Annotated in this window: 65 protein-coding genes and 1 pseudogene (1 of these 66 only partly in view); 24 read left to right on the plus strand and 42 right to left on the minus strand. The window is 43.3% G+C overall.

Translation table 11 applies throughout. The features are described 5' to 3' along the window. On the minus strand, window positions 1–343 hold the start of the coding sequence (locus MMA19_RS07680; RefSeq protein WP_006074556.1) for an NAD(P)-dependent oxidoreductase. The gene continues 596 nt to the left of window position 1, outside the view; the window shows 343 of its 939 coding nt (coding positions 1–343); it begins with the start codon at window positions 341–343; the stop codon falls past the left edge of the window. A gap of 457 nt (window positions 344–800) precedes the next feature. Between MMA19_RS07680 and MMA19_RS07685 the strand changes: the two genes are divergently transcribed. The 6 genes from MMA19_RS07685 to MMA19_RS07710 all read left to right on the plus strand — a co-directional run bounded on the left by MMA19_RS07685 (window position 801) and on the right by MMA19_RS07710 (window position 6,328). Beyond that, window positions 801–1,829 carry an amino acid ABC transporter substrate-binding protein gene (locus MMA19_RS07685; RefSeq protein ID WP_006074559.1) on the plus strand — a complete coding sequence of 343 codons (1,029 nt, stop codon included), beginning with the start codon at window positions 801–803 and terminating at the stop codon, window positions 1,827–1,829. 70 nt (window positions 1,830–1,899) lie between these two features. Then, the gene (locus MMA19_RS07690) at window positions 1,900–3,102 is read left to right on the plus strand and encodes an amino acid ABC transporter permease (protein ID WP_006074561.1); all 1,203 of its coding nucleotides are present in this window, start codon (window positions 1,900–1,902) and stop codon (window positions 3,100–3,102) included. Window position 3,103: 1 nt separating this feature from the next. Further along, complete coding sequence (locus MMA19_RS07695; protein ID WP_240205919.1) at window positions 3,104–4,201, plus strand: amino acid ABC transporter permease; 1,098 nt, start codon at window positions 3,104–3,106, stop codon at window positions 4,199–4,201. A gap of 21 nt (window positions 4,202–4,222) precedes the next feature. Beyond that, window positions 4,223–4,972 (plus strand): amino acid ABC transporter ATP-binding protein, encoded by a 750-nt coding sequence (locus tag MMA19_RS07700; RefSeq protein ID WP_031496112.1) that lies wholly within the window; start codon window positions 4,223–4,225, stop codon window positions 4,970–4,972. A 217-nt stretch (window positions 4,973–5,189) separates the two neighbouring features. After that, window positions 5,190–5,852 carry a Bax inhibitor-1 family protein gene (locus MMA19_RS07705; RefSeq protein ID WP_038230452.1) on the plus strand — a complete coding sequence of 221 codons (663 nt, stop codon included), beginning with the start codon at window positions 5,190–5,192 and terminating at the stop codon, window positions 5,850–5,852. A 146-nt stretch (window positions 5,853–5,998) separates the two neighbouring features. After that, complete coding sequence (locus MMA19_RS07710; RefSeq protein WP_038230450.1) at window positions 5,999–6,328, plus strand: TusE/DsrC/DsvC family sulfur relay protein; 330 nt, start codon at window positions 5,999–6,001, stop codon at window positions 6,326–6,328. 4 nt (window positions 6,329–6,332) lie between these two features. Here MMA19_RS07710 and yccX read toward each other — a convergent pair whose 3' ends face one another. Further along, entirely contained in the window at window positions 6,333–6,608 is a 276-nt protein-coding gene (gene yccX / locus MMA19_RS07715; protein ID WP_240205920.1) for an acylphosphatase, read from the minus strand. 150 nt (window positions 6,609–6,758) lie between these two features. On the opposite strand from yccX, the gene MMA19_RS07720 reads away from it, so the two are divergent. The 4 genes from MMA19_RS07720 to MMA19_RS07735 all read left to right on the plus strand — a co-directional run bounded on the left by MMA19_RS07720 (window position 6,759) and on the right by MMA19_RS07735 (window position 10,759). Then, window positions 6,759–7,949 (plus strand): class I SAM-dependent methyltransferase, encoded by a 1,191-nt coding sequence (locus tag MMA19_RS07720; RefSeq protein WP_240205921.1) that lies wholly within the window; start codon window positions 6,759–6,761, stop codon window positions 7,947–7,949. A gap of 384 nt (window positions 7,950–8,333) precedes the next feature. Then, window positions 8,334–9,653, plus strand: coding sequence for a TolC family outer membrane protein (locus tag MMA19_RS07725; RefSeq protein ID WP_240205922.1), 1,320 nt, complete (start codon window positions 8,334–8,336; stop codon window positions 9,651–9,653). Window position 9,654: 1 nt separating this feature from the next. Beyond that, a complete protein-coding gene (locus MMA19_RS07730; protein WP_006074157.1) occupies window positions 9,655–10,278 on the plus strand; it encodes an OmpA family protein in 624 nt (207 codons plus the stop codon). 121 nt (window positions 10,279–10,399) lie between these two features. Continuing rightward, window positions 10,400–10,759: a DUF2750 domain-containing protein gene (locus tag MMA19_RS07735; RefSeq protein ID WP_006074158.1), complete on the plus strand. Its 360-nt coding sequence runs from the start codon at window positions 10,400–10,402 to the stop codon at window positions 10,757–10,759. A 34-nt stretch (window positions 10,760–10,793) separates the two neighbouring features. Here MMA19_RS07735 and queC read toward each other — a convergent pair whose 3' ends face one another. Both queC and queE read right to left on the minus strand, forming a co-directional pair. Beyond that, entirely contained in the window at window positions 10,794–11,480 is a 687-nt protein-coding gene (queC, locus tag MMA19_RS07740; protein ID WP_240205923.1) for a 7-cyano-7-deazaguanine synthase QueC, read from the minus strand. Between the two features lie 17 nt (window positions 11,481–11,497). Then, entirely contained in the window at window positions 11,498–12,178 is a 681-nt protein-coding gene (queE, locus tag MMA19_RS07745; protein ID WP_006074162.1) for a 7-carboxy-7-deazaguanine synthase QueE, read from the minus strand. Between the two features lie 148 nt (window positions 12,179–12,326). Between queE and MMA19_RS07750 the strand changes: the two genes are divergently transcribed. Together MMA19_RS07750 and yegS are read left to right on the plus strand one after the other, a co-directional pair. Beyond that, entirely contained in the window at window positions 12,327–13,130 is an 804-nt protein-coding gene (locus tag MMA19_RS07750; protein ID WP_006074164.1) for a Cof-type HAD-IIB family hydrolase, read from the plus strand. 45 nt (window positions 13,131–13,175) lie between these two features. After that, window positions 13,176–14,078: a lipid kinase YegS gene (yegS, locus tag MMA19_RS07755; protein WP_240205924.1), complete on the plus strand. Its 903-nt coding sequence runs from the start codon at window positions 13,176–13,178 to the stop codon at window positions 14,076–14,078. A gap of 66 nt (window positions 14,079–14,144) precedes the next feature. Here the strand turns inward: yegS and nagK are convergent, their stop codons facing one another. Beyond that, complete coding sequence (gene nagK / locus MMA19_RS07760; RefSeq protein ID WP_006074168.1) at window positions 14,145–15,053, minus strand: N-acetylglucosamine kinase; 909 nt, start codon at window positions 15,051–15,053, stop codon at window positions 14,145–14,147. Between the two features lie 151 nt (window positions 15,054–15,204). Beyond that, complete coding sequence (locus MMA19_RS07765; RefSeq protein WP_240205925.1) at window positions 15,205–15,951, minus strand: tRNA-uridine aminocarboxypropyltransferase; 747 nt, start codon at window positions 15,949–15,951, stop codon at window positions 15,205–15,207. 68 nt (window positions 15,952–16,019) lie between these two features. Between MMA19_RS07765 and MMA19_RS07770 the strand changes: the two genes are divergently transcribed. Further along, the gene (locus MMA19_RS07770) at window positions 16,020–16,832 is read left to right on the plus strand and encodes a sterol desaturase family protein (protein ID WP_240205926.1); all 813 of its coding nucleotides are present in this window, start codon (window positions 16,020–16,022) and stop codon (window positions 16,830–16,832) included. Window positions 16,833–16,834: 2 nt separating this feature from the next. On the opposite strand, the gene MMA19_RS07775 is transcribed toward MMA19_RS07770, so the two are convergent. Further along, window positions 16,835–18,874, minus strand: coding sequence for a methyl-accepting chemotaxis protein (locus MMA19_RS07775; RefSeq protein WP_240205927.1), 2,040 nt, complete (start codon window positions 18,872–18,874; stop codon window positions 16,835–16,837). A gap of 145 nt (window positions 18,875–19,019) precedes the next feature. Here MMA19_RS07775 and MMA19_RS07780 point away from each other — a divergent pair, with 145 nt between their 5' ends. After that, entirely contained in the window at window positions 19,020–19,490 is a 471-nt protein-coding gene (locus MMA19_RS07780) for an NlpC/P60 family protein (RefSeq protein WP_006074175.1), read from the plus strand. Window positions 19,491–19,554: 64 nt separating this feature from the next. Here the strand turns inward: MMA19_RS07780 and MMA19_RS07785 are convergent, their stop codons facing one another. Then, window positions 19,555–19,899 (minus strand): DUF3802 family protein, encoded by a 345-nt coding sequence (locus MMA19_RS07785; protein ID WP_006074176.1) that lies wholly within the window; start codon window positions 19,897–19,899, stop codon window positions 19,555–19,557. A gap of 178 nt (window positions 19,900–20,077) precedes the next feature. On the opposite strand from MMA19_RS07785, the gene MMA19_RS07790 reads away from it, so the two are divergent. Next, on the plus strand, window positions 20,078–20,944 hold the full coding sequence (locus MMA19_RS07790; RefSeq protein ID WP_240205928.1) for a fructosamine kinase family protein: 867 nt from the start codon (window positions 20,078–20,080) through the stop codon (window positions 20,942–20,944). A gap of 4 nt (window positions 20,945–20,948) precedes the next feature. Here the strand turns inward: MMA19_RS07790 and MMA19_RS07795 are convergent, their stop codons facing one another. From MMA19_RS07795 to MMA19_RS07850, 12 genes and pseudogenes are all read right to left on the minus strand, one after another. Continuing rightward, window positions 20,949–21,422 (minus strand): HAD family hydrolase, encoded by a 474-nt coding sequence (locus MMA19_RS07795; RefSeq protein ID WP_346657532.1) that lies wholly within the window; start codon window positions 21,420–21,422, stop codon window positions 20,949–20,951. 30 nt (window positions 21,423–21,452) lie between these two features. Next, a pseudogene (locus tag MMA19_RS07800) lies at window positions 21,453–21,989 on the minus strand (GNAT family protein); the annotation flags it as partial. A gap of 12 nt (window positions 21,990–22,001) precedes the next feature. Further along, window positions 22,002–22,370: an aldehyde-activating protein gene (locus tag MMA19_RS07805; protein WP_240205929.1), complete on the minus strand. Its 369-nt coding sequence runs from the start codon at window positions 22,368–22,370 to the stop codon at window positions 22,002–22,004. A gap of 38 nt (window positions 22,371–22,408) precedes the next feature. Next, the gene (locus MMA19_RS07810) at window positions 22,409–23,011 is read right to left on the minus strand and encodes a LysE/ArgO family amino acid transporter (protein WP_240205930.1); all 603 of its coding nucleotides are present in this window, start codon (window positions 23,009–23,011) and stop codon (window positions 22,409–22,411) included. Between the two features lie 65 nt (window positions 23,012–23,076). Next, complete coding sequence (locus MMA19_RS07815) at window positions 23,077–23,268, minus strand: CPXCG motif-containing cysteine-rich protein (RefSeq protein ID WP_006074186.1); 192 nt, start codon at window positions 23,266–23,268, stop codon at window positions 23,077–23,079. Window positions 23,269–23,380: 112 nt separating this feature from the next. Further along, window positions 23,381–23,806 (minus strand): GNAT family N-acetyltransferase, encoded by a 426-nt coding sequence (locus MMA19_RS07820; RefSeq protein ID WP_240205931.1) that lies wholly within the window; start codon window positions 23,804–23,806, stop codon window positions 23,381–23,383. A gap of 18 nt (window positions 23,807–23,824) precedes the next feature. Then, complete coding sequence (locus MMA19_RS07825; RefSeq protein ID WP_236109859.1) at window positions 23,825–24,094, minus strand: hypothetical protein; 270 nt, start codon at window positions 24,092–24,094, stop codon at window positions 23,825–23,827. Window positions 24,095–24,206: 112 nt separating this feature from the next. After that, window positions 24,207–24,668, minus strand: coding sequence for a GNAT family N-acetyltransferase (locus MMA19_RS07830; RefSeq protein ID WP_240205932.1), 462 nt, complete (start codon window positions 24,666–24,668; stop codon window positions 24,207–24,209). A 19-nt stretch (window positions 24,669–24,687) separates the two neighbouring features. Continuing rightward, complete coding sequence (gene arfB / locus MMA19_RS07835; RefSeq protein WP_006074195.1) at window positions 24,688–25,101, minus strand: alternative ribosome rescue aminoacyl-tRNA hydrolase ArfB; 414 nt, start codon at window positions 25,099–25,101, stop codon at window positions 24,688–24,690. A 7-nt stretch (window positions 25,102–25,108) separates the two neighbouring features. Next, window positions 25,109–25,405 (minus strand): Dabb family protein, encoded by a 297-nt coding sequence (locus MMA19_RS07840; protein WP_006074197.1) that lies wholly within the window; start codon window positions 25,403–25,405, stop codon window positions 25,109–25,111. Window positions 25,406–25,479: 74 nt separating this feature from the next. Further along, the gene (locus tag MMA19_RS07845; RefSeq protein WP_063606343.1) at window positions 25,480–25,680 is read right to left on the minus strand and encodes a hypothetical protein; all 201 of its coding nucleotides are present in this window, start codon (window positions 25,678–25,680) and stop codon (window positions 25,480–25,482) included. Between the two features lie 112 nt (window positions 25,681–25,792). Continuing rightward, the gene (locus MMA19_RS07850; protein WP_231892976.1) at window positions 25,793–27,415 is read right to left on the minus strand and encodes a mechanosensitive ion channel family protein; all 1,623 of its coding nucleotides are present in this window, start codon (window positions 27,413–27,415) and stop codon (window positions 25,793–25,795) included. 397 nt (window positions 27,416–27,812) lie between these two features. Here MMA19_RS07850 and MMA19_RS07855 point away from each other — a divergent pair, with 397 nt between their 5' ends. Then, window positions 27,813–28,370, plus strand: a complete 558-nt coding sequence (locus MMA19_RS07855; RefSeq protein WP_062459678.1) for a hypothetical protein — start codon at window positions 27,813–27,815, stop codon at window positions 28,368–28,370. A 6-nt stretch (window positions 28,371–28,376) separates the two neighbouring features. Here MMA19_RS07855 and MMA19_RS07860 read toward each other — a convergent pair whose 3' ends face one another. The 14 genes from MMA19_RS07860 to nrfB form a co-directional block, all read right to left on the minus strand. Further along, window positions 28,377–29,123 (minus strand): aminoglycoside phosphotransferase family protein, encoded by a 747-nt coding sequence (locus MMA19_RS07860; RefSeq protein ID WP_062459675.1) that lies wholly within the window; start codon window positions 29,121–29,123, stop codon window positions 28,377–28,379. 24 nt (window positions 29,124–29,147) lie between these two features. Next, the gene (locus MMA19_RS07865; protein WP_006074206.1) at window positions 29,148–29,564 is read right to left on the minus strand and encodes a GNAT family N-acetyltransferase; all 417 of its coding nucleotides are present in this window, start codon (window positions 29,562–29,564) and stop codon (window positions 29,148–29,150) included. A gap of 71 nt (window positions 29,565–29,635) precedes the next feature. Then, window positions 29,636–30,055, minus strand: a complete 420-nt coding sequence (locus MMA19_RS07870; RefSeq protein WP_240205933.1) for a DUF1801 domain-containing protein — start codon at window positions 30,053–30,055, stop codon at window positions 29,636–29,638. Window positions 30,056–30,101: 46 nt separating this feature from the next. Continuing rightward, the gene (locus MMA19_RS07875) at window positions 30,102–32,003 is read right to left on the minus strand and encodes an alpha/beta fold hydrolase (RefSeq protein WP_006074209.1); all 1,902 of its coding nucleotides are present in this window, start codon (window positions 32,001–32,003) and stop codon (window positions 30,102–30,104) included. Window positions 32,004–32,130: 127 nt separating this feature from the next. After that, window positions 32,131–32,619: a GNAT family N-acetyltransferase gene (locus MMA19_RS07880; protein ID WP_240205934.1), complete on the minus strand. Its 489-nt coding sequence runs from the start codon at window positions 32,617–32,619 to the stop codon at window positions 32,131–32,133. Between the two features lies 1 nt (window position 32,620). Beyond that, window positions 32,621–33,148 (minus strand): GNAT family N-acetyltransferase, encoded by a 528-nt coding sequence (locus MMA19_RS07885; RefSeq protein ID WP_240205935.1) that lies wholly within the window; start codon window positions 33,146–33,148, stop codon window positions 32,621–32,623. A 6-nt stretch (window positions 33,149–33,154) separates the two neighbouring features. Further along, on the minus strand, window positions 33,155–33,622 hold the full coding sequence (locus tag MMA19_RS07890; protein ID WP_240205936.1) for an ASCH domain-containing protein: 468 nt from the start codon (window positions 33,620–33,622) through the stop codon (window positions 33,155–33,157). Then, the gene (locus MMA19_RS07895) at window positions 33,612–34,100 is read right to left on the minus strand and encodes a GNAT family N-acetyltransferase (RefSeq protein ID WP_240205937.1); all 489 of its coding nucleotides are present in this window, start codon (window positions 34,098–34,100) and stop codon (window positions 33,612–33,614) included. The genes MMA19_RS07890 and MMA19_RS07895 overlap by 11 nt, the downstream gene beginning before the upstream one ends. After that, complete coding sequence (locus tag MMA19_RS07900; RefSeq protein ID WP_062459659.1) at window positions 34,093–34,512, minus strand: GNAT family N-acetyltransferase; 420 nt, start codon at window positions 34,510–34,512, stop codon at window positions 34,093–34,095. The genes MMA19_RS07895 and MMA19_RS07900 overlap by 8 nt, the downstream gene beginning before the upstream one ends. A 71-nt stretch (window positions 34,513–34,583) precedes the next feature. Continuing rightward, the gene (locus MMA19_RS07905) at window positions 34,584–35,000 is read right to left on the minus strand and encodes a cytochrome c-type biogenesis protein (RefSeq protein WP_124939758.1); all 417 of its coding nucleotides are present in this window, start codon (window positions 34,998–35,000) and stop codon (window positions 34,584–34,586) included. After that, window positions 34,990–36,960: a heme lyase NrfEFG subunit NrfE gene (nrfE, locus tag MMA19_RS07910; protein ID WP_240205938.1), complete on the minus strand. Its 1,971-nt coding sequence runs from the start codon at window positions 36,958–36,960 to the stop codon at window positions 34,990–34,992. The genes MMA19_RS07905 and nrfE overlap by 11 nt, the downstream gene beginning before the upstream one ends. A gap of 119 nt (window positions 36,961–37,079) precedes the next feature. Next, the gene (gene nrfD, locus MMA19_RS07915) at window positions 37,080–38,036 is read right to left on the minus strand and encodes a cytochrome c nitrite reductase subunit NrfD (RefSeq protein ID WP_006074224.1); all 957 of its coding nucleotides are present in this window, start codon (window positions 38,034–38,036) and stop codon (window positions 37,080–37,082) included. A gap of 1 nt (window position 38,037) precedes the next feature. Then, window positions 38,038–38,724, minus strand: a complete 687-nt coding sequence (gene nrfC, locus MMA19_RS07920; protein WP_006074225.1) for a cytochrome c nitrite reductase Fe-S protein — start codon at window positions 38,722–38,724, stop codon at window positions 38,038–38,040. Window position 38,725: 1 nt separating this feature from the next. Beyond that, complete coding sequence (gene nrfB / locus MMA19_RS07925) at window positions 38,726–39,319, minus strand: cytochrome c nitrite reductase pentaheme subunit (protein ID WP_006074227.1); 594 nt, start codon at window positions 39,317–39,319, stop codon at window positions 38,726–38,728. Between the two features lie 494 nt (window positions 39,320–39,813). Here nrfB and nrfA point away from each other — a divergent pair, with 494 nt between their 5' ends. Continuing rightward, window positions 39,814–41,229 carry an ammonia-forming nitrite reductase cytochrome c552 subunit gene (gene nrfA / locus MMA19_RS07930; RefSeq protein ID WP_006074229.1) on the plus strand — a complete coding sequence of 472 codons (1,416 nt, stop codon included), beginning with the start codon at window positions 39,814–39,816 and terminating at the stop codon, window positions 41,227–41,229. Between the two features lie 117 nt (window positions 41,230–41,346). Next, window positions 41,347–41,778, plus strand: a complete 432-nt coding sequence (locus tag MMA19_RS07935) for a hypothetical protein (protein ID WP_240205939.1) — start codon at window positions 41,347–41,349, stop codon at window positions 41,776–41,778. A 3-nt stretch (window positions 41,779–41,781) separates the two neighbouring features. Here MMA19_RS07935 and MMA19_RS07940 read toward each other — a convergent pair whose 3' ends face one another. Beyond that, window positions 41,782–42,570, minus strand: coding sequence for a ferredoxin--NADP reductase (locus MMA19_RS07940; RefSeq protein WP_006074233.1), 789 nt, complete (start codon window positions 42,568–42,570; stop codon window positions 41,782–41,784). A gap of 187 nt (window positions 42,571–42,757) precedes the next feature. Here MMA19_RS07940 and MMA19_RS07945 point away from each other — a divergent pair, with 187 nt between their 5' ends. Both MMA19_RS07945 and MMA19_RS07950 read left to right on the plus strand, forming a co-directional pair. Further along, entirely contained in the window at window positions 42,758–43,444 is a 687-nt protein-coding gene (locus tag MMA19_RS07945; RefSeq protein WP_062459642.1) for a hypothetical protein, read from the plus strand. A 3-nt stretch (window positions 43,445–43,447) separates the two neighbouring features. Continuing rightward, the gene (locus tag MMA19_RS07950; protein ID WP_240205940.1) at window positions 43,448–44,509 is read left to right on the plus strand and encodes a 3-oxoacyl-[acyl-carrier-protein] synthase III C-terminal domain-containing protein; all 1,062 of its coding nucleotides are present in this window, start codon (window positions 43,448–43,450) and stop codon (window positions 44,507–44,509) included. A 28-nt stretch (window positions 44,510–44,537) separates the two neighbouring features. Here MMA19_RS07950 and MMA19_RS07955 read toward each other — a convergent pair whose 3' ends face one another. Further along, complete coding sequence (locus MMA19_RS07955; protein ID WP_240205941.1) at window positions 44,538–45,179, minus strand: tetratricopeptide repeat protein; 642 nt, start codon at window positions 45,177–45,179, stop codon at window positions 44,538–44,540. A 78-nt stretch (window positions 45,180–45,257) separates the two neighbouring features. Then, window positions 45,258–46,091 (minus strand): pyruvate, water dikinase regulatory protein, encoded by an 834-nt coding sequence (locus MMA19_RS07960; RefSeq protein WP_006074241.1) that lies wholly within the window; start codon window positions 46,089–46,091, stop codon window positions 45,258–45,260. 154 nt (window positions 46,092–46,245) lie between these two features. Between MMA19_RS07960 and ppsA the strand changes: the two genes are divergently transcribed. The 3 genes from ppsA to MMA19_RS07975 all read left to right on the plus strand — a co-directional run bounded on the left by ppsA (window position 46,246) and on the right by MMA19_RS07975 (window position 49,960). Next, a complete protein-coding gene (gene ppsA / locus MMA19_RS07965; RefSeq protein WP_240205942.1) occupies window positions 46,246–48,639 on the plus strand; it encodes a phosphoenolpyruvate synthase in 2,394 nt (797 codons plus the stop codon). Between the two features lie 218 nt (window positions 48,640–48,857). Beyond that, the gene (locus MMA19_RS07970; RefSeq protein ID WP_006074245.1) at window positions 48,858–49,556 is read left to right on the plus strand and encodes a toxin-antitoxin system YwqK family antitoxin; all 699 of its coding nucleotides are present in this window, start codon (window positions 48,858–48,860) and stop codon (window positions 49,554–49,556) included. A 32-nt stretch (window positions 49,557–49,588) separates the two neighbouring features. Further along, window positions 49,589–49,960: an STAS/SEC14 domain-containing protein gene (locus tag MMA19_RS07975; protein WP_062459627.1), complete on the plus strand. Its 372-nt coding sequence runs from the start codon at window positions 49,589–49,591 to the stop codon at window positions 49,958–49,960. A 100-nt stretch (window positions 49,961–50,060) separates the two neighbouring features. On the opposite strand, the gene MMA19_RS07980 is transcribed toward MMA19_RS07975, so the two are convergent. Next, a complete protein-coding gene (locus tag MMA19_RS07980; protein WP_240205943.1) occupies window positions 50,061–50,714 on the minus strand; it encodes a thiopurine S-methyltransferase in 654 nt (217 codons plus the stop codon). Between the two features lie 230 nt (window positions 50,715–50,944). On the opposite strand from MMA19_RS07980, the gene MMA19_RS07985 reads away from it, so the two are divergent. Next, entirely contained in the window at window positions 50,945–51,721 is a 777-nt protein-coding gene (locus MMA19_RS07985; RefSeq protein ID WP_239922889.1) for a RelA/SpoT domain-containing protein, read from the plus strand. Between the two features lie 95 nt (window positions 51,722–51,816). Here MMA19_RS07985 and ihfA read toward each other — a convergent pair whose 3' ends face one another. The 4 genes from ihfA to MMA19_RS08005 all read right to left on the minus strand — a co-directional run bounded on the left by ihfA (window position 51,817) and on the right by MMA19_RS08005 (window position 56,908). Further along, window positions 51,817–52,110: an integration host factor subunit alpha gene (ihfA, locus tag MMA19_RS07990; RefSeq protein WP_006074250.1), complete on the minus strand. Its 294-nt coding sequence runs from the start codon at window positions 52,108–52,110 to the stop codon at window positions 51,817–51,819. 520 nt (window positions 52,111–52,630) lie between these two features. After that, window positions 52,631–55,018, minus strand: coding sequence for a phenylalanine--tRNA ligase subunit beta (pheT, locus tag MMA19_RS07995; RefSeq protein ID WP_240205944.1), 2,388 nt, complete (start codon window positions 55,016–55,018; stop codon window positions 52,631–52,633). A gap of 18 nt (window positions 55,019–55,036) precedes the next feature. Then, the gene (gene pheS / locus MMA19_RS08000) at window positions 55,037–56,020 is read right to left on the minus strand and encodes a phenylalanine--tRNA ligase subunit alpha (protein ID WP_006070684.1); all 984 of its coding nucleotides are present in this window, start codon (window positions 56,018–56,020) and stop codon (window positions 55,037–55,039) included. 192 nt (window positions 56,021–56,212) lie between these two features. Beyond that, window positions 56,213–56,908 (minus strand): class I SAM-dependent methyltransferase, encoded by a 696-nt coding sequence (locus tag MMA19_RS08005; protein ID WP_006070685.1) that lies wholly within the window; start codon window positions 56,906–56,908, stop codon window positions 56,213–56,215. Between the last annotated feature and the right edge of the window lie 11 nt (window positions 56,909–56,919).

Consider the following 56,919-nt stretch of genomic DNA (forward strand, 5'->3'; position numbering starts at 1 on the left):
GAGTAATGAAGTCGCAATACGGGGTATCATCAACGACATTTACCAAAATACCCATTTTTTTAGCATCTTTATGCACCTGATGGTTAAGTTCTGGGTTATCAGTTGTCGCCCAAACTTGCACAAAGTCCTGATGCATTAACTCAGCTTCGTAGAAACGCTTTACCCATAAACATTTACCTTGCTCGACTAAATCATCAAGGTAAGGCTCTAGTTGAGGTGATACTATCGTTACGCGAGCCCCTGCTCTCGTTAAAGTATCCACTTTTCGGCACGCGACCTCTCCGCCCCCTACGACCAAAACTGGTCGATCTAGTAAATCCATAAACAGTGGAAAGTAACGCATAAATTTCCTTTTCTAAACGAAATAACTATTCATTCATATTCACCATTACGGTGCATATTTGTCACCGAGACATTGGTCACAAAACAATTTTTCACTGAATTTTTAATGTTTATTAGTCAAAAATTTGAACCAAAATCAATAAAACGACTGATTATGTTAATTTAACACAAATATAACATACCACTCTCTGAAGCACCCTTTTGGTGCCAAGCTGCACTATTTACAAAATCATCACATTTCGTCATTCTAACTACTGTTTAGACGTATGTGGCAACTCAAAACACTATTTAAATTAATAATTTGAGAAATCACAAATCATTATCTACGCTTTAAACGGTCGTTACAAATTGCACCAAATCAGTTCAATTTTAACGACTTATGATGCAACACAACAATAACTAGCACATTGTATTCAGGCTGGACCTGATTTACACGGAAATAACAGGAAGGATACACAATGGCAAAGAAACTCACTCTTATTGCTTCTTTAGTAGCGGCATCTGCTGCAATGATGAGTACATCAGCATCTGCTGCTGACGGCACTCTCGACAAAGTCACTAAAGCTGGCGTTTTAACCTGTGGCGTTAGTACTGGTCTTCCAGGCTTCTCTAACCCTAACTCAAAAGGTGAGTGGGAAGGTATTGACGTAGAATACTGCCAAGCTCTTGCTGCTGCGGTATTGGGTGACAAATCCAAAGTTAAATACGTTCCATTGACTGCGAAAGAACGTTTTACTGCACTTCAATCTGGTGAGATTGATGTACTATCACGTAACACTACATGGACTCTACACCGTGACTCTGCACTAGGTCTAAACTTCGTTGGTGTTAACTACTACGATGGTCAAGGCTTTATGGTTAAGAAAGATCTGGGTCTTTCTAGCGCTAAAGAACTTGACGGCGCGTCTGTCTGTGTTCAATCAGGTACCACTACTGAGCTGAACCTAGCTGATTACTTCCGTAACAATGGTATGGAATACAAGCCAGTAGTATTCGATACTGCAGCTCAAACGTCAAAAGGTTTCGACTCAGGTCGTTGTGATGTGTTAACAACTGACCAATCTGGTCTATATGCACTTCGTCTAAACCTTCAAGATCCAAGTTCAGCGGTCGTTCTTCCAGAAATCATTTCTAAAGAGCCTCTTGGCCCAGTAGTTCGTCAAGGCGACGACCAATGGTTCAACATCGCTAAGTGGACACTAGCAGCAATGGTGAACGCTGAAGAATATGGCATCACGTCTAAGAACGCAGATGAAATGCTGAAGTCTAAAGATCCAAACATCAAGCGTATTCTTGGTGTTGATGGTCCTAAAGGTAAAGGCCTAGGTATCCGTGATGATTGGGGCTACCAAATCATTAAACAAGTAGGTAACTACGGCGAGAGTTTTGAGCGTACAGTTGGTGAAGGTTCACCACTTCAAATCTCACGTGGCGTAAACGCACTATGGAATGCTGGCGGCTTCATGTACGCGCCACCAATCCGCTAATAACTATTAAGTGCTCAAATAAGGGCGGTTCATCCGCCCTTTTTTTAAAAGGATTTGAGGTTATAGCTGTATGAAACCTACTACGACTCAAGTCGCACCGCAGAACAAACCTGCGAAAAGCGCAAATCTACTATACAACCCCACCTTCCGCTCTATTGTTTTCCAAGTTATCGCCGTTCTCGCTTTAGGACTCTTTTTCTATACGATCGTTAACAATGCGTTAAACAATCTAGCTGCTCGAGGTATCGCAACAGGTTTTGATTTCTTAAACCAAGAAGCGGGCTTTGGAATCGGTCTTACTCTTATCGAGTATGACGAAACCTTTTCTTATGGCCGAACCTTTTTTGTGGGGCTTTTAAACACGGCGCTAGTCTCTGTGCTAGGCATTGTGTTAGCTACTGTTCTCGGATTTGTCATCGGTATTGCTCGACTTTCTTCTAACTGGCTAGTTAGTCGATTTGCTGCAGTGTATATCGAGATTTTCCGAAACATTCCTTTATTGTTACAGATCTTCTTCTGGTACTTTGCGGTCCTTCAAGCCTTACCTTCCGCTCGTCAAAGTATGAGCCTAGGTGAAGCTATTTTCTTAAATGTTCGCGGCCTTTACTTCCCTGCTCCAGTGTTTGGAGAAGGCAGTAGCGTGGTGATCGGCGCTTTTATACTCGGTATTATTGCGACCATCATTATTAATATTTGGGCTAAGAACAAACAAAAGCTTACTGGTCAACAAACACCAATGTTTCGCATTGGTTTGGGTTTAATCGTTGTCCTTCCTGTTGTTGTATTTTTTGTTATGGGCATGCCTATCACGGCAGAGTACCCCGTTCTTAAAGGCTTCAACTTTAAAGGTGGTATCAGTATTATTCCTGAGCTTGCGGCTTTGACTCTTGCTTTAAGTATCTATACCGCTTCCTTCATTGCTGAAATCGTTCGTTCAGGCATTAATGCTGTAAACCACGGTCAAACCGAGGCAGCAATGTCTCTTGGATTACCTAAATCTCGCACATTAAAACTGGTCGTTATTCCTCAGGCAATGAGGATCATCATTCCACCACTCACCAGTCAATACCTTAACCTGACAAAGAACTCTTCTTTAGCTATGGCGATAGGTTACCCAGATTTAGTATCTGTGTTCGCTGGTACTACGTTAAACCAAGTTGGACAAGCCATTGAAATCATCGCAATGACTATGGCCGTTTACCTAACCTTGAGTTTGGTGACGTCTGCATTGATGAACTTGTACAACAAGAAAGTTGCATTGGTGGAGAGGTAATATGTCACAGCATCAATTTCAACCGGACCTTCCACCGCCAGCCAATACTGTTGGTGTGGTAGGTTGGTTACGAAAGAATCTATTTAATGGTCCAGTTAACTCTTTACTAACGATTGTTTTAGGCTACTTTGCTCTCTCTCTACTTTGGTATGTGTTCGATTGGGCTATTCTCAAAGCAGATTGGGTTGGTACCACTCGCGACGCTTGTTCGAGAGAAGGCGCGTGCTGGGTGTTTATCAGCGTTCGCTGGGAACAGTTCATGTATGGATTCTACCCTCAAGCTGAGTTATGGCGCCCTCGCCTGTTCTACGCAACACTGGCAATTTTCGTTGCTTTGCTTGCTTATGAGCGAACGCCTAAACGTTTATGGATTTGGTTGTTCTTCGTCAACATCTATCCTTTCATCGCCGCTGGCCTCTTATACGGTGGTGTGTTTGGGCTTGAAGTCGTAGAAACACACAAATGGGGTGGTCTACTTGTCACACTGATCATTGCTCTTGTGGGTATTATCGTCTCTCTACCTATTGGTGTAGCGTTAGCATTAGGTCGCCGTTCAGAGATGCCGATTATTCGCAGTATCTGTACTGTTTATATCGAAGTATGGCGTGGCGTTCCGCTTATCACTGTTCTGTTTATGGCGTCGGTAATGCTGCCGTTATTTTTCTCAGAAGGTGTAGAAACTGACAAGCTGATTAGAGCATTGATTGGTGTTGTCATGTTCAGTGCGGCTTATATGGCGGAAGTTATTCGTGGTGGTCTACAGGCTATTCCAAAAGGCCAATATGAAGCAGCAGACGCTTTAGGTCTTACTTATTGGAAAAAAATGGCGCTTATTGTGCTACCGCAGGCACTTAAGATTACCATTCCTTCAATCGTAAACACCTTCATCGGTTTATTTAAAGATACCAGTCTAGTACTCATCATTGGTATGTTTGATGTACTGGGTATTGGTCAAGCCGCAAACACCGACCCCGAGTGGCTTGGTTTTGCTACGGAAAGTTATGTATTTGTCGCGTTAGTGTTCTGGGTGTTCTGTTTTGGCATGTCGAGATACTCGATTTGGCTAGAGAACAAGCTGCATACCGGTCACAAACGATAAACGGAAATTCGAGGACGTATTATGACGCAACAAGAAGATTACATGATCCAATTAAAGGACATGAACAAGTGGTACGGCGAGTTTCACGTACTGAAAAATATCAACCTTGACGTTAAAAAGGGTGAAAAAATCGTAATTTGTGGCCCTTCCGGTTCAGGTAAGTCAACGATGATTCGTTGTATTAACCGATTAGAAGAGCATCAAGCAGGACACATTTTTGTCTCTGGTAACGAATTGACTGAAGACCTGAAAAACATCGAAGCGGTGAGACGTGAAGTGGGCATGTGCTTCCAACACTTTAACTTGTTCCCTCACCTCACAGTGCTGGAGAACTGCACGCTTGCTCCTATTTGGGTCAAAAAGATGCCAAAAGAAGAAGCGGAAGCCATTGCGATGAAATATCTTGAGCGCGTTAAAATCCCAGATCAAGCTGACAAATATCCTGGTCAGCTATCTGGTGGACAGCAGCAACGCGTAGCTATCGCTCGCTCATTGTGTATGAACCCGCAGGTTATGTTGTTCGACGAGCCAACGTCAGCTCTCGACCCAGAAATGGTTAGAGAAGTACTGGACGTAATGGTAGAACTCGCAGAGGAAGGAATGACCATGCTGTGTGTAACGCACGAAATGGGTTTTGCAAAAGAGGTTGCCGACCGAGTGATATTTATGGATGCCGGGGAGATAATCGAAGAGAACAATCCTGTTGATTTCTTTGAAAATCCGCAATCAGATCGAACGCAAAACTTCCTAAGTCAGATACTTCATCACTGATTGCTCTGGATGAGAAATGGCGACTTTTTTAAGTCGCCATTTTTACATCGTTTTGCCATTTGCAACGTAGAAATATCGTGTTACAACTTACTACACACTTAACCAATTATTTTTATTATGATTTTGTTCAATGACTTGTATTTGTGGACTTGATTTTTCGAACAAACAGCCCCATAAATAGTCATATAAGTAAAGACAATCATCTATGAGGAAGATTATGAACGATCCTATGGTATCTCGCAGTTCATCTCAAGCGAGTGTACTGCAAACTAACAAAGTATTGCGAAATACTTACGCGCTGCTATCTATGACGCTACTTTGGTCTGCGGTCGTTGCAGCATTTTCTATGGCTATGAACCTGCCTCGCCCAGGTTTGATTATTATGCTGGTTGGCTTCTACGGTTTGCTTTTCCTTACTGAAAAGAACCGCAACAACAGCATGGGCTTGGTATTTACGTTCCTATTTACTGGCTTCCTAGGTTACACAATCGGTCCTATCCTTAACGCTTATGTTGGCGCTGGTATGGGCGATGTTATTGTGACCGCTTTAGGTGGTACTGCTCTAGCGTTCTTAAGCGCGTCGGCTTACGCACTAACAACCAAACGTGACCTATCGTTCCTTAACGGTATGCTTCTAGCTGGTTTCGTTGTGCTGTTGGTAGGTATGGTTGCAAATATCTTCCTACAAATGCCAATGCTATACCTAGCGATGAGCGGAATGTTTATCCTGTTCTCAACAGGCGTTATCTTGCTTACAACTCAGCAAATTGTTCGCGGCGGTGAGACTAACTACATCTCTGCAACTGTAAGCTTGTATGTCTCTATCTACAACATCTTCATCAGCCTACTATCTATCCTAGGTATTATGAACGACGACTAATCAAGTCGCTGGATGTTAAGGAAAGCCCAAGACAAGTTCTTGGGCTTTTTTGTATCTAAATACTGATTAAACCACCCTACCGCTCTTGAAAAAAAGCGTGTAACTAGGCTAACCTTGCCACGTGTTTCAATTACAAGATCAAAAACATGTTTGAATTTAACGGTAAAGCTATCGAAACCGACGCCGAAGGGTATTTGCTCAATCATCAAGATTGGGAGCCAGCGATGATCGAAACTCTAGCGCAAGAAGAAGGTATTGAATTGACCGATGCCCATCTAGAGGTTGTGATGTTTGTCCGCGACTTTTATGTGGAGTTTAACACCTCACCTGCGGTACGAATGTTAGTAAAAGCGATGGAAAAGGCGCATGGTCCGGAAAAAGGAAACAGTAAATATCTATTCAAGCTGTTCAAAAAAGGCCCGGCAAAGCAAGCTACCAAACTTGCGGGTTTACCAAAGCCTGCAAAGTGCTTATAAGCTCTTAAAGAATTTTAAAACCACTGTAAACAGTACTTTGTTCGCAAGGCTCTTTGGTCACCGAATCAACCGTTGCGGTCCTTGGGCCTTGCATTAACCATTCAAACAAAGCTTCAACTTTGGTTTGATCACCACACGCAACCACCTCAACCGAGCCATCATATAAATTTTTAGCGTACCCAGTCAGTCCCAATTTTAACCCTTCATGACAAGTGTGGTAACGAAACCCTACTCCTTGAACCATTCCTTTCACAACAACCTTCTGACAAATCTGAGTCATATCTTCTCTCCTGCATGAACAGCGTGCTAAGCTGATTTTAGTTCATCTATACAGTTTCTAAGTCAGGTTAACGGAACTCTATTTGCATTTGTTTGAATCTTCACACAAAATAGCCAACCTTTTCACTGTTTCAACTTCGTAAGGCATCCCATGGCTCCAGCTATTCATCTTGTTAAAGGTCGCGACAAGTCACTTCGACGCAAACATCCTTGGATTTTCTCTAGAGGTATTTCTCATGTTGACGGCCAGCCGTCACTTGGCGAAACAGTCGACGTGTTCGCTAGCAATGGCGAGTGGTTAGCTAAGGCTGCATACTCCCCTAACTCTCAGATTCGAGCACGTGTATGGAGCTTTGAAAAGCAAGATATTGACGTTAGCTTTTTTGTCAGCCGTATCAAGCAAGCGCAGTTACTAAGGGAAGACATTATTGAACGAGATGGCTTGACCGGATATCGCTTGATAGCTGCAGAGTCTGATGGTTTACCGGGTATTACCATCGACCGCTATGAAAACTTCCTAGTTTGCCAATTGCTCAGTGCTGGAGCAGAATTCCAAAAGGATGCCCTTGTAGAAGCACTTACGCAGTGCTTCCCAGAATGCTCTATTTACGAGCGTTCTGATGTATCGGTTCGTAAAAAAGAGGGATTAAAAGAACGCACTGGTGTATTGCATGGAGAAACACCATCAAAGCCAGTCGTCATTGAAGAAAATGGCGTAAAAATTAGCGTCGATATCATTAACGGACACAAAACGGGGTTCTACTTGGATCAGCGCGATAGCCGTTATCAAGCACAGAAGTATGTAAAAGATAAAGAAGTACTAAACTGCTTCAGTTATACCGGTGGATTTGGACTTTATGCATTAAAAGGCGGTGCCAAACGTGTCATTAATGCCGACGTTTCTCAACTGGCGCTTGATACCGCAAAACACAATGCCGAGCTGAATGGTTTCACCGAAAAGAAAAAAGCAGTGTTCCTCAATGCAGATGTCTTCAAGTTATTACGTGAATACCGAGATCAAGGAACCAAGTTTGATGTGGTTGTCATGGATCCACCAAAGTTTGCCGAATCGAAAGCTCAGCTCAATGGCGCTTGTCGCGGCTACAAGGATATCAACATGCTAGCAATGCAGATCTTGAAGCCAGGTGGTACCCTTCTTACTTACTCTTGCTCAGGGTTAATGGACGGTGCCTTATTCCAAAAAATAATCGCAGATGCCGCTGTAGATGCTAACCGTTCAGTTAAGTTTGTAGAACGATTTGAACAAGCCGCAGACCACCCAACAGATACCGCTTACCCGGAAGGCTTCTACTTGAAAGGGTTTGCTTGTAAAGTTCTTTAGACCTAAAGCACTTTAGAGTCAAGACTCTATAGCATTTTCTAAGCCATTCTTTTTTCGAAAAGAATGGCTTTTTTGATTGAACTGTCTCAAAAATAAGACATTTTTCCTTTTACCTAATTGAATTAACGAATTTCTCTACTATTTTCAATAGTATGTAGCAATGTATAACAAAGCTAACATCTAGCCTGAACCTATCCCTCTTTAGGTTCAAGGTGTGATCGAGCTAGGTTGAAAGAACAAGGTTGTGCGCTATAGTAATTCTATGGTGCGTTACCTAAGTTTATGACTTGACTCGAATAAATAGTAGTGAGTAGAAGTGATGAATTTGCGAGCTCAAAACCAAAAATCAGCAATTCGTCTAGCCAAGGATTAAGGAGAATAACATTGAACAGGTTCACTCTAACAGCAGCCGCTTGTTTTGTAGCCCTTAGCCTTCCGGTTAGCAGTCAAACATTAGAGCAAGCCGTAGCAAACACACTTGCTACCAACCCTGATATTAAAGCCGCTTATAATGAATACGTCAGTAAACGATATGACGCAGAAGCTTCTGTGGGTGCGTATCGACCTAAAGTCGATTTGGACGGTGGTATCGGCTACGAAAGAACGGACTATGACCGTGAAAACTCTTTGAATAGTCGAAACGAAAGCTTAACCAGAAAGGAAGTTGGTATTAGTCTTACTCAATTGATTTGGGATGGTAACGAGACATTAAACGATATGGATCGAACTGCTGCGGAAGCAGAGTCTGTGAGATACCAATTACTTGCGGATGCCTCAGACATTGCGCTTGAAGTTGCTCAGATTTATCTCGACGCGACCAAAGCCTACGAGATATTGGCTCTCTCTGAAGCTAATCTAGAAGTACACAAGAAAATATATAAAGACATTAAAAAGCGTGTTGACTCAGGTATTGGTTCAACCGCAGACCTTTCACAAGTCGAAGCTCGTATTGCAAAAGCTCATGGTAACTTACTCGCCGCGCAGAACAACCTTTTCGATACACATACGCAGTTTAAACGTCTAGTAGGACAAGCCCCTTTGGGCCTAAAATATCCTAGAGCTGATGAAGTCGCTATTCCACCAACCGTAGTTGACGCACTAAAAATCGCCATGGAACATCACCCTGTAATCAAAGTCTCTCAGGTGGATGTAGACTCTGCTCGTTTTCAATACCAACAAACTAAAGGGGTTAACTACCCTACCTTCTATATCGATGCGGGCCATAACTGGCGTGACGATGCCGGTGGTAATATCGGTACCGATAATGAAACTCGCGCTATGCTTCGAATGCGTTACAACTTATATAACGGCGGCTCAGATTCCGATCGTACTGAAGCTGCAGCGTACCAACTCAATAAAGCCAAAGACTTCCGTGACAGAACCTACCGCATGGTTGAAGAAGGATTAAAACTCTCTTGGACAGGTTTAGAGTTCACCATTCAACAACGTGAATTTTTGTCCGATCACGTAGACTCTGCTTCTGACACTGTTGTTGCTTACCAAAAACAATACAAGATAGGCAAACGTACTCTTCTTGATGTTCTTAACACCGAAAACGAACTGTTCGAGGCTCGTAAAGGATATTTAGACGCTAAATACGCTGAGCAATTTGCTCGTTATCGAGTGATGAATGCTACTGGCGATTTACTTGCAGCATTACGAGTTGACACTCCAAAAGAGTGGAACGAGAAGGTGGAGTATTAATATGAAACTACAGACCAAATTACTACTATGTGGCCTTGTTTCTCTGCCGCTTTTTGCATCAGCAACAACGCCTGAAAATGATAAATACGACTACATCGCAACTCCTCTTGCCGATCAAAAAGCCGATTTAATCGACGATGATGGTGATGGCGTTATTAATGCCCGCGACTTATGTATTGCAACTCCGGAGGGCGCTGCGTTAGATAACGATGGTTGTGAACAATATGTCGACGTGTCGAATACGATGGCGTTGAGAATTTTGTTTGATAACGCGTCAACATATATCAAGCCAGTATTCCAAACACAAATCAGCCAAATGGCAGACTTCTTAAAGGAATACCCAGATACCACTATTGAAATTCAAGGCTATGCGAGTGTTGTTGGTAACCCAGAGAAGAACTTGGTACTTTCGAAGAATCGCGCTGAGGTTGTTCGTGAAGCTATCATCAACAACGGTATTGCCCCAGAACGCCTAACTATTGTGGGCTATGGCGATACCCAGCCAGAAGAGCTTGGTGATACCGAGTTTGCACATGCGATGAACAGAAAAGTGGTTGCTTCCGTTGTTGGTTATAAAGGTGAAGTAGAAAAAGAATGGACTATCTTTACTACTATCGGTAAATAGTTCACTCTTCACTCAGTTAAACTAAGAGCGCTATGTATTAGCGCTCTTTTTGTTTTATTTCATTTAGATATTCGGTATCTCATGCTAACCTTGTAGCAATTCTTATTAAGAGTATAAAGTGATGAGTAAATTAACTTCAGATATCGAACAAAACCTTAACCTGTTTATTGAGGAAACCACCCAAAACCAGCTTGTTTGGGGCCTGCGTAATGAAGATGGTTGGTTAGCGTGCGATTCTACTGAGTTCGAAAACACAGAAGTTATGCCGTTTTGGTCGTCTGAGGAAGACGCAAAAACACACAACGTTGAAGAGTGGGCTGATTTTGAAGTGTTACACATCCCACTTGATATCTTTGTAGAAGATTGGCTACTAACTCTCGATGAAGATGGTGTGCTAATCGGTACCAACTGGAACAGTCAGCTAGACGGTAAGGAAATGGAACCATCAGCTATCGCTAAGTTGTACTTAAACGCTAAGTAAACGAAAAAAATAGAGGCTTTCAGCCTCTATTTTTTTATTCTGACTTCTCGTTCAGAGAAGCCATCACTTCGGACTTATTCTCTAAATAATGATTCAGTCCGCTCGCTCGAAGATCACAAGATGGACAATCTCCACAACCGTCGCCAATAACGCCGTTATAGCAGGTTAACGTCTCTTCTCGGATTAACGATAGCGCATTAAACTTATCAGCCAGCGCCCAAGTCTCTGCCTTATCTAACCACATAAGTGGCGTAACAATATCAAACTCTCTGTCCATCCCTTGCACCAGAGCGCTATTCATAGCTTTGATAAAGTCATTTCGACAGTCAGGGTAGCCAGAAAAGTCCGTTTCACATACACCGGTAATGACAGCTTGCGCGCCGATTTGATAGGCGTAAATACCCGCCAGTGTCAGGAACAGTATATTGCGACCCGGCACGAATGAATTCGGCAGACCATTTTCTTGAAGCTCGTGCGAGACAGGAATATCGTCACGAGTTAATGAGCTAATCGCAAGCTCGTTGAGCAAGCTAACGTCCATGACTTTGTGTGCTTTTACGTTGAGCTTGTTTGCCAATGCTTCCGCTACTTCAATCTCTAGCTTATGGCGTTGGCCATAATCAAACGTAATTGCATGTACTTCATCGTACTGCTCAAGTGCTTGGACCAAGCAAGTTGTTGAATCTTGTCCACCACTAAAAACGACTACTGCCTTTTTCATCAATATCTCCTCGCCCTTTAAGCAATACTTAAATATTTATGTGTTTGAACTGATAAACGCCAATTTCTCTGAATACAAGTTTCAATACACAACTCAGTTGCACGTGGCTTCTGGCTGATTGGCTGAAGCGCAATAACCACATCACTCTTTAACTCTACACCCTGTAAAAGCTCATCTAATTGGTCGACGTTTTTTTGCGTCGCAACTGGGTGCTTGATTTCATCAGCACGTTCTAACGACGAGGAAAGTACAGGAAGTTTTCCCTTCATTGCCACTTTTGGTGACACCGTAACCCAGGTTACTGGCGTGACTCTTATTTCTGAAGTACCGCTGGTTTCGATTTGGCAACGACATCCAATGGCTTCAAAGGCTTCACATAACGCGGTTAGATCATACTCACAAGGCTCGCCTCCAGTAATCACAATGTGCTTTGCGTTAAACTGCTGCGATTGATACATAGCCACAATTTCCGCTGCGTCGACATCGCTCCACGTAGGGCTATCACCTTGTTTAGTTATGATTTCTCCAAACGAACGCTGGTCTTCATTATTCGCATCCCATGTCTGCTTCGTATCACACCACGAACAGCCTACGTTACAAATTTGAAGTCGGATAAATACCGCCGGGACGCCGGTAAACATGCCCTCACCTTGGATGGTTTCAAACATCTCGTTGATTTTAAATCGAGTATTACTCATCAAATCATGCCAATTATATAAGATGAGCAGACCTTAAAGGATGCGACTAAGAAATTCAATACAAAGTGTCATACTAAATCTCTGGTAGTGTAACGCGCTTTTTCATATCCTAGAGGCGTTTGATTTATTTCTTTTTTAGGTAAGTAACGTGTATAAACTCATTGCCATCGATATGGATGGAACCCTACTAACATCTGATAAAAAAATCTCTCCGCGTACTAAACAAGCTATCCAATCTGCCAAACAACAAGGCGTCCAAGTGGTGCTTGCATCTGGTCGCCCTCTCAACGGTATGTTAGATGCCCTTAATGAGCTTGGTTTGAACGGTGAAGAAGATTATGTCATCCATTTCAATGGTACCTTTGTACAGAAGGTAGTATCAGGTGACATACTTCATCAACAAATCATCGATGGTCGTCGTGCTAAAGAAGTAGCGAACCTAGCGAAACAGCTCGGTCTGCATTGCCATGCCTTTAGCCGCGAATTGGGTTTGATTGCTACAGAAGCGAATCCTTACACCGACCACGAAGCTGAGATCAATAAGCTAGATATCACCATCTATGATTTTAATAAGCTAGAGGATGATCACGAGATCATCAAAGCGATGATTGTTGGTGAGCCAGCTCAACTAACTGAGGGCATCGGTAAAATCCCAGCGCGCTACCACGACGACTATACCATTGTACAAAGCGCTCCATTCTTCCTTGAGTTTTTGAACCCTTTAAGCAACAAAGGTGAAGGTGTCAAAGTTATTGCCGATCACTTAAATATCCCGTACGAACAAACCATGTGTTTTGGTGATGCAGAAAATGACCATCATATGATCAAATTCGCTGGTAAAGGTGTTGCGATGGCGAACGCCATGCCAGAAACTAAATCCATTGCCGACTATATTACTGACAGTAATGACGATGACGGTGTAGCTAAAGCCATTGAAAAGTTTGTGCTATAGTTTTCATTGTGTTGACTAGATAACATACTGTTTTAAGGAAGAAATATGACTTATCGCCTCCTACTTAACGGAAAGAAAGCTGCTCAAGATAATATTAGAGAAGCCATCTATCAACTCCGTGGTGAAGGTTACCCTATAGAAGTCCGTGTGACTTGGGAAGGAGGCGATATTGAAAGATTAGTACAAGAAGCGGCGGATCAAGGCGTCTCTAGGCTCATTGCTGGAGGTGGCGACGGAACCATAAACGAAGTAGTTGATGCACTTCTAAAAAACAATATCACCACAATGGAAGTTGCGGTTTTGCCACTTGGAACCGCTAACGACTTTGCGACCGCCTGCTCCATCCCAACCAATTCTGCTTACGATGCCTTGCTATTAGCTGTTTCGGGAACGTCTAAGCCAGTTGATGCAGCGAGAGCGAATGACCGTCACTTTGTGAATATCGCTACAGCTGGGTTTGGTGCGCAAGTTACAGCAAACACACCTATTGCCCTAAAAAACTTCCTTGGCGGAGGAGCCTACACGCTCGCAGGCCTCGTTCAAGCCATCAACTTCCAACCTTTTAAAGGCACGGTGAAGTTTGATGGTCAAACTGTCACAAGCAATGTGGTTGTCGGCGCTATTTGCAATGGGAGAATGGCCGGTGGTGGCCAAGCGCTCTCTCCAACCTCCTTTATCAACGACGGCTATTTAGATGTGGTGTCGCTTGAGGAATTCACCCCCAGCGATATCCCTGCCGTAATTGAGGAGTTGATGCAAGATGATGGTTATAGTGGAACGTTCGTTAAACGTAATCAGGTAAAAACCATTGAATGGATTTCCGATGGTATCATGCCTGTAAATTTAGATGGTGAACCTATCGAAGCTACCAATATCGAGTTTTGTGTGCTGCCGAACACAATCCAATTGGTTTTGCCAGAGCGCTGCCCAATGCTAGTAAATCACTGATTTTCAGCTTAATGCAAGTAACAAAAAAGCGACCATTTCTGGTCGCTTTTTTCAATCCAATCAACACTACTTGATGTTAAGGAATGCAGCACCACGAACACCACCAGAATCTCCGTGCTTCGCTTTGACGATTTTCGGACACTTCGCTACAGACATTAGATATTTAGGGATACGCTTAGGCATTTCTTCATAAATAAGGTCGTAGTTAGATAGACCACCGCCTAACGTAACCACATGCGGATCGTTGCCCGTGAAGATGTTAGCGAAACAAATAGCCAAAAGTTCCATGAACATATCAACGAACTCAATAGCATCGGCGTCACCGGCTTCACGTGCTTTAATTATGTCGATAGCTTTCTTCTTTTCGCCGTAATAATTTGCATAAAGTAGCTCGAATCCACGTCCAGATAGGTAGTTATCTAAGCACCCTTTCTTACCACAGCCACAATCAAGAAGCGGCGCTTTTTCACCAAGGTGGAACCAAGCATCAATAGGCAGTCGCATATGGCCTAGTTCACCGGCTACGTGGTTACGACCAGAGAACACTTTGCCTTCGTAGATCAACCCACCACCAAAGCCAGTTCCAAGAATTAGACCCATTACAGACGGAGCATCTTTCAGTTCGTCATCCCATGCTTCAGACAATGCAAAGCAGTTTGCATCATTCTCAAGTTTCACTTCGCGACCAATCTTCGCTTCTAAGTCACTACGCAGAGGTTTGCCTTTCGCACATGCAATGTTTACGGTGAGTACAGTTCCGTCGTCAGCGTCTTCCATACCAGGCAGACCAAGACCTACTTTACCTTCGGTTCCAAGTTCTGCATCGTACTTAGCCACTAAACCTGCTAGGGTCTCTACTAGTAGCGGATAATCATCGCCTGGTGTAGGTACACGTTCTGTCGCAACGCGTTCAAGTTTTTCATTAAATGCACCAAATTCAATTTTAGTGCCACCGACATCAAAGCCGTAATACATGCAACTCTCCTTGCTAACCTCAACTTGAGGCAAAAAATAGATAACTGTTGGCATTATCCATATCCCTACCCCCTCAAACCGTGACGTAGAGCGGATTTATGCCCTTGTGCGAACTGCTTGTTCAACAAGCCATCACATTAGAACTGGAACTTTAGAGCGAGTTCTCGTTTTTTATTAGACCTATGAAATTATTCAGTGCTGGTCGCGACAAATCTGGGGAGAGACGCGTTTTGCTCAACATGTAACTTTCGCGGAAAACCGCGAACCATTCTCTCAATATCATCGAATGACGCAATGACCCGAATTGCTCAAAGACAATACTCGCAACTTCTGCGGTAGCAAGATGATCTTCGTTCTCTGACTTTCGCATCATATAGTTAGACAAAGCATCAGGCTTAATCGAACACACAGGGAACTGATTGAGATATGGTGACTTTCTAAACATACGTCTAGCCTCACGCCAACTGCCATCCAAAAGGATAAACAAGAGTTTCTTAGTTCCCTCTGCTTCGAACTGGTTTTGGTCGATTAAACGCTTTTTATCATCAACATAATCTTCTGGAAAGATTATGACGGGTTGATAGGTCTCATCTTTTAGCAGTGCAAGGAGTTCTGGTTGAGTTTCAGTTCGATGCCAAGGAAACGCATAACCTTCTTCGACCGTATCAAGTATCAGGCGGCCTGTATTACTTGGCTTAAGAATTTCCGCATCAGAAACCAACAGCAATACTGCAAAGTCATTGCTCGGTTTTGGCTGGTACTCACAAATACAATACTGTTGCGCAATTTGGCAGCTTTTACAACGTATGACTTTCGCTCCACGAGCATTAAATGGTTTAGTTGCCGCGGCTAGGCGCTCATCGTACATTTTATGGAAGGCGTGACGTCTCATTTTCATGGTATTCTAGCGAAAGGTGGCGGGATTCTACTCTGGTACACTTTGTAAGTAAAAGGAAACCCTATTCAATGGAACACAGTGACTCTATTCGATTGTCGATCTTTCTCTCTGTACTCATAATTTGTGCGGTGTGGGAGTGGTGTGTACCTAGAAAACATCGTACAAGGACACGACGTTTGCGTTGGATTAACAATCTCAGCCTAGTTGGCCTTAACTCTCTAATTCTCGCCTTAGTCATGCCACTTCTTGCCATAGAAGCTGCACTCTTTGCTCAGAAACATAGTATTGGGCTTTTTAACCAGTTCGAAGTGAACACATGGTTAATTGCCCCACTTTGCGTAGTGCTGTTGGATGCAGCAATCTACTTTCAACATATAGTCTTTCATCGCGTTCCAATCCTTTGGCGATTGCATAGAATGCATCACGCTGATCGGGATATCGACGTCACCACAGGCTCTCGATTCCACCCTATTGAAATCATCCTCTCCATGTGGATAAAAATAGTGATCGTGATTGCCTTAGGCGTACCTCCAATCGCAGTGCTTATTTTTGAAATTGTACTCAATGCCAGTGCGATGTTTAACCATAGCAACGGCAAGTTGCCTTTGAAGTTTGATGCCTTGCTGAGAAAAGTTATCGTGACACCGGATTTTCACCGTGTTCATCACTCGGAAATCGTCAAAGAAACTCATTCCAACTTTGGCTTCTTTCTATCCATCTGGGACATCTGGTTTGGAACTTATCGTGCTCAACCTAAGTTGGGGCATGATGGCGTGGTAATCGGTATTCCAGCCTTTGTCGAGCCAAAAGAACAAAGGTTGGACAAACTGCTTACCCAACCTTTTAGGAACGATGAGAACGACGCTAGCCATTCTCAGTAGAATTAAGCTTGGTTCAATTGATATTTATGTAACATCGATTGCTGGTGGCCCGCAATTTCCGCTACTTGCTCAGCACTTTCTACCATAGACTCCAACTGCATGCTCGAATGTTCACCTTGCTCAGTAACCTGAACGATTGAGCGGCCCACGTCTGCCGTGGCACGCTCTTGTTGTTCAGTAGCCACAGAAACTTGCTCTACCCTGTTACGTATCTGATTCACTGAATGGGCGATGTCAGTAAAAGACGTTTTTACTCGCTCGCTGGATTCCAAAGCAAAAGACATTTCTTTGCGTGACTCGACAACCGATTGACGTGAGTCTTGGGCTGCTTGGATGAGCTCCGACATCATTTGTCGAATGTTTGTGGTTTGTGCAGAAGTATCACTAGCGAGTTTACGAACTTCGTCCGCCACAACAGCAAAGCCTCTGCCCTTCTCGCCAGCCCTTGCAGCTTCAATAGCCGCATTTAATGCTAATAGATTAGTGTTATCTGCAATCCCACTGATCATATCCACCATCTCTTGTATCTGCTTCACTTTGCCATCTAGCTCAGTCATTGACGCTTCATTGTTGCCTAACGTCGTATCCAACATATGAAGTCGTTCTTGATTGTCAGATACCGCTTCCAAACCAAGGTTGGCATAACTATCCGCTTGTTGAGAATCGTTAAACGACGCAGTCGTCACTTGAGCTATCTCCTTAATCGATGCTTCCAGTTCTGTAACCGTTGTCACCATGCTATCTAGGGAGGCGTTTTGTGAACGCAAACTCAGACGAGTTTCCTCTGCCGCACCGTGACTTATCTCCGCCGTTTGATAGAGTGTTTCGCAGTTTCTCGTTACCACCTCAATCGAATCATGAGTCGACTCGATAACTTGGTTCAACTTTCTGGCGATATCTTGCATTTCAGCAGGCCCCGCTAGCATCACTTTGCCCGTTAGTTCGTATTCTGTGAGCCCTTTCAATTGAGAGATGATGTTCTTTAAAGGTCGATTTATCCATCGACGCAGAGAGAAGAAGATTACGACGATTGTTGCAATTAGAAATGTTGTAGCAGCAATTAACCATTGTGAGGTTGTATCAAGAGTATGATTCACTACGGATTGACTATCTTTTATTAGTGTCGAGGCAGTATCAGAGATTTGCTGTAGGAGTTGTACCGTGTCATCGGCTATCACAACAGCACGTTCCAACTCCACTTTTTGCTTTTCAACCACTTCTAGCCTGTCGAGTATTTGACTTAGTACACCACTTTGTTTGAATCCGTCCTGAACCATTTCATATGGTGCAATAAGACTGGCAAACTCTTTGACTTCAGGGTGCCAATCAGAGAAGTCTGCAAATGCTAGGTTGATTCCAGCGATTCGATTACGCATTTCACGATATTCACTTTTCGCTTTACTCAGTTCTTCTTGCATCATCATGACTAAGAACGTGCTCTCCATTGAGCTAGCACTCGCAATAAATCGACTCGCCGCATCTGAAGACAATGGATTGTCTTGAGACAGAATTAGGCTAATACGATTCATTTCAGGGCCAATAGAACTTAACCCATAACGGAATCCCGTCACTTGCTTATCTATACGACCTTTCATTGCAATGAGTTGAGACTGAAACGCCAATACGGACTCAGTAACGGATTGCAATTCAGCTATTTTTTCCCTGAGTTGAGCTCTTTGATCTTGAGTCACGGCACTATCTATCTTTTTTGCAATCTCGAACAGACTATTGACCCGGGTTTCACTAAGGCTAGTCAGCAGCGCGATACGTTCCTGGATAGCATTTAACTCTGCCTCAGAAGATAACTGGCTTCCATAGTTCAGTAACTTTACTTGTTCCAACGTATCTTGTGTTAAGGCTGCATTATTCATTGCCAGAGGGAGTACGCGATCCGATAAATTATCGAATTGATATTTTACTTGTGTTAATCCACTTGAACTTAGCCAACTTAGAGCAATAAAGAAGATACAGATTAAAACGAATATTGCGCTTAGTGAGTGAATTATTGAGGTTGGACGTTTTCGTTGTGTTGACGATGTCATAGCGATTCCGTTGCATCAATCGTAAAATTGCGACCAAATTTTGCGGATAAATAGTACAAACCGTTAATTTGGTATAAAATTATTCGGAAATGGTAGAGGCCGTTAATGACATATTTATTACACATAAATGTAAGCAGTGTGACAGATGAAAATTGTTAAATTATTGATTCCATACGGTATAGTGGCATTATTGACGGCTTGTTCAAGCCAACCAAGCCAAGCACCACACACACAAGTTAATTATAGAAGTGCTGAAAATGCACCATTTTTGGCTGAATACAAGAAATGGCAAGGCGTTCCTTATCGACTTGGTGGCACCAATTATTCTGGAGTCGATTGCTCGGCATTTGTACAGGCTGTCTATCAAGATGCTTATGCTGTTAGCTTACCCAGAACCACTGCGCAGCAAGTTAAAATAGGTCACAAAGTAGCTTACAATAATGCTCAAAGCGGAGATTTAGTGTTTTTTAAAACGGGAAGAAAAACTAGACACGTAGGTATTTATTTAGGTGGGAATACATTTATGCATGCCTCAACATCTAAAGGTGTGGTCCTTTCTCGACTAGACAATCCTTATTGGGCATCAACATTTTGGCATTTTAGAAATATTCAGTAATAGAATGCCTCCCTCTCAAAGAAATAAAATATCCTGAGAGGGAACGATCCTTTTGTTAATTTCTTTAATCATATATTGCAACAGCAGTATCAAAAAGATTTTTGACTAACGCTATATACTCTTCAAGAAATGCAACCTGCTCATTGGTGGCCGGCTTGTTCCAAACTCCAGCCAATACTTCTTCTAAATCTTGAATCACTAAATCTACTTCTTTTAGCAACTTAAATCGCACACTTGAATGAAGTTCTGGGTTTTGTTCAAACAACACCATAATGTTGGACGCGACCATGTCCGTGGACACATCTTCTATTGTTTCTTCGCCCGTATCTCCAGAAGTTGAAGTGAATACATCAAGATTCATGGCGAGATGTTCGATTAATGCCTGATAGCCGTCAGTATCTACAACCACGACTGAACTCCTAGCAATTGTTTAAATGACAAGAACTTAAACATAGCAAACCTAGTTCACGTTTGTAAGAACTAGTACGAAAAATCGCGCTGCACGTCAATGATTCTGTGCGCTGGCAGTATGTTATGTAGTCAATATTGTTCTACACTAGCCATAGATTGGCAGACGGGAGTAACTTATGTGGCAAGCGATTTCAGATCAGCTATCCGATGCACTCATGTTCAACTTTTCTATCAAAGAACGTGTCAAAATGAGCGGTGGCGATATTAACCAATGCTATATGATTAGCGATGGTGATCAGCGTTACTTCGTGAAAACCAATCACAAAGACTTCCTTGCTAAATTTGAGATTGAGGCGGATAACCTCAAAGCGCTCCGTGACACTAATACGGTTCATGTACCCGAGGTGGTGTTAATTAGCAAAACTAAAGAATGTGCGTTCATCATTCTTAATTACATCCCTGTCAAAGCTTTAGACGTGAGTACTGCCAGTCATCAGTTTGGAATTGAGTTAGCAAAACTGCACAAATGGGGTGAACAAGCCGAATTTGGCTTTGATCAAGACAACTATATTGGTGCTACTTTACAACCTAATCAGTGGCATAAAAAATGGTCCCGCTTTTTCTCTGAACAACGTATAGGCTGGCAACTACAGCTACTTAAAGAGAAACAAATCAGCTTTACCGATATCGACCAGTTTGTCTCCCTTATCAACGAGCAGCTCTCTGGCCATAACCCTAAACCTTCTTTGCTGCATGGCGACCTTTGGAACGGCAATGTGGCTAACTCAGCCTTTGGGCCTATTTGTTATGATCCCGCCAGTTATTGGGGAGATCGAGAGTGCGATCTCGCTATGACAGAACTCTTTGGTGGTTTCAGGCAGGAATTTTATGACGGTTATGAAAGTGTACTGCCCATTGAGCCTATGTTCGAGTATAGAAAGCACATCTATAATCTCTATCATGTGCTCAATCACTGCAACCTTTTTGGGGGCAGCTACCTCGACCAAGCTGAAGAGCTAATCTCAACGATTCAAGCCTCTTAGAGGTTTACTCGACCTTCACCTCTTTATCTAATATCTCAAGCAACGAGGCGAAGCCAACATCATACGGGTCGGACACACCACTCGAATTAAGCCAGTTGGTGACTAAGCCAACGGATTTAGCGGGTGTTATGTCCTTGTCCCTTTGATCGCCGGTCATCGTCAACTTGTTTGCCGGGATACCTAACTTGCCTGCGATGAGCCGATAGAATTCTGGGTGATTTTTAGAAACACCAAGATTGTTAAAACAGAAGTAGCCTGTGATGTATTGAGCTAAACCACCACGTTCAAATGCCTGTTTTATATCGATTTCATTAGAATCTTGTGCATTGGTCGCAACATAAATAGGATACTGCTTAGAAAGCGCTGACAACAACTCTACGGCACCAGAAACTACTTCAACATTTGACCAATCACACATTTTTCCAGTTTGTGTAGGGTCATCGACCATTAGAGTGTCACCCCAGTCAAACAAGTACACTCGGTCTCGACTCAACCAACGCTTGTAGAGCTCTTGCCACTCTTCACGCAAGACACCGTACTTTATCGAATCAAAGTACTCACCTAGGTAATAGCGAACTTTGCGTAGCCTTGCCTCTTGCGTCATTCCAAGCTTCTCGGCACATCGCATCATTCCAGGGTTTCCAGACCAAGTAGTAAAGCCTACTCGCTCGATCTCCAATGTTGCAAAAAGATGCTCCACCCATGGAATCAGCGCTTTCAACCCGATGCCCCTACCCCAAAGTGATGAGTCGTAAATGGCCACACCAGCTTCAAGCCAACGCGTGTTTTTATCTTCCCAATAGTAGCTAACACTGCCTATTGCTCGCCCCAAATAATCTATAACCAAGCCTGTGTTACCATCTAGGAACTTTTGGAACTGTTGCTGCTTAAATTCAGATAATCTTGGCCGAACATAACCGAAGTAAGGGCCGTTGTATTTCGTCCACTCTTCGTCAGCCGTCATAAGTTGATAAAGCGGCTCTAGATCTTCGGCTGACGCCTTGCGTAAGGTAATATCCTGAAACCTTAGTTTGGTATTATTCATCGAAATCCTTATCTAATCATTAAGATACTTCCAACTATCTGCACCATCAAAATAGCGAATGTGTATGGTACTTATCTTTTCTGGGGTCACCATTTTGAAATTGATAGCAACTTTCTGGGTTGGCGATTTATCCGTTGAAGTGTAATGCGTCACGCATCCGCATTCTGGACAGTGGTGAAAGTCGATAAAACCATCACCCCATTGATACGCCTTTGTCGGTTGACGTAATACTGAAACTGTCACCGAATCAAGCTCATAATAGCCCCACAATGTTCCATAACGACGACATACAGAGCAGTTGCAACTTGTTAAATTCGCCGGCCAGTTGGCAAAACTGAGAGTTATATTTCCGCAATGACATTGCGCGTTATGGTGAGACATTATTTTTTCCCTATTTACATTAACGATATCTAGCTAGGTTATAAAATTAAGTTAAGGGCGATGGATAACATAATAGCACCAACAAAGAGCTCCAATACTTTCCATGATATTGGTTTATGAAAGATAGGCGTTAGCAGTCGAGCACCGTACCCCAAGGAGAAAAAGAACACAAAGGAAGCCATCACAGCACCGAGCCCGAAAGAGAACTGATTCGGAGCATATTGGGTGGAAATAGAGCCTAGCAAAACAACGGTATCTAGATAGACATGTGGGTTTAGCCAAGTTAGCGCTAAGCAAATCAGAATGGTTTTTAGCAAACTTGCACTTGAATCACCTTCAGGGTCGAGTTGATGTTTGCTTTTGAAAGCAGAACGCAAACTTTGGAGCCCGTATACAGTAAGAAAAGCAGCCCCCGCATAACGAGCTACTATTTCGATTTGAGGAAACCGTTCAATAATTACACCGAAGCCGCCGACACCCGCAGAAATGAGAATGGCATCAGAAACTGCACATACAGAACACACTGCAAATACATAGTGTTTCTTTAGCCCTTGTTTTAGAACAAACGCATTTTGAGCACCAATTGCAAGTATCAACGACAGACCCAAGGAAAAGCCTGTCAAAAAAGTCGTTACATCCAAGTAAACCTCACAATCCTTTATCGAGGAGAGGTTATCTTGTAACGCGTAATTAATTGAATTTCAAGCTATGTTTCGTTCTCGTGTCTTACTGTTACAAACACATCATCACTGTCTAATGTGACCTCAAACAAGATTGGTCGACAACATACATAGCAGTCTTCAATATACTCTTGCTCATCAACGGAACAGTCAATTGATGTTTCAAAAGCCTCCCCACAATACGGGCAGTTTACCCGCCACTCTTTTAATGCTTCCATCGATTACACTCATGGTAGGTTTTATCAAAGTGTAGAATCGTAAAAAGAGATACTCAAATATGGCAGTCAGAGATATTTGTCGTCCAAGGTGCTCAATACTAACGCAGTGCTGCTACTCATATCTTAGCGTTGATAAAACTAACGACGCCTTTTTGTATGCCACGCCTTTTTTGTAAAATATGTCTCCTTCAATAACCATTCCAAATCTCTTATAGAAATCCAGCGCAGACTCCCTTGCATCGCACCAAAATACCTCAATATTTTGCCTTTCAAGCATGTTCAAGACAAACTCGATGACCTGTGAGCCAATACCCTGACCTTGGTAATCTGGAAGCGTTGCAAATTTACGTAACCTACCTTGATTACCATCGATAAATATCGAAGCAACACAGACCAACTTATCATCCACAAATGCACCGATATGTATCGCTCGGTTATCTCCTTCTACCAGCGAGCTCTCTATTGGTAAATCGGGCCACAGAACTTGCTGACGAATAGGTAGGACCTGTTCGAGTTCAACTAAAGATATTTTCACCACGTTATTATTACCTACTTTTTAATTTAACCAAGCGAGAGTTGCGGAAATTAGCAGAGGGAAAACGCCTGCAACAAATAAAGAAAAACCAAAAGAGTAGTTTTGTCGATAGTGCTTATGTTTTTCAGCTTCAAGATTATGGTCTCTAACCATTGCTCTCATCTTTTGAGACACAACATCGACGTCATAGGTTCGGCTTATTCTTCCTCCATCCCACGCCAAACCAGCCACGCCCCATAACACGATAGCGACGTAAAATGAGAAATCAGAAAGTTCGGATGTTTTCAACATAGGGAAAATGTAGCCAGCTATGCAGACCACAATCCCTGAACTTATATTCGCTATGAAAACGAAGCGAAATAGAGAGCCCATATTCAAAAGGCTTCTTTCAATCCGATCATGCTCATCTTGTCAGCGATTTCGTCATAAACACGCTATTAGGGTCAAGCGAGTAGCTAGCAAATGGTTCACACTCTACAAAGCCATTTCTTTGATATAGGTTTCTTGCTGGTTCGAAAAATGCTTCGGTTCCTGTCTCTAAACTCAGTCGTGTCAAGCCGTTTTCTGAGGCCTTACTGGTTAGATGAGCAAGCAGTTTTCTTGCTACTCCCTTGCCACGAGCACTCTCTGTCGTGCGCATCGATTTTATTTCACCATGTCCCGACTCAATGGTTTTTAAGGCTATACATCCTGCCAAATCATCTTCAAACCATGCAGTCCAGAACGTAATCTCTGGCTGACGAAGAGCATCAATATCAAGAGCATGAACACTTTCTGGAGGAGAAGTCGCGTACATGTCATCCAAATGAGCTTGTAAAAGGGCTTTTATTTCTGGACCTGTCAAATCATCCTTAATTATTTTCACTTTCTTTCCTTAACTAGATTTACAATATTGGCTTTCCACGTAGGGACTTCTTCTGCCCTTGCTTCTTCTTATTATCCACGCGTCTTATTTGCGATGAACGAGTTGGCTTTGTTGCACGACGTTTCTTTTGCACGACCATCACTGACCGAATCAAATCAGCTAGCCTCGCAAGTGCGTCTTCCCGGTTTTTCTCTTGAGTACGATGTGATTGCGCTTTAATCACAATGACACCTTCCTTAGAGATTCTAGAGTCGTTGCTTGCAAGCAAACGTTCTTTATATATAGCGGGTAGTGTCGAGCGTCTAATATCAAAACGTAGATGGATAGCAGAGGAAACCTTGTTAACATTCTGACCACCGCTCCCCATCGAACGAATTGCATTTAGCTCGATTTCCCAATCTGCCAACGTTACCGTATTAGAAATCTGTAACATGCTGAATTTAAACTGAGTAATCGAATACGATAATGTCGTCTAAAATCGGTCTGAACACCGATTTTAGAGCATCATGTTCGGGGTGAGGCAGATAGTTCTGTCGACCATTTTCATCCTTGAATGTCATCATTACGCTGTGCGTATAGGATTTATTTTTACCTTCTGGGCTATCGTTCACACCCCACTCTACCGCTTCCACTCCTGCTATTTTTTTGGGCATAGCCTCAAACAAAGCCATAAGTTCGTTAATGCTTTGCTCTGTTGCTTTTTCGTTGAATCGAATCAACAAGATATGTCTAATCATTACTAAAGTTCTACTTAGCGAATCAATCACTCGATACTACAGAAATTCAACCACAGTGACTAGACAAGGACATTTTAGTAGTGCCCCATTCCGCCATGAAAGCCGCTAAAAATGCCACCAAATATCATACCAAAGAGGCTAAATATCAACCCAAGGATGATCATAGCTGGTATTGATGCGATGGCGAACTTGACCATAAATATCACCATAGATAGAAATGGCATTTTGATGTCTACGACTGTCACTTCGCTATTCTTTGTATTTTCTTCCGTCATAATCGTACCTCTGAGCTTTTATATTCAACTTATTTAATAACTAATATTACAGATAATAAAAAGGCTCTAATTTATGAAATTAGAGCCCTATCAATGAATAATTGTGTTGATACTAAGCGTTAGACTCAGACTTCAATTTATCCACCATATGTAAATGCACGTCTTGTTGAGGGAAAGGTATAGAAATGCCCTCTTTATCAAAGCGTAATTTAACCTCTTTAGTCACATCCCAATACACATCCCAGTAATCATCTGTTTTTACCCATGGTCGAACGATGAAGTCTACTGATGAAGTATTCAGTGTATGAACTCGAATGTTAGGCTCTGGCGATTTAAGAACCGCAGGGTGAGCCTCGATAATCTCATGTAAAACAGATTCAGCTTTGAGCAAGTCATCTCCATAACCAATACCAAACACCATATCTACTCGACGAGTACGCTCGTGAGTAACGTTTTTGATAACGTCTCCCCAGATCTTACTGTTAGGAACAATGATAATTTGGTTATCAAAGGTGCGAATCGTGGTATTGACCAAACTCATATGACTTACCTTACCATCTACACCACCAGCAAAAACAAAATCACCAACATCAAATGGGCGGTAGATAAGAAGCATCATACCCGCTGCGAAGTTAGATAATGTATCTTGTAGCGCAAAACCAATAATCACACCTGCGATACCGAAACCCGTCAAGATAGGCGCTAAATTCAGCCCTATCTGTGACAGCCCAACCATGATACCGATAATCCAAACAATATTTCCCGACATAGACACAAAGAAGTTCTGCATCAAGTGAGAGAGCTTCAAGTTCTTGTTATGAACTGCTTTTGTCACAATCTTGCGTACCAGTTTTACAACGGCGCGTGTAACAAAAAGAATAAGAATGAAAATAAACACTTGGAATAGTTGCTGTGGTGCGTTATCGCCTAGCCAATCAACGGCGGCACTCCACCAATAACTCAACAGCGAAATCAACACTTTTGAATCTAAAATGTCTTGAGTGATATTCCCAGTTACAGAGAATACTTGTCTTTTATATTCAGACGTTTCTAAACCAACGTCATCACCTAGAACGATCAAATTACGAAGACTTTCTGTTTCAATGCCAATACGCTGCTTAAGCACTAACTGACTAGTTTGAAGTGCAGCTTTGTCTCCTTCTGGCGCCGATGCCAACTGAGAATTGATCGCCTCCACCTGTTGGTTGAAATATTCAATCGACGCTGACGTTAACCTCAGGTTTTTCGCGACTAGTACTTCAAACTGCGCTTCACCACTCTCATCCTGAACTCCAAGTTTGTTCAGCCACATCAGGTTTTGCCATGCCGCATTAAAGGTGGCGTTCAAATAGTCTTGAACTTCACTATAAGTATTTAAAATGGACAGTTTATTCTCAGCTTTAGCGCTATTGAACTGCTCTCCAACCGTTTTTAACTTATCTTCTAGATAAGTTTTCGCGCCTTCTGTATATTTTTGCTGGAACCGTACCTGTTCAATGAGCATATCTTTTGGTAAATCATTAGATTCAACCGCGCTACCGATGACATCTCTTAGCTCATTGTTTTTATTGAAGAGGCGGAATTGAATAGCGTCTTTTTGATCTCCACTAGAAGCTTTGAGTGATTCCGAAAGATCTCTTATCTCCGCGTTAATTTTGTCTAAGGCTACTTGAGCCTTTGGAGGTGGTACCCTAGTAGGAGTATCATCTTGAGCTAAGGCAATGCCACTCATCATCGACATTACGAATACAACAAATACTGCAATAGCATTAGTCTTTAAAAATTGAGGGAAACAAACACTCATTCACAACTCCCTGAAGGTGTTAAGTTTAGATTAATTGCTTTAATGATAGGTCATAAAACCATTTGTACACGCATCTCTAGATAGAGATTGATGACATGATCACCCTTGCCATAGTCTTCGGTGTCATCTGTATGAAAACTATCGACTATGCTTAGGTAGATTCTGACAACACGCCTATGTGATTTGAGGCCAATGCGCTTTATCCTTCTCATATTATAAAATGCCATGATTTTACCTGACGGCCATTGTTATCACCTAGTGTTCTACCCTATTATGCGTGCCACAGATTAGTTCGATTCAATTCATCACATTAAGATGAGGATGTAACATGAAGTTTCGCCGATTATTATTCCTAGCTATTATTCTCATCGCCAGTGGATGTTCATCATTGAGTGAACAGCAAAAATTAGCCGAGCGGAATGAACTCGACACTATGGCGCAAACCACTATATCGGAGTTACTAAAAAAAGAACCACACTTGCAAGCTCAAATGAATGAAGCATTAGCGTACGGTGTTGCAAACATGAAAGTGACCAAAGTCCCTGTTGTGGGTGTCGGCGGCGGCGAAGGTGTTATGGTAATAAAAGGTGCTGAGCCACATATCTACTTTACGGTTAAACGACTTGATTTCGGTGCTGGCTGGGGTGCACGTTCATACAAAGTATTGATTCTTCTAAACACACAAGAGTTGGTCGATGATTGGAAAGACGGTGAATGGAAATTTGAAATTGGAGCGGAAGCCTCTGCAGGCAGCGCCGCAGCACAAGGTTCTTCTGGTGATATGAACCCCGAGTTCACTCTGCATGTGTTGTCTGACGGCGGAGCGTCAGCAACTGTCACAGCCAGAGTTATTCGCGCTAAAGTTAACCAGTCACTTACTGACTAGACAAGCCTATCGAATGCCACGAGTAATCTCATCATAGTTGCGTAGCAGATAATCAATATCGTTGAGGTAGCTGCGCCTATGACCTTCTTCTATGCATTGCTGCATACCTTGATCCCCCTCATTGGCCTTGTCTTCCATAAAACTGGCGAGATACCTTAAACGAGACACCATCGTTTCAACCAATTTAAATCGGCTTACTGTATCTATTTCATACGCATCCAGATATGCTTTTGCCCGACGTACTTGTTGAACGATATCACCGAGTTTATCTACCGAGTTGGTTTTGAAAGGTGCCCAGCAATAGACAGAATACGATAAATCCCACAACCTTGAGCCTGGATGAACGGTATCAAAATCAAATACCCCGACGACATTATTCGCCTCTAATGCCACGTTGTAGGGTGCAAAGTCCCCATGACACATAACTTCAGATTCGGTGTCTGAGCTCAGCATCCAATCTAAACGTGCGACATCATACTGCTCAATAAATCCAACACTCGCGTCATGAAGCCGCCTTTGCAGTCTCGCCGCTGTTTCCAGTGCCTGTAGACTGGCTATTTCCTCAAGTAACGGATAGTTAAATGTTTTGCCTTTTACCAATGAAAGTGTCTCATTATCGTTATCCAGAGCGAGTACTTTAGGAACGTAATGAATGCCTTGCTGCTCTAAAAACTTAAGGAAAATATGTACAGAACGAGACCATGGACTTGCAGGCCTGATAACCGTGTCGGTCTTTACTACAATGGGGCTCATTGGTTTCACTCATTAAGGTTAAAATTAAATATCGACGTTTGCAGAGGCATTGAATGAATACATTTTGACTTCTTTTCGCACTTCCCACCCCATAGAACGATAAAACTCTTGTGCAGCCTCGTTGTCAGCTTTAACAAATAAGTGCGTTTTCTCGATACCAATTTGAGCAAAAGAGTCCGTCACTTTCTCCACCAATGTTTTACCTATTCGTTTTCCACGATGCTGGGATGCAACCGCCAAATGCTGCAGGTAGCCACGCCTCCCATCTGTTCCTGCTAAGACAGCACCCACTACTTCTCCATGTAGGATGGCCACAAAACTCATATTCGGATTTTTATCTAGATAAGCAATGATTTTGTCGCGGTTATCCGCCTCTCGAATCACCATATGATCAGTTTGCCGCCACAAAGTCATCACGTTATCGTAGTCAGCGATTTGCATCTCGCGGAAAGTTACGCTCACTTGAGTTACTCCTTTTTACTCAGGTCATTCTTTTTGTCTAGAGCCTGCTTTCAGGTACAAGGATATTTAGACTCCATTTCTGCTACTGCTTTTACAAGCAGTAACTCTAAAGCTTTCAGGTCGATTTTTGATAGGTTATTTATGTAAAGACATGACTTTGCCGTTCTGAACTGGCCAAGTTTCTCCAGTTCGGATTGGAGATTGTCAAAGCCTTGCGTGATATAAAGGGTCAGGTTCTGTTTCCGTGGCGAAAAGCCCGTCATCATCCAAGAATACGTTCCTCGAGTGTTAGTGTAACGGTATTCGCCAAAGCCGATAATGCTTTCTCCCCACATAACAGGTTGCCGCCCAGTCACTTTGGTAAACATTGTGAGCAAAGTCTCAGCATCTCTCCTTCTTTGCTCATTCTTAACTGATTCAATAAAAGCACTGGGGTCTTTTGTTGTAGGACGAGTTTTTAGCGTGGTCATCGTTATTCCTTATCAGATGGTCCCGCGAGTTCTCACATTACGCGAACTACATGAATTTATGCTTGTGGTCATAAAAATTCATAATGTGTTTCAATGCCCAATCTCGATAGCGGTCCGCTTCAATGAGCACATCGTGTCTTGCGTGAGGTATGGTCAATAGTCGAGAGCTCGTACACTTTTCATTAAACGAATCTTGTGCCGATAGGGAAACGACATTGTCACCTTCTGGTTGAATAATTAAGATTGGCGTTTTGATGTTTTTCGCTTGGGAAATACATGTTTTACCCGCAGCCATCGCTTCCGTAATCCACTTGGGGCTCACTCCACCAAGTCTTAGTTTGGGGTGATTATTCAATAGGTCACTGTATGCTTTAAAACGCGTTGGACTACTTGTATGATCATTTCCTTCAAACGTTTTGGTTACAAACGCAGTTTGCTTGGGTGCAAAGTGCGGCGTTTTCTGCAGCTGACTGATCATCTTAATCGTTGCGGTTTGTATGCCACCTACCACCTTAGGTAGCTTGATTCCAAACATTGGACTCGTCAACGCACACGCTTTAATCGTGTCAGGGTATTTTGCAATAAATTGCGTCGCAATCGCTCCGCCCATTGAGTGCGCCAACATCATCACTTCATCGCTGTCTTTGTTGCGAACCACATTCTCGACAAACTGCGCTAAATCATCCACATAATGGACAAACTGATCAATATGACCCAACTCGCTATTTTCAACCAATCGTTCTGACTCACCTTGCCCTCGATGATCAAAAGAGTAAACACTAAAATGCTGGCTGAGTTCATACATTAACTCTTTATATTTCCAACACGACTCATTGCGGCCTTGTACTAAAACCAACGCTCGATTCAGGTTTTGTGGGTTGACATTGACCCAAGCAATATCGCAATCCATCGCGCCTTTAAAATGACCGCGAGTTCGATTCTCCCAAACCTCATCGATTTTTTGGTGATAAGCATCATCATTGGCAAATTCTGATGTCACGATTTTATGCCGTTTATATGGTGTATAGGGAATATCGAGTTTTCTGCCAACACTTTCCACAAATAAGCGCCCTAAGCGCACACCATGCATATAATCCGCATCAAGTTGTTTTTTAGTACTGCCAATAACTGAAGACTTAAGATTTATTGCCGGCGAGATTTCGTAAATGTTAACGTCATCAGGTGGTGATGCGAGAAAACGCTGTGTTTTGCGATAGCTTTCCTCATGCTTGATAAGAATTGCTGATAGTTCACTCATCGTTTTAGTTGGCGCTCGTTTTAAAATCGCTTCCAACAGCGGATGATGGTCGTCAAAATCGATAGGCATAGTACGAACGACCACAATATGTTTGTAGCCTCGACGATAAGCCTCCTCTACCGGGATTGGAGCTGAAACACCACCATCCAGCCACCGTGCATCATCAAACACAACGGGGTTTTTATGCAATGCGGGAATAGCACATGACGCCCTTAGCACATTTTTCCAGTTATCAACCGTGACATCAAAGCACTCTGAGGTCAGCTTTTGAGCATGAGTGGCGACCGCTATAACCTGTTTAGTCTTCAACAGGTCCGAGCCCTTATCCCAATTCAGTGGAATATTGACTTCTGCACTATCGACCAAAAAGTCTAAATCCAACCCCTCGCCGCTTAAGAGGTATTTAGTGAGCTTGAAAAACTCGGGATGGCGAGTTGCTTCTGCTATGACTTTATAGGCATGACCTTGGTGTCCACAGATATAGGAAGCGAGATTCAACGAACCAGCGGACGTACCAATAAGCAAATCAAATGGATTGAAGTCGGCACGTAAAAAAGCATCAAGGACACCTGCGGTAAAGATTCCTCGTTGCCCTCCACCTTCGGTCACCAAGGCTATTTTATCTACATGTTGTTGGCGCAACATAAAGTTGTCGTGATGTTTGCTGCTTATGATGTATCGCTTGCCCATGATGATTCCAAAATCTATTAAACGCTAAAATCACTCAGTTCAGAATGTGTTGCCTAAAAAAAGTGCGAACTAAGGATAATATGGGGACAGTACCAAAATAAATTCAAGAAAATTTATAGGGCGTTAATCAATCTAAAACCTTTTGCCAATAGCCCACATCCAACCACTGCTCAAACTTAAATCCGATTTGCTTAAAGTGACCGACCTGCTGCATTCCCATCTTGTCATGAAACTTTACGCTGGCGTCATTTGGTAAGGTGATAACGCTCATAATATTCTTAACACCACGTGTCTGTAAGTCATTAAACAGTGCATCGTATAATCTGGAACCTACACTTTTTATTGGTGTTTCATGGTCAACATACACAGAGGACTCAACTGTAAATCGGTAAGCACTGCGTGCATTCCATCTTTTTGCATAACAATAGCCAACCACTTGTCCTTGATGCTCATACACCAACCAAGGTAGAGCGGAATCAACAACAACGCGAATACGCTCAGCCATGTCTGCATCGGTTACAGGGTGTTCCTCAAACGTACATGTCGAATGAGCAATATAGTGATTGTAGATCCTAGCAATAGCTATACTGTCTGTCTCTTGAACATTTCTTATCACTTTACTCTCCTCTCTTCGTCACATTGCGCTGATAAATAATATCGTCGTACGTTTTTCCTCCGATAACATACGCCTCTTTCTCTATCGCTTTAATGTGGAATCCACATTTCTCTAGCACTCGTTCGGAGCCATGATTACCTTGAGTTACGACAGCATTAAACTTTGAGACGTCGAGTTGCGATATTCCCCAATCTAGAATGCATTTTAGCGACTCTGTAGCAATACCCATCCCTTGATATTCGGTGAGCATGAGGTAACCGACTTCTGCAACGCGATTTGATACCTTGAACCCTGTAACACCGACTTTAGCTTGATTACTTTTTAACACAATTGTCATGCATAACCACTGATCTCTACCTGGTTGCCAAAACGGTAGTCGCTCTTCGAATCGTTGTTTAATTTCGTCCATCGAAGGGGCATCAAAACACAAGCGGATAATCTCTGGATCTTGGTGTAATAGCCGGAAAAGCTCGAAGTCACTACGACCAATTTGTCTCAGCTGCAATCGAGGTGTCTCTAGAGTAAGCATGGTTAATTACCTCGGAAACACTTTTTCAAAACGCTCAAGCACCAAGTCATCATACTCACTAAATGTGATGTTCAGTTCGTTCGCGTACCATTCAAAGAAACGTAGATGCGCTTGCTTCCACCATTGATAGGTCCTGTCTCCTTCGCCTTCCGCATAAGCAAACGCTTCAGATACCTGATTAAACGGACAAACCTCAACCGATGTCAATTTGATGATACATATAGGATTTTGGTCCCAGTCCAAAACAACAGACAACCGCCCAACTTGAGGCAATGGTTCTTGCTCAATCTCATACCCCGCTTTTAGGCTACATGAAGCGGTTTTAATACCTTCATTAATTAGCTTCGCGCATTGGTTGGCATTGTATTCATCGCCACAAAAATGCTCGGCAATCACATCTTTTATGCTTGCTCGCTCTGAGGTAGTTAACTTTTCTAAGTACTGGTTTAGAAATGTTTGCTGTTTAGGCGTCACTGCTTAACTCCTTTGCCATGACGATGACTTCAACACCCTTATTATTGAGTTGATGCCGTTTCTCCCACCCTAGTTTGGCGTAGAGCCCACCTGTCAGGTTCTCTGTTTGAAGGTAGAGTGTCTCGATACCGAGCTGTTTGGCTTCTGCTATCATTTGCTTCACTAACTGCGAGGCTACCCCTGACGCTCGACGCGATGGATGCACATAAACGCCACCCAACCAAAACTCGTAATTATCGAAACTTGGAATTTCATTTAGTCTCAAGTGTGCGGTCGCAACCAATTCACCATCTTGCACACCGACGACACTAACAGGGATGCCGCCATTCTCGAGTAAATCATCAAGCTTGGTCGTATAGCTTTCAAGTGAATTGTTAGGATCTCTTTTCCCCCACTGATGATAATACCAATCAACAATGGTAGCCTTAAACTCAGGGTGTTCAGAGATAGTGTCGAACGTGACAGCAGATTTAGTCATATATCGCAGGATTCCATTTTTGCATTAAGATTTGTGGGTTACTAACCTCTTGATAACCAAACTGTCGATACAATCCATGAGCGTCGCTTGTCGCGAGCATGATACGTCTTAACCCTTGCAGCTCTGGGTGTTCGTCAATGGCTTTAATGAGTTGCTTACCCACCCCCTCTCCTTTTGCTTTTTCAACTACAAATACATCACTTAAATAAGCAAACGTCGCTCTATCAGTTATCATTCGAGCGAAGCCAACTTGCTCGTTAGAGGCGGTATACACACCAAAACAAAGAGAATGTTCGATGGATTTTTCGACCACGTCGAGAGGAATGCCTTTAGCCCAATAGCTGTTAGCTAACTCTCTATGGATAAGAGGAATATCTAATAAACGTTTGTCCGAGGAAATGAAATATGACATGTACAACCGTCCCTACTTGTACCAATAGGGTTAAAGGAATATACAATTACCGTTGAAAGATCAACTAGATATTATTGAGACTTTCGTTTTACATTAACAAAGATAACCACGACAAGCCCCAGTGCAAACACGATAGGCGCTCCCCATAGCAACGCATTGTGACGACTCATGGATGGTCGATAAAGAACATGTTCACCGTAACGAGCAACCATAAAGTCCTTCACTTCTTGGTTTGTTTTCCCTTGTTTGATTAATTCGAACACTTTTAGACGAATGTCTTTCGCGACCGGAGAATTTGACTCAATTAAGTTCTGATTTTGACACATCGGGCAACGTAGTGTTTTAGCCAGTTCTATCGCTTGTTTTTGCTGCTTGGGTGAATCAAATTCAAACAGTTCCACGAATTGGCTCTCCGAGCTATGAACAACTGGCGCTAGGATTGAACATAATAAGAGGAAGCCAGTGATTACGATATTCCTAAACAACATTAGTGTCTCCTACACTATTTTCACATTGCACACGCTTAATAGAGAATAACTGAGACAAGAGCATCCAAACTCCAGATAAACAAACCAAAAACGCTCCAAACCATATCCATCGCACAAAAGCTTTATACTGGATGCGAACCGCGTAGTGCTCAGCATCCACTTTATCACCCAATGATATGTATATATCGCCATCCCATTTTGGCGTCATAGAAGGCTCTGTCATGTTCATCACGCGTACGGGATAGTGCCTCTTCTCAGGATAAGCACGTTGTATTTTTGAAGGATTCGATAGTGGAGTAATTTCAATCTCAGCTTGTTCTGAACTGAACGAGCGAGCAACATAGAGGTGGGTATCAAGATAGCGCACGTTAAAATCACCAAACTCTACACTAGAACCCGGTCCTAGCTTTCTTGTCATTTCATACGAATACTCAGCATTCATCGCAGAGCCAAATGCGGCCACCGCAATTCCAACATGTGCCAATATTACTGCATACAGGCCACGATTCATCTTATGACTGTGCAATAGCCGCAGATGAGACAGCATCACCCACACACTGCCCCAGACCGTCATAAATGCCCAAAACGACCACTCTGCACCAACATGTGCGTTATGTTGTGAGTAATACAATACGACGGCAAATGCGGCGATTAAACTGGCAAAAAACAAGACCGCCATGAGTGGGGTAAGCACTCGTTTCTCATCAGATTTCCACCGACAAAACGGTACAAAACCCATGACAAATAAAGCAAAAATTGAGAGTGGACCAAACAACAAATTGAAATACGGCGCACCCACAGAAATATTGCCTAAGCCCAAAAGCTCATACACCATAGGATAAAACGTACCAAATACCACAACCATAGTCGCCAACGTAAAAAGGTTCGCAGCAATAAGTATCAGAAAAGGTTTGGTTCGAATGTCAGTGATAGCCTTAGAATGAAGGCTATCCGAACGTAATATCAAAGAAACAAAAGCCAGAACAAAGATGATGGTTAAGATCGCCAACAAACTGAAACCTTTGGTTGGGTCGACCGCAAATGCATGAACAGAAGTCAATACGCCTGAGCGAACAATAAAGGTGCCTAGGATACTCAAGCAGAACGTAATGAATGCAAGAGAATAGGTCCAGAACACCAACTGACGGTGTTTAGCAAGCATCATAGTGTGTATTAGCGCGCAACTGGTTAACCAAGGTAGCAATGAGGCATTCTCCACAGGATCCCAGAACCACCAGCCTCCCCAACCGAGTTCGTAATACGCCCACCAAGAGCCGACAGCGATACCCGCAGTCAAAAATAGCCACGCAACCACGGCGCACACTCTTGCGCTTACCACCCATTGGGTTGAACTGGCCGAAGTTCCCAAAGACGAAGTAAACAGTGAACCCAAGGCTAGCGCTAATACCGATGCAAACCCGACATAGCCGACGTACAACAATGGCGGGTGAATGATAAGACCAATGTCTTGAAGCATGGGGTTTAAGTCTCTGCCTTGAGTTGGTATTACGGCATTTAATTCAAATGGATTAGACGCAAGCAATGTAAACCAAGCAAATATGGCGACGATAAGCTGCATTAACCACATAGCATGTCGCCTGACAGAGTCTTGAACGAAAGAAAGAGCCGCACCCCAAAGTGACAGCGTCACCACCCAGAATAGCATCGATCCCTGATGGCCACCCCAGGTAGCAGCAATCTTGTAACCAAGATGAAGTTGACTGTTTGAATTGTCTGAAACGTATTTTATTGAGTAATCATCAACAGCGAAGGCGACAGCAAGTACCACGATAGCAGCAACCGCAAATAGCATGCTTAGTAATGTCAGTAACTGCACTACTTTATCTAGGTGCAGTCTGTGTTGCAGCGGCAGTCGATAGGAGACGACTCCGCTCATGCTCGCTAAACTACTCGTGACAGCAACGACTATCAAAGTGAATAATCCAATGTACCCGATCATGTAACCTCTATGTTGTTGCCAAGAGTGAAAACGACTCTGTTACTCTTCTAAAACACACTCGATATAGATTTGTGCAGAGAGTGCTTTAGAAGATCCCCGCTTTCACGGGGATAGTATATTTAGACTACCGTCATTTGGCCTGCATAAAGCACAAACGTACGTAGCATCAAAACACCGATTAAGCTAAGGCTTGTGACGACTAGGATAAAGCCGTGGTTATGCTTTGCCTTTTCAGAACTAAAGAAGTTCATTGCCAAAGGTAACAACATACCCATACCGATAACGCCATACCAGAACCAGTTAGACCAGAATCCACCGCCGATAGCATTCCAAGCGGCCGCTTCGTTTTGACCACCACTAAAGATAAGACCGGTAAAGAAGGTAACGATGACAAACAGTTCGAACAAAACGACAGGACGTTCAAAGCTGTGTACCCATTTGACACTTGGGCTATGCGCATCTTCTTTAAACACCAAAATCCCAAACAATAGACTTGCAGCGGCACCCGACGACAGACTTGAGAACAAGAACAAAATCGGAAGCACGGGGTTGTTAAGCATTGGATAGGTTTTCAGTGCCGATAATAAGAAGCCAGTATAAGCCGCTAATACGATAGCTAAGAAACCTAAAAACAACTCCAAACCATTCTCAATTTTCTCGAACTTAATCAGAATGTTCTCTACAAAATCGAACTTGCTTCCCAACACATCCATAATTGGCTTTCTGAAAATCATGCCAATCCACACAAACAAGACAACCATGTAGACTTGGAATAAGATCACCCCCATCGACATCACTGACGTTGGGTTGAAGTAAATCATAATTTTCCAAAACTCGAGTGGCTTGGTTAAGTGGAATACCAAGATCAACAGACCAACAATAATGCCAAATGGCGCCAACCAGGCCATAGCCTTCAGGATGCCATTTTGCGCTGGATCGCCTTCTATGACTTTTCGCTTAAGATAAATCGCTATCAGTGCAGAACCCGCGGACATACCAGCCAAAAATAGATAGATCGCAATAATCCAATCCCACACAAGAGAGTCGAAATGAAAGGCAGTTTCCCAAGTACTCATACTATACCTCCCCCTTATGGAACGGAACTTTGAACAGTTTAGGCTTAGTCCCTAATTGTTCTTTATCACGGTATATCACCTTGATACTCTTCATCTTATTAATATCGCTGTTTGGATCATTCAAATCACCAAACACCAAAGCGTTAGTTGGACAACTTTCCACACACGCCGGTAACTTGCCTTCGGCTAAATTGGTGTCACGACAGAAGTTACATTTATCTGCAGAGCGAGTTTCCGGATTGAAGAAGCGCACTTGGTAAGGACATGCTGCTAAGCAATAACCACAACCTACGCATTTTTCATTGTGTACATCGATGATGCCTGTTTCTTCATCTTTATAAGCTGCACCTGTTGGGCACACATAAACACAAGGAGGGTTTTCACAATGTTGGCAGGAATCACGAGTAAATCGATACTCCACATCTGGAAACTCACCAATAGGCTCTGAGCGGTGAATTTCCAAGCGGGAAACACCTTCCGGTACTTTGTTGACTTCACGACAAGCGTCTGTACAAGCGGTACAACCAATACAGGCATTTTCATCATGCAACATGCCATAGCGCACCGCTTTTTTGGTGTCATCACTCGCTACCGACTGTCGAGAAGTTAACACTGAAGTTGTTGCCACCCCCGTGGTAAAGATGACAGCGCCTGTGCCAGCGAGAAAATTTCGTCTTGAACAACTCATATTACTTGCCCTCCTCTTCACGTTTTTCGTTGAAGTCTTTGTGGCAATCGACACACATCTTAATAGTTGCTTTGTGGTCGTAAGAAAGTACTTTCGCTTTCTCGGCATGCACTGAGTGGCAATTGGTGCAGGTTAGGTTTTTCGCATGCACATCATGAGTCCAGCTATCTTCGCGCAAATATTGCGGCTGATGACATTCGGTGCATCGGCTGTTTGCTTTGAGGATAGCTTCAGGGTCTAACCATGTTTTATCGGAACCCGGCTGAGACTGCGCAGGATGATATTTAATGACCGTAGAACCACCGTCACGGTGATCTGGACCGATATTACTGTGGCATTGAGTACAATTAACTTCGCTGCCAATGATTTCGATTGCGTCCTCTCCGTGAGAGCCAGCAAGTGTCTGTTTAGAGTCTTTGTGACACTGAACGCATTTATAGTCCTTGTCACGAATCAACTCCACCTTATGCCGTTGAGATACCCCTTCTTTTTCGAGGGCTGCTTCATCAGCTAAGGCATTGAGTGAATAACCATAGAGAGTAAATGCTAGGAGGGCCTGAAGCATTATCACCATGGTCAATTTAACATTGCCCATTGTATCCTTTCCTTAAACCCAATATTGAAGGTAAAACCTACAAAGTCAGATTAATAATTAATAACTTTCCTCTAGTAATTACTTGAATTAAGTCATTACCAACGAAATGTAATCAATTCTTATTTAGGATGAGCCACAACGCTTCACATGACGATCATAGTTTCCGATGTGTTATTTGCCTATCACTTTAGAGGTAATTAGTGAGCAATATCACTAATGTTTGTGTGTGAATTTTTACATAACTTCCATTTAAAAATGATAATTAATATCATCACAAATAAAGCCAACTACCCCTTTAGGGTTAGTTGAAAATAGATGTGAACTCAATCACTTAGATAAATTGATCTAAAACAGTAAACGCCCCGACATGTAATTAAGTATTAATGAATATGAGCTAATATTAACAGGTCTTAATAAGATAAGACGTCTCCAAATCTTATTTAGGGAAATAGCCCCACAACGCATTTCAAAAATTAGAATATGGAGATAACACTGTGAAAAAGCACTGGATTCTAAGTTCCGTTGCTGCAATAGCTCTATTAGGCGCCGCGAGTGTGCCAGCTTATGCAGCATCAGAAGAAGGGTTGATTGACCCTCGAAATCAAGCCTACGAAAAAGATCATCCCGATCAATATAAAACGTGGAAAGAAACAAGTGAAAGTGAAGAAATAGAAGATGCGTTAGCGCATGACCCTAATATGGTCATCCTATGGGCAGGCTATGGCTTTGCTAAAGACTATAATAAGGCGCGCGGTCACTTTTATGCGTTAGACGACGTAAGACAAACACTGAGAACAGGCGGTCCAACAGATCCTAAATCAGGCCCTATGCCGATGGCATGTTGGAGCTGTAAAAGCCCAGATGTTGGCCGTGTGATCGATGAACGTGGCGAAGATGGCTATTTTGAAGGCAAATGGGCAAGACTAGGTGCAGAAATCTCTAACCCTATAGGCTGTGCTGACTGTCACGATACTCGCAGTGACGCGTTTAAAAACGGTGAGCCTGCATTGGCAATCGCAAAGCCGTATGTAGAACGTGCATTCGAAGCTATTGGCAAGAAGTTTGACGAACAATCTCGCTTAGACCAGCAAGCATCTGTCTGTGCTCAGTGCCACGTAGAGTACTACTTCACTGGCCCAACGAAAGCGGTTAAGTTCCCGTGGGATATGGGAACAACTGTTGGTGAAATGGAAGAGTACTACGATGCATTGAACTTCAAAGATTGGCAACATGCAGTTTCTAAAGCGCCAATGTTAAAAGCTCAACACCCAGGATACGAAACTTGGCGTGATGGTATCCACGGTAAGAACGGTGTAGTTTGTGTTGACTGTCATATGCCTAAAGTGACCAAAGAAGACGGTACGGTCTTTACTGATCACAAAGTTGGTAACCCATTTGATCGCTTCGAAGATACTTGTGCTAATTGTCACACTCAAACGAAAGAGCAATTACAAGGCATCGTTTCAACGCGCAAAGCTCAAGTTCTTAATATGAAGCTTACCGCTGAAAAACAAATCGTTGCCGCTCACTTTGAAGCTGGTGCTGCATGGGATGCAGGTGCGACAGAAGAAGAGATGAAACCTATCTTGATGGATATTCGTCATGCACAATGGCGCTGGGACTATGCCATCGCTTCTCATGGTGTGCATATGCACGCTCCAGAAGTGGCACTTGAGGTGCTTGGTACATCAGTAGACAAAGCAGCAGATGCACGTGCGAAACTTATCCGACTGCTTGCTAAGAAAGGCATCACTGATCCGGTAGAAATCCCTGATATCTCAACTAAAGAGAAAGCTCAAGCAGCATTAGGTATGGATATGGATAAGATGAACGCTGAGAAACAACACTTCTTAGAAACCGTCGTACCTGAGTGGGACAAAGAAGCAGAAGCAAGAGAAGCGAAGTACTAATATTTCACTAATATGATTCTGTGATCTATTCGATTATTAGTTAAAGCCCCAACCACTTAGTTGGGGCTTTTTGCTACCATTAAGTCTATGACTATCAGACACCTAAATTGGCGCTCTATGAAAAAGCATCTCGCACTTGTTCTCTGCGCAGTAAGCTCTCCCCTACTTGCAGGCACTTACAACAGCGTTTCTGTCGGCACAACTAGTGACGGTGGTTTTGGCGTAGGTCTTTATCACGATCGTAATTTAAGCTTCGGCTTTTACAGCAACTTGGCTGGTGGAACGGGCCCTAACAATGATGATTTCGCTCTTAATGTGGGTCTAGTAAAATCTTTGAGTGAGAATTTTGTCGGTTATGTTGGTGCCGGAATTGCCAACCGAAGCGAAGAGCAGTTCAATGGTTCTCCAATCAAAACTTATGACTCATCACTCCGTTTTAATGGCAATATTGGATTGTTGTTTAAAACTGGCGTCACCGGTTTCACCGCTGATGTAGGTTATAACACCGGTCTTGAGGCTGCTTACTTTGGTGTAGGCTACACCTATTAGCGGCTACCAGTAATTTTCACTCGCAAAATTACCCGGCTTACGACGCAGATGTTTAGTAAGTCCTAGCTCTAGCAGTGTCTCACTTGTATCTTTGACCATTGCAGGGTTTCCACAAATATATACAAAGCTGTCTGGCGCGCTCAGCGCTAATCCCACCTGTTTCTGAACCTCCCTATTAAGTAGTAACTCGGGAATTCGACCTCTAAGACTAGTGGGATGCGCTTCTCTTGACACCACAGAAACGAAATGAAACTTGTCGCCCAACGCGTTTTTCGCGCATTCGATAGAGTCTGAGTATACTAATTCACTTTGGGTTCGGACGGCGTGGACAAGAACGATGCTATCAAAGCGTTTGGCAATCGAGTCATCTTCTAAAATAGAGAGAAAGGGACCAATCGCCGTACCGGTAGAGAGCATCCAAAGCGCTTTGGCATAATCCGGTATTTCTTCTAGAGTCATAAAACCCGAAGGCTGTTTACCGACAAACAGTTTGTCTCCCACCTCTAGGTCGTTTAATTTCGGCGACAGTTGACCGTTGTCATCGGCAATGATGAGAAACTCCAGATGATCTTTGCCATAAGGATGTTTCGGGTGATTCACCATAGAATAAGCTCGACGAACCCATTCGCCGTCTGAGTTCAGTAAACCCAATTTAGTAAACTGACCAGCGACATAAGTCTCTATCGATGCTGCCACTTCAAGGCTGAAGAGCTTTTCTGTCCACTGCTTCTTAGCGAGTACACGTCCTTCAACCAAACCGTTAGGAACCAACACATTATCTATGTTCGCCATACTTTACCTCCGATGAAGAAAACATAAGCTTCTGTTCATCATAGAGCTAAATCCGACAAAATTTAAACTACAGTTTATGAGGAAATTAGGACTTTCGAACCATTTCATCATAGATTTAAATAACAGATGAAAGAAATTCTCAACTTTCCGGTCTAACTATATTGTGTGTCGTAAAAAGGATGTGTTAGTGACCATGAAACCTTGTTTTCCAGCTGTGCCACTAGATGTGCCTAGCGAAAGTCCAGTTCGCTACTGGTTGCACGAATACCAACATCGACTACTTGAATTTACCGACATGGAACGCAAGGCACTTTCACGCCTTTTGCCATTGCTAGTATGTGGTGAACAATCTTCTCAATGGGTGTTTTACAACGAATCAGTGAGGCAAAAAGAAAGTCCCTTAGCAATTGCCGCCAACGATTTTGAGCGTATCGTTGCCGATGAGAAATACCATGAAGAGGCTCTAGAGTGGGTTCGTCATCAAATTGAAGAACCTGCAGATATACTTGCAATAAAAAGACGCAGCCAGCGCTTCTTTGCCTCATTGGGAGCAAGAAAAACATTCGAAGAGCACTTTGCTCAAATCGCTTGTTTGGATGCCCTAGTGTGTAAGTTGATGCTGTTTATTGAGAAAGGCTCTTTGGGACCACATCATCCTTTTACTCTCCTTTGCCGCGCCATCAAACAGGATGAGGCCAGGCATGTCTCTGTATCGAAGCTTCACGCCATAGAACTTGGATACGATAAATCTCGATGGCGTGAGCTGAACATCAACATCTCAGACAAGCTATATGAGCTACTCAATACCGAACGTGACGCGTTTGAAGTACTTGGAGTAAATCTAGACATGATTTTCGAGACTAAAGAGGGATAATTTATGACTGCAACTTTTCTACCCGGGCGCGTTTCACTGCTTGCCGCCAGCCATCAATTTCCCGAACAACACTTATCAAATGGGGAACTACTCGGAGCACTTGAGCAACTTTCCGGAAAACGCTTTGCCAGAGTGGCAGCAAGGATAGTGCCTTTTCTAGGCATTGAAGGTCGTCATTTTTCACGCAGCATTCAGACTCATACTAGCGAGCCAAATCCGAGCAACTCTGATCTTGCAGTTCATACCATTAAAGATTTGCTCGCAAACTCTCAACATACTCTCTCTGATATTGATTATCTTATTGGCCATACGACAACGCCAGACACTCAGCTTCCTCCCAACATCGCATGGGTAGCCGAAAAGCTTCGATACCAAGGTCCGTTTATGGAACTGCGACAAGCTTGTACAGGTTTCGCAAGTGCTTTACAAATCGCCATTCCGCGCCTTGCTATGCTCAACAAACCCATCGCCATCGTGGGTAGCGAAACAGGGTCAGTGTATTTCGATTACGACAAAGGTTTTCTCGACCAGTCTCAATTGGTGAATTACATGCAAATGGGAGACGGTGCTGGAGGGGTAATTATTGGACCTGAGACAAGCGAAGGAATAGGTACGATATCGCACTGTTTCACTGGTCAAATTGGTATAGATAAGTCACCGGGTTTATCTCTCGACGGCGGCTCTGCATCTGTTTACACTCAAGCGGGAAAGGCGCGCTTTCATCATAGCGCAACCGATGTCCGTAAAAGTGGCGAATCCTTGTTTCAAGCGAGTATTCTCGCGCTGAGAGAGCAAGGTTTTGAGTTGGACGATTTTGACTACATCATCCCCCACCAAGCAAGTGGGCGAATCGATAGTATGCTGGCTGAAGCTTTGGATATAGACCCGAGTAAGATTATCAATGATGCTAAACATTGGGGAAATCTGGGCTCTGCTGCAATTTGGTGTAGTTTTTCGAATCTAGTTCATAGCGATAAGCTTACGGTGGGAAGTAAGGTCGTTATTCTAGGCGCAGAGGCCACCAAATATATGTATGGTGGCTTTATCTATACGCACAAAAGTTGAGGCTCTAAAGATTATTACCAGTAAGTATTTAGTTGCCGCTCATGCGTTTCGCTTGATTAATTTTCTCAATAATAGCCGCTCTATCAATCCCTGGTCGATTGGAATCAAGGATTTTCGTCCAAATTTCAATCGCTTTGTTGTGTTCTGAATGTAGAAAATAGTCAGACGCAACAAGTAGCAATGCGGTGTCGTTGTACTCATCCATTTCGAGTGCTTTATCAAGAAACTGCTGCACTTCAGGGGTGATCGTTTGCGACTCATCAAAGTACTTCGCCGTCGCTATTGCCGCATACTGACCAGCGTAAGGGGTCTCAGAGAGTCGAATTGAGTAGTCAAAACAAGTAATCGCCGCATCAAACTCAGAGCTTTGCATATAAAGCTGCCCTAACCTAAACCAATCTTTCGCATCATTAGGGTTCTGTTTTAGTGCTTGCTGCAGTTCTTGCATCATGGATTCACCATTTTTAAATGGTGCAGCAAGTTCGAGCTCAGGGAGTGTATTGCGCATTTGTGACCAAATACCCAAAGAAATACCACAGACGAGGACGCTAGCGGCAGCAGAAAACAAAAAACGTTGTTTACCGCTACCTAGGCTTTTTAGACTCAGCAACGCGATAATGAAAACGACAATGCCGCAAAGTAAAGCGAATAGATAGATATTGAAGGACAATGCTTGTTACTCAAGATAAAAAAGAACCGACATTATATCGGTTCCCGTTAAGATTCACTGTGAGTTCGTGGTCGTTTTCTAGAACACTCGGCGTTTTAACCCGGCTCTTTCGAGGATTCTGGTTGAAATTTCTTCAACGGATAATGAGGACGTATTGATGTACGGAATTGCTTCTCGTCTAAATAAAGACTCCACACTTGCCAGTTCTTGAAGACACTGCTCAGTACTTGCGTAATCACTGCCTGCCAATCGATTTTCTCGTATTTCAGTTAAACGCTCAGGATCAATGGTTAAACCAAACAGTTTGTGACGATGAATTTCAAATTCAGGCATCAATCGAAGACGCTTAATATCGTCATCGATAAACGGATAATTCACAACACGCAAACCGAATTGCATGGCTAGATAAAGACTTGTTGGTGTTTTGCCGCTACGAGAGACACCGAGCAGTATTATATCGGCTTGATCAAGGTTCTTGAGTGAAATCCCATCGTCGTGAGCAAGGGTATATTCAATTGCTGCAATACGATCAAAGTACTTATCCGTATCCTTCCCCACGCTGTGAGAACGTTGCAATTTAGGTTTCGGTTCTAGCTGCAAATCGTCCTTCACTTGCGCCACTATACTTTCCAACACATCGTAGCAATACGCAGAAGACTGCATAAGACCTGTGCGAATTTCAGGTACAACAATGGAGAAAAACACTAACGGTTTTACACCGTTGCGTTCATAAGATTGATTAATTTCCCTAATGAGTTCATCAAGCTTATGTGCGCTTTCGACAAATGGAAACGTTTTCTCATTCGCAGTGAACGGAAACTGTCCTAAAACCACGTGTCCCAATGTCTCGCAAGTAATCGCTGTTCCGTCAGAAACGTAGAACACGTCACGACTTTGACCATTATTTTTCATTTTTTATTTAATTTTTCAAAAAAATTTAAGTAGGATGCATTACATAATATCGATAACAAACCCTAGCATTCAATAACGTTCCCCCACAGTTTTGAAAAATAGTTAACTATTTTTTTACTGAATACGTAATCGATTGCTATATCCTACAGCTGCAATGTTTCTGGAGATAGACATGCAACAAAACAACACCCTTTGGTTCAATGGCCTGTCCATGGACGATGTCGATAAGGTCGGCGGTAAGAATGCTTCACTGGGCGAGATGGTTTCCAATCTTGCTAATGCGGGAGTGTCAGTACCGAATGGCTTTGCGACGACGTCTTATGCCTTCAACCAGTTCCTCGATTTCGAAGGATTGGATGAGCGCATTCATGGCCTACTAGACGAACTTGATGTTGATGATGTTGACGCACTGCGTAAGACAGGCGCGACCATCCGTCAATGGGTATTAGAAGCCCCATTCCCTGCTGACCTAGAGCAGGACATTAGAGACAATTACCAAGAACTCATTGAAGGTAACACAGAACTATCTGTAGCAGTTCGCTCTTCTGCGACTGCGGAAGACCTACCAGATGCCTCATTTGCTGGCCAACAAGAAACATTCTTGAATGTCAAAGGCATCGAAGCTGTTCTTGAAGCCACTAAACACGTATACGCTTCGCTATTTAATGACCGTGCGATTTCGTATCGTGTCCATCAAGGTTTTGACCACCGCGGTATCTCACTATCGGCTGGTATTCAGCGTATGGTGCGTTCTGATCAAGCATCATCCGGCGTGATGTTCACCTTAGATACTGAATCTGGCTTTGACCAAGTCGTGTTCATTACATCGGCTTGGGGTCTAGGTGAGATGGTCGTTCAAGGCGCCGTTAACCCAGATGAGTTTTACGTCCACAAACCGCTTCTTGAACAAGGACAAGCGCCGATTGTTAAAAAGACCTTCGGCTCCAAACTCATTAAAATGGTGTACTCCAACAATCAAGAAATTGGTAAACAGGTCGACATCATTGACACGTCTGATGCAGAGCGTAACCAGTTCTCGCTAACTGATGAAGAAATCAAAGAACTTGCTAAACAAGCGATGATCATCGAAAAGCACTACCAGCGTCCAATGGACATTGAATGGGCAAAAGATGGCATTGATGGCAAGCTCTACATCGTTCAGGCACGCCCAGAAACAGTATGCTCTCAAAGTGAACAAAATGTCATCGAACGTTTCCAACTGAACAACAAAGCAGACGTGTTAGTCGAAGGCCGTGCTATTGGCCAACGCATCGGTACAGGTCCAGTTAGATTGGTCGATTCACTTGACCAGATGTCACTGGTTCAAGAAGGAGACGTGCTAGTGACTGACATGACCGACCCTGACTGGGAACCTGTCATGAAAAAGGCCTCTGCAATTGTCACCAACCGAGGCGGCCGTACTTGCCACGCTGCAATCATCGCTCGTGAACTAGGTATCCCAGCTATCGTTGGTTGTGGTAACGCAACAGATAGCCTTGCCGATGGCGCGACCGTAACTGTTTCTTGTTCAGAAGGCGAAACGGGCTACGTTTATCAGGGAGAGCTTGAGTTTGAAGTACGACGCTCAGCCGTTGACGAATTGCCTCTTTTACCGACTAAAGTAATGATGAACGTTGGTAACCCAGATCGTGCCTTTGACTTCGCTCAAATCCCTAATGAGGGCGTAGGTCTAGCACGTCTTGAGTTTATCATTAACAAAATGATAGGGATTCACCCGAAAGCCCTACTTAACTTCGACCAGCAATCTCCAGAGCTACAAGCTGAAATTACTCAGCGCATTCGCGGCTACGATGACCCGATCGATTTCTATGTGAGCAAACTCACTGAAGGTATTGCTACGATTGCCGCTGCTTTCTGGCCTAAACGTGTGATTGTTCGTATGTCTGACTTTAAGTCGAATGAATACAGCAACCTCGTCGGTGGTAAAGCATTTGAACCACACGAAGAAAACCCTATGCTTGGCTTCCGGGGTGCGTCTCGCTACATTTCACCGGTATTCGAAGATTGCTTTGAGTTAGAAACTCGCGCATTAAAACGTGTACGCAATGAAATGGGTCTGAAGAACGTTGAAATCATGATTCCATTCGTGCGAACACCAAGCGAAGCTGCCCAAGTTATCGACTTACTGGCTAAGTTTGAACTGCGCCGTGGAGAACAAGGTCTTAAGGTCATTATGATGTGTGAACTGCCTTCAAACGCAGTTTTAGCTGACGAATTCCTTAAGTATTTTGACGGCTTCTCCATCGGTTCAAACGATATGACACAATTAACACTTGGCTTAGACCGAGATTCTGGAGACGTGGCACATCTGTTTGACGAACGTAACCCAGCAGTCAAAGCGATGTTGAAAATGGCTATCGATGCAGCAACACAAGCTGGCAAATATGTCGGCATCTGTGGTCAAGGTCCTTCCGACCATGACGATTTAGCAGAATGGCTAATGGAACAAGGCATCAGCTCAGTATCCTTGAACCCAGATACTGTTATTGATACCTGGTTGAAATTGGGTAATGTTGCTAAGCAATAAATAGCTGCACGTTATGACTAAGCCAGAGCCGTTTGCTCTGGCTTTTTTGTTAGCAGAATGCCTGTTTTGGTTAGTTTTGAGCACGTTAGTCACGTGTTTTAACCAAAGGTTCCGTTTTATTTTTGCAATAATACTTGTCGACTTTTTCACTTTTTAATTGCGCTATCTCAAGCCTATTCTGGATAGGCAGACCAAAGCTCTACATATGAGGTAACGCTATGAGAAAATCCATTGCAATTGTTGCGGGTGTACTTACCTGTGTATCTGTTGGTGCTTATGCCACCGAGTCAACTGCCCAAGATACTGAAAATTCCGTTGACTACGTTCAAGTTAGAAACGGTATCGCTTACCAAGTAAACGAAACCACACCTTTCACCGGTGAACTTACACGCAAATATAACTCCGGGCAAAACGCACTTCATGTCCGATTTGCTAACGGTAAAGCCGTAGGTGCAGAAACCACTTACTATCCAAATGGTCAGGTCTCTTCTACCATCAATTACAAGGACGGTCTCGCAGACGGAGATTGGAAACAGTGGTATGAAAATGGACAGTTGAAAGTCGATGCTGAATATAAAGGAGGCGTATTAAATGGCGCTTTCGATGAGTGGTCCTATAATGGTCAAAAACTTGTCTCAGCGAAGTATGATGATGGCGAACTGCAAGGTAAGTTATCTTCTTGGTATGAGAATGGCCAACCACGATCAGTTGAAAACTATGATTCAGGCAAGAAAGACGGTCTAGCCATTAGCTACTATCCAAATGGAAACAAAGCTTACGAAGCAACTTACGATCAAGGTGACATCAATGATGGCATCGTGACCAAATACGCACCTGATGGACAGAAACAATATGAAGTAACCGTCAAAGATAACAAGATGGTTTCTGAACAGCATTGGTTTGATAATAAATCCTAGTTCGTCAGTTTAGCCTTTCGAAGGAGATGCTTATGTTCACTACCCTACCATCACCGCGCCCAGATATACTGGTCATTGAATTTGATGACAACGTCGATTTAGTGCAAGAAAAACACATTATCGCTGAGGTAGACAAGCTATTGGCAGAACATGAAAGAATTAGTGTGATGGCAATACTTGATGAAAGTGCTAACTGGTCGCTTGCGGCAGGATTTAAGGACATTGTCTGGACACTGACAAATCTAAAACGAATCGAAAAAGTAGCAATCGTTGCTGACAGCAAGGTTATTACTTGGTTGGTGAATGCGGATGCTATTATCGCTCGAATGTTTGATATTCAAGAAAAAGCATTCGCCTCAGCCGACTTTGAACAAGCTTGGAATTGGATTCAAGCTCCCAAGTAGTCGCGTTCAACATAAGATCGTTGACAGTTCACAGACAGTAAATAAAAAGCCAGATCCTTAGGGTCTGGCTTTCTTGGTCAGGGTAAACTGCTTGCACTCATTAATCTAGGTGCTCAACAAGCCAAACTTCTTCAGCAAATCGAGTTAAGCCTTGTTTTATGCGACGATGATTATCGTCTGCCTCATCCCGTTCCAACAACGTTAAACGGTATTCTTCACCAAAGTACGCCTTTACTTCACTCGACGGAACACTAAACGGAGGCCCGGACATTTCAGCTTGGACATAATCAAGCGTAATCAATAGGATTCGACCACCCGGCATTAGAGAACGCTTCAAGTTCTCAACGTATAAGGCTCTTAACTCTTCCGGCATAGCGATAAGTGCAGCACGGTCATAGATAAGCTCTACAGGCCGTATAGGAGCTGTGAAATAGTCACCTACGTAGATATCTAACTCGTCAAACTGATACAACTCAAATTGGCCATTAATTGGAGTGACCATTGGCGTATAAAAATGCTCGGCAAAAAAGGCACGCACAGCGATCTGACTGAGCTCTACACCTTGAACGCTATCGTGGCGCTGTGCTAGCCAAACAAGGTCCTCTGATTTACCACAAAGCGGCACAAAAACACCATCAGTGCGGTTTGGTTTTACTTGGTTCCAGTATTTGATAAGTAACGGGTTTACATCTTCCAGATGAAAGCCAATTTTATTCGATGCCCATTTATCATGCCACAATTCAAAATCGTTCATTTATCGTTCATATTCGGTGTGGATAATCATTAACGTAGAGTTTACAGAATGAGGACAAAAAGTCATGCCTCTGAAGGTAACTTTATTGCGAGACTTAGGTCACACATCAGACACTGTTTCGTGTTTTTAGGTTGGGTTCGGTAAGTTAGTCCCCATACTATAGGTAGTGCAACTCCTGAACGTTATCGTCCTTTTTGCATACCGTTTTCGTAACGTAACTAGGAGAGAGAATGAGCATGTTTCTTCGTACCGCAGCACTAATGCTATTGGTACTCAGCCGCGCACCTGCATTTGCGGCAACGCTTAATCAATCCGATTCAACTACTTCAAAAGGAAACCAAGAACAGAACGAAGTTTGTCCATCTGTATTCAAACATAGCCTAAGTGGCTTATATGGCATCGATGCTGTTAACAGCAACGCACTTCAACCGCATTCTGACTTTGATATCTTGTATAGCAAAGCCCACCAAGCTCAGCACGAATTAGAGTCGCTGTGTAAAACTACCGCCCTACTTACTGGTACCGACGCTTATTTCGCAGGCGTGAAATCTTATGACCGTGCACAGGAAAAAATCCGTACTGAACTTAATGGTGAAGTAAATCAAATCACCGACTTAGCTCGTGGCACAATCGTAGCTGATGATGTTGAAGGTCTTGTAGGTGCTTATGAAACTCTCAATCGCGAAGCCAAAGTCGTTCGTGTTAAAAACCGCTTCAAGAGTCCTGCGCCTTCTGGCTACCGTGACTTGAATATTTTGGTTCAACTTCCTAAGACCGGAATCATTGCAGAAGTTCAGCTTCACTTGAAAGCCATTGCCGACGTGAAAAGCGGCCCAGAGCATGACCTTTATGAGATAATTCAAGGTATCGAGCGCAACGCAGCTGCACAGGATCGTAGCTTAAACGATATTGAAACTGCGCAAATCACCAGCTTAAGAAGACAATCTCTAGAGCTTTATCAAAATGCGTGGCAGCCATACATTACTACCAATATTAAAGCGGCATAGTGTCGCTTTAGTCTTGACTCTTTAACGAGTAAATTCATCGACAAAAAAACAAAAAGACCACATATTGTGGTCTTTTTGTTTTCTAAAGTAAGAACTTAATCTACTTTGATGTTCTCGACTCGTGCCTTCAGTTTTTGGCCGGGACGGAATGTAACTACGCGTCGAGCAGAAATTGGAATATCTTCACCAGTCTTAGGATTTCGACCAGGACGTTCATTCTTGTCTCTCAAGTCAAAATTACCAAAACCCGACAGTTTTACCTGTTCGCCACTTTCGAGTGATTTTCTGATTTCTTCAAAAAATACTTCTACCGTTTCCTTGGCATCCCTTTTACTGAATCCGAGTTTCTCAAATAGGTTCTCAGCCAGATCGGCTTTTGTGAGCGCCATAAAACTCCCCTCAAAGCTAATTTAAACCTTACTATCACAGCGATAGCGCTAAACATTTCGTTTGACCAATCAACAACATAACGGTCTAACTTTGAAAAGTGTAAGCCAACCTTCTGATTTTCGCCAACTTTTTTATATCATGGAAATGTCAGGATATTTTCTTATCTATTAGCAAGTTACCGTTTTGATAGCACAAAACAAAAGTTTTAACAGCATACCGAGCACAACAGCAGTCATATATTTCAATTATTATCGATATATCAGACATAAATAAAATAACAACAAATTACAAAATACCTAACCTAGACCACAGTTTTACAGCATTTATCGTATAAAAACAGTAAGTTGCAGATGCTAGCCAATATGAAACACGTTTAGCCCGCTCGACAGAAAGTTATACAATCTCGTGTATAAAGAGCTATATTTTTAGGTTGCATCAGTTCTATGTGATTAAACAAAAAAAGCGAGCCAATTAAATTGACTCGCTTTTCGAACACTTAGCTAAGTGAATAACTAATAATTAGTCACGCAGTGAAGCACCAAACTTCTCAGATACGTGAGCAACGATTGTATCTACCGCACCAGCGATATCTGCGTCTTCTAGAGTACGTTCAACTGATTGCAACGTTAGTGCGATAGCAAGACTCTTCTTGCCTTCTTCAACACCTTTACCAACGTATACATCGAACAGTTTCGCGTCTTTCAAGAACTCACCACCCTGTTCTAGACACGCAGCAACGATGTCACCTGAAGCTACAGCTTCATCAACAACAACTGCAATATCACGACGGTTTGAAGGGAACTTAGAAAGCTGTACCGCTTCTGGAATCACTTTAGAGTTAATTGCAGACCATTCAATTTCGAACACGATAGTACGGCCATTAAGACCAAACTTACGCTCAAGCTCTGGGTGAACAGTACCAATTACACCAACTTCTTTGCCATCTACGACGATTGCCGCAGACTGACCTGGGTGAAGCGCTGGATGTTTCGCTGCAGCAAATGAGTATGCTTTCTCGTTTGCTGACAGTTCTAGGATCGCTTCTAGGTCACCTTTAAGGTCAAAGAAGTCAACCGTATTAGTTTCAATGTCCCAATGCTCTTCGCTGCGTGTACCAGCGATAACACCAGCAAGCATTGGCTCTTGGCGCATACCGTTTTCTGCAGTTTCACAAGGGATGAAACGTAAACCGTACTCAAATAGGCGAACACGTGGCTGCTGACGCTTCTGGTTGTGAACAACCGTGTTAAGTAGGCCCTGAATCAGCCCAAGACGCATTGCTGACATTTCCGCAGAAATTGGGAATGGCAAGACGAGTGGCTCAACGTCAGGAACGATTAGCTTTTGCTGCTCTGGTTCAACGAAGCTATAAGTGATGGCTTCTTGATAACCGCGGTCAACAAGCAGGTTACGAACACGCTTGAGAGGCAGATCCGCTTCAACATGGTTGTGCATCTTAAGTGCTGCTGCTGGGTGCTGGTTTGGAATATTGTCGTAGCCGTAGATACGACCAACTTCTTCAATCAGGTCCTGCTCGATAGCGATATCGAAACGCCATGTTGGTGCTGTTGCCGTCCAACCAGACTCTGATGCCTCAACAGTCAAGCCTAAGCGCTCAAGGATTTCAACAACGTCCGCATCTTCAATGTGATGGCCAAGTAGCGCATCTAGCTTAGTGCGACGCAGTGCTACTGTGTTTGCTTTTGGCAGGTCAGCTTCTGACTCTACACCAACAACTGGTGCTACTTCACCGCCACAGATTTCAACAAGAAGTTCTGTTGCACGCTCCATTGCACCTGCCTGAAGTGCAAAATCCACACCACGTTCAAAACGCATTGAAGAATCGGTGTGAAGACCGTAGCTACGAGCACGACCACGGATGTGGTCAGGTGCGAAGAATGCACATTCTAGTAAAACGTCTTTAGTCTCAGTGGTAACACCAGACTCTTCACCACCAAAGATACCAGCAATTGCCAGTGCTTTATTGTGATCAGCAACAACTAGAGTATCTGCGTTAAGCTCTGCTTCAGTACCGTCTAAAAGTGTTAGCTTCTCGCCTTGTTCCGCCATACGTACCACGATGCCACCTTCGATCTTCGCTAGATCGAATGCATGCATTGGTTGGCCTTGCTCTAGTAGAACGTAGTTAGTGATGTCAACGACTGGATCGATTGAACGAATACCACAACGGCGCAGTTTTTCTTGCATCCACAGTGGCGTTTCAGCTTGAACGTTCACGTTCTTAACGATACGACCTAGGTAGCGAGGACACGCTGCTGGCGCTTTCACTTCGATAGAAGCAACATCTGCAATAGACGCTTCAACCGCGTTTACTGCTGGCTCTGTCACATCAGCACGATTTAGAACACCTACTTCACGAGCTAAACCACGAATGCTGAAGCAGTCTGCACGGTTAGCTGTTAGGTCTACGTCTACCGTTACGTCATCAAGACCTAGGAAGTCGCGGAAATCAGTACCGATAACAGCGTCTTCTGCAAGTTCCATGATACCGTCAGACTCAACGTCGATACCCAACTCAGTGAATGAGCAAAGCATGCCGTGTGAAGGCTGCCCACGTAATTTCGCTTTCTTGATTTTAAAATCGCCTGGAAGGACAGCACCAACGGTTGCTACTGCTACTTTAAGACCTTCACGACAGTTAGGAGCGCCACAAACGATGTCTAGCAGTTCTTCTGCGCCAACATCAACTTTTGTTACACGTAGTTTATCTGCGTCTGGGTGTTGACCACACTCAACCACTTTACCTACTTTAACGCCAGTGAAAGAGCCAGCTACTGGTAGTACGTCGTCTACCTCAAGACCAGCCATTGTAATTTGGTGCGTAAGCTCGTCAGTCGTAACCGAAGGACTTACCCACTCACGAAGCCATGATTCGCTGAATTTCATTGTGATGAACCCTCTGGATTACTTGAACTGTTTTAGGAAACGAAGGTCGTTCTCGAAGAACGCACGCAGGTCATTTACGCCGTAACGTAACATTGTCAGACGCTCTACGCCCATACCAAACGCGAAGCCAGAGTATTTCTCAGGGTCAATGCCAACAGCACGAAGTACGTTCGGGTGAACCATGCCGCAGCCAAGAACTTCAAGCCACTTGCCATTCTTGCCTTTTACGTCTACTTCAGCAGAAGGCTCGGTGAATGGGAAATAAGATGGACGGAAACGAACTTCAACTTCCTCTTCGAAGAAGTTGCATAGGAAGTCATGCAGAATGCCCTTTAGCTGAGCGAAGTTTACATTCTCGTCAACTAGCATCCCTTCCACTTGGTGGAACATTGGTGTATGAGTTTGGTCATAGTCGTTACGATAAACACGACCAGGTGCGATGAAGCGGAATGGTGGTTTACCATTTTCCATCGTACGAATTTGAACGCCTGACGTGTGAGTACGTAGCATCAAATCTGGGTTGAAGAAGAAAGTATCGTGGTCAGTACGAGCTGGGTGGTCTTCTGCGATGTTTAGTGCATCGAAGTTGTGGAATGCATCTTCGATTTCTGGACCAGACTCAGTGTTAAAGCCTAGCTCACCAAAGAACTGTTCAATACGCTCAACAGTACGAGTAACTGGGTGTAGACCACCGTTCTCGATACGACGACCTGGTAGTGTAACGTCGATTGTCTCTGCTGCAAGTTTTGCTTCAAGTTCAGCACGTTGTAGTGCATCTTTACGAGCAGCAATCGTTTGTTGAACTACGCCTTTTGCTTTGTTGATCTCTTGACCAGCACTGCGGCGTTCTTCTGGTGGTAGTTTACCTAGGCTTTGAAGTTGAGCGGTTAGCTCACCTTTCTTACCTAGATACTGAACACGCACTTCGTCAAGTGCGACTAGCGAGTCTGCAGCTTCAATCGCTGCGCTCGCGTTAGCAATGATCTCTTCTAGATGTTGCATCGTTTCCTCGTCTACCGTCCGGTAGTATCCATAAGGGTGTTTTTTGATAGCTGTACATACTAATAAAACCCGCCGCTAATGCCAAATTGATTTGTAATTTGAACGGGTTATTGGGCAAAAAAAACTCGTTTTTTGCCCTTTTAGCAGAAATCACACCGGAAACGATGACCATTTGCCGATATTCGGCAATGGTTAATTCGCGTTTGCGCGAATAAAAATGAAGTTTGGACGACGCGAAAGTTTATCAAATGTCTCAGGTGATACTTCTTTCATCGCGGGATCAGGTTGACCTTCGGAAAACTTGTCGAGAGTAAAACCACTTTCAGCTAAGCTATCAAACAAGTTAGTAAACGAACGTCTAAAGAATGAAACCTCTACGGGTTCGCCAACGGTATTCCAATCTTCGGTGATACGCTCTACTGCAAAATAGTTGTTAAAAGCGTCATCTTCAAAATCAACAAGTGGGTGATGGGTAGAGAAAATGAACTGTCCGCCTTGTTTAAGTACACGATGTACCTCTTTAAAAAGAGGCACCAAATCTTCAAGGTAGTGCACCATTAAAGGGCAAACAACAAAGTCATAACTATCGTCGGCTTCTTTAGGAAGTCCATCAGATAGATCTTGCGCATAGCATGTTACAGCGTCACCTAGTTTTTGTTTAGTAATTTGAACCATTTGCTCTGAGAGATCGACAGCGGTTACTGTCGCCCCCTGATTAACAAAGTGCTGCGCATAAACACCAGGACCACACCCTAAGTCCAATACCGCTTTGTTGTTTACCTCACCCACTAAAGCTAGTGTTGAAGGACGCTCATAAAGGCCATTATACGCGTTATTTTCAATCGCATCTGCGTACTTTTCTGCATGTTTTGTATACATTTCACCCATATAAATACCTC

It is taken from the genome of Vibrio sp. CyArs1 (genome assembly GCF_022432925.1).
In the GTDB taxonomy this organism is placed as follows: domain Bacteria; phylum Pseudomonadota; class Gammaproteobacteria; order Enterobacterales; family Vibrionaceae; genus Vibrio; species Vibrio mediterranei.

Coding starts and splice junctions, on each gene's coding strand:
- queC (WP_240205923.1), bottom strand. CDS start 11,480: ATGAAAAAGGCAGTAGTCGTTTTTAGTGGTGGACAAGATTCAACAACT.
- MMA19_RS07775 (WP_240205927.1), bottom strand. CDS start 18,874: ATGACATCGTCAACACAACGAAAACGTCCAACCTCAATAATTCACTCA.
- MMA19_RS07815 (WP_006074186.1), bottom strand. CDS start 23,268: ATGGAAGCATTAAAAGAGTGGCGGGTAAACTGCCCGTATTGTGGGGAG.
- MMA19_RS07935 (WP_240205939.1), top strand. CDS start 41,347: ATGAAAAAGCATCTCGCACTTGTTCTCTGCGCAGTAAGCTCTCCCCTA.
- MMA19_RS07710 (WP_038230450.1), top strand. CDS start 5,999: ATGTTTGAATTTAACGGTAAAGCTATCGAAACCGACGCCGAAGGGTAT.
- yegS (WP_240205924.1), top strand. CDS start 13,176: ATGACTTATCGCCTCCTACTTAACGGAAAGAAAGCTGCTCAAGATAAT.
- MMA19_RS07950 (WP_240205940.1), top strand. CDS start 43,448: ATGACTGCAACTTTTCTACCCGGGCGCGTTTCACTGCTTGCCGCCAGC.
- MMA19_RS07980 (WP_240205943.1), bottom strand. CDS start 50,714: ATGAACGATTTTGAATTGTGGCATGATAAATGGGCATCGAATAAAATT.
- MMA19_RS07770 (WP_240205926.1), top strand. CDS start 16,020: ATGGAACACAGTGACTCTATTCGATTGTCGATCTTTCTCTCTGTACTC.
- MMA19_RS07700 (WP_031496112.1), top strand. CDS start 4,223: ATGACGCAACAAGAAGATTACATGATCCAATTAAAGGACATGAACAAG.
- MMA19_RS07855 (WP_062459678.1), top strand. CDS start 27,813: ATGAAGTTTCGCCGATTATTATTCCTAGCTATTATTCTCATCGCCAGT.
- nrfB (WP_006074227.1), bottom strand. CDS start 39,319: ATGGGCAATGTTAAATTGACCATGGTGATAATGCTTCAGGCCCTCCTA.
- MMA19_RS07790 (WP_240205928.1), top strand. CDS start 20,078: ATGTGGCAAGCGATTTCAGATCAGCTATCCGATGCACTCATGTTCAAC.
- MMA19_RS07960 (WP_006074241.1), bottom strand. CDS start 46,091: ATGAAAAATAATGGTCAAAGTCGTGACGTGTTCTACGTTTCTGACGGA.
- MMA19_RS07975 (WP_062459627.1), top strand. CDS start 49,589: ATGTTCACTACCCTACCATCACCGCGCCCAGATATACTGGTCATTGAA.
- arfB (WP_006074195.1), bottom strand. CDS start 25,101: ATGTTACAGATTTCTAATACGGTAACGTTGGCAGATTGGGAAATCGAG.
- yccX (WP_240205920.1), bottom strand. CDS start 6,608: ATGACTCAGATTTGTCAGAAGGTTGTTGTGAAAGGAATGGTTCAAGGA.
- ihfA (WP_006074250.1), bottom strand. CDS start 52,110: ATGGCGCTCACAAAAGCCGATCTGGCTGAGAACCTATTTGAGAAACTC.
- MMA19_RS07875 (WP_006074209.1), bottom strand. CDS start 32,003: ATGGGCAAGCGATACATCATAAGCAGCAAACATCACGACAACTTTATG.
- MMA19_RS07685 (WP_006074559.1), top strand. CDS start 801: ATGGCAAAGAAACTCACTCTTATTGCTTCTTTAGTAGCGGCATCTGCT.
- MMA19_RS07860 (WP_062459675.1), bottom strand. CDS start 29,123: ATGAGCCCCATTGTAGTAAAGACCGACACGGTTATCAGGCCTGCAAGT.
- MMA19_RS07865 (WP_006074206.1), bottom strand. CDS start 29,564: ATGCAAATCGCTGACTACGATAACGTGATGACTTTGTGGCGGCAAACT.
- MMA19_RS08005 (WP_006070685.1), bottom strand. CDS start 56,908: ATGGGTGAAATGTATACAAAACATGCAGAAAAGTACGCAGATGCGATT.
- MMA19_RS07895 (WP_240205937.1), bottom strand. CDS start 34,100: ATGACTAAATCTGCTGTCACGTTCGACACTATCTCTGAACACCCTGAG.
- MMA19_RS07735 (WP_006074158.1), top strand. CDS start 10,400: ATGAGTAAATTAACTTCAGATATCGAACAAAACCTTAACCTGTTTATT.
- MMA19_RS07850 (WP_231892976.1), bottom strand. CDS start 27,415: ATGATGAGTGGCATTGCCTTAGCTCAAGATGATACTCCTACTAGGGTA.
- MMA19_RS07970 (WP_006074245.1), top strand. CDS start 48,858: ATGAGAAAATCCATTGCAATTGTTGCGGGTGTACTTACCTGTGTATCT.
- MMA19_RS07900 (WP_062459659.1), bottom strand. CDS start 34,512: ATGTCATATTTCATTTCCTCGGACAAACGTTTATTAGATATTCCTCTT.
- MMA19_RS07695 (WP_240205919.1), top strand. CDS start 3,104: ATGTCACAGCATCAATTTCAACCGGACCTTCCACCGCCAGCCAATACT.
- MMA19_RS07690 (WP_006074561.1), top strand. CDS start 1,900: ATGAAACCTACTACGACTCAAGTCGCACCGCAGAACAAACCTGCGAAA.
- MMA19_RS07705 (WP_038230452.1), top strand. CDS start 5,190: ATGAACGATCCTATGGTATCTCGCAGTTCATCTCAAGCGAGTGTACTG.
- MMA19_RS07845 (WP_063606343.1), bottom strand. CDS start 25,680: ATGACGGAAGAAAATACAAAGAATAGCGAAGTGACAGTCGTAGACATC.
- pheS (WP_006070684.1), bottom strand. CDS start 56,020: ATGCAACATCTAGAAGAGATCATTGCTAACGCGAGCGCAGCGATTGAA.
- MMA19_RS07780 (WP_006074175.1), top strand. CDS start 19,020: ATGAAAATTGTTAAATTATTGATTCCATACGGTATAGTGGCATTATTG.
- pheT (WP_240205944.1), bottom strand. CDS start 55,018: ATGAAATTCAGCGAATCATGGCTTCGTGAGTGGGTAAGTCCTTCGGTT.
- nrfC (WP_006074225.1), bottom strand. CDS start 38,724: ATGAGTTGTTCAAGACGAAATTTTCTCGCTGGCACAGGCGCTGTCATC.
- MMA19_RS07940 (WP_006074233.1), bottom strand. CDS start 42,570: ATGGCGAACATAGATAATGTGTTGGTTCCTAACGGTTTGGTTGAAGGA.
- queE (WP_006074162.1), bottom strand. CDS start 12,178: ATGAGTAATACTCGATTTAAAATCAACGAGATGTTTGAAACCATCCAA.
- nrfE (WP_240205938.1), bottom strand. CDS start 36,960: ATGATCGGGTACATTGGATTATTCACTTTGATAGTCGTTGCTGTCACG.
- MMA19_RS07870 (WP_240205933.1), bottom strand. CDS start 30,055: ATGACCACGCTAAAAACTCGTCCTACAACAAAAGACCCCAGTGCTTTT.
- nrfD (WP_006074224.1), bottom strand. CDS start 38,036: ATGAGTACTTGGGAAACTGCCTTTCATTTCGACTCTCTTGTGTGGGAT.
- MMA19_RS07825 (WP_236109859.1), bottom strand. CDS start 24,094: ATGTTGAAAACATCCGAACTTTCTGATTTCTCATTTTACGTCGCTATC.
- MMA19_RS07905 (WP_124939758.1), bottom strand. CDS start 35,000: ATGTTGTTTAGGAATATCGTAATCACTGGCTTCCTCTTATTATGTTCA.
- MMA19_RS07720 (WP_240205921.1), top strand. CDS start 6,759: ATGGCTCCAGCTATTCATCTTGTTAAAGGTCGCGACAAGTCACTTCGA.
- MMA19_RS07840 (WP_006074197.1), bottom strand. CDS start 25,405: ATGATTAGACATATCTTGTTGATTCGATTCAACGAAAAAGCAACAGAG.
- MMA19_RS07805 (WP_240205929.1), bottom strand. CDS start 22,370: ATGTCTCACCATAACGCGCAATGTCATTGCGGAAATATAACTCTCAGT.
- MMA19_RS07765 (WP_240205925.1), bottom strand. CDS start 15,951: ATGAAAATGAGACGTCACGCCTTCCATAAAATGTACGATGAGCGCCTA.
- MMA19_RS07885 (WP_240205935.1), bottom strand. CDS start 33,148: ATGCTTACTCTAGAGACACCTCGATTGCAGCTGAGACAAATTGGTCGT.
- nagK (WP_006074168.1), bottom strand. CDS start 15,053: ATGTATTACGGCTTTGATGTCGGTGGCACTAAAATTGAATTTGGTGCA.
- MMA19_RS07730 (WP_006074157.1), top strand. CDS start 9,655: ATGAAACTACAGACCAAATTACTACTATGTGGCCTTGTTTCTCTGCCG.
- ppsA (WP_240205942.1), top strand. CDS start 46,246: ATGTTTCTGGAGATAGACATGCAACAAAACAACACCCTTTGGTTCAAT.
- MMA19_RS07985 (WP_239922889.1), top strand. CDS start 50,945: ATGAGCATGTTTCTTCGTACCGCAGCACTAATGCTATTGGTACTCAGC.